This is a genomic window from Streptomyces sp. NPDC085932 (assembly GCF_044540525.1).
Taxonomy (GTDB): domain Bacteria; phylum Actinomycetota; class Actinomycetes; order Streptomycetales; family Streptomycetaceae; genus Streptomyces; species Streptomyces levis.
In genome coordinates this window covers 171,711-228,355 of record NZ_JBITSJ010000009.1, presented here as the reverse complement: position 1 = coordinate 228,355, position 56,645 = coordinate 171,711, and the positions used below count along the sequence as shown (strand labels likewise).

The following is a 56,645-nucleotide window of genomic DNA, read 5'->3' as shown; positions in this document are numbered from 1 at the left end:
GTGGCTCAGGCTCGATTTGAGTGCCGATCCTGACAGAGGGATGGGACTCCAACAAGTGATTCCGTTGTTGATTTTTGGTTACGCGACGGAATCTGTCGACCAGGTGTCGAGTCCGCCGGGAAAAGGCGGGACGCTGTGTCCGTGGTGCGTGCCAGACTCGCGTGCATGGAGAAGATCACGGGGGCGGTCGACTCGCGGGAGGCCCTGATCAGGGCGGTCCGCGCGGGCGCCGGTATCAGGTATCTGCACTTCTGGGGGCACCGTCCGCGGCCGGACGGCCGGATCGGGCCGAGCTGCCTGAGCCAGTGGTGGCCGTCGCCGTTCACGGTGGACGGCGTGCAGTACGCGACGGCCGAGCACTGGATGATGGCCGGCAAGGCCCGCCTCTTCGAGGACGCGGCGGCCGAGCGTGCCGTGCTGGCCGCCGGGCATCCCGCCGAGGCGAAGAAGGCCGGGCGGCTGGTGCGCGGGTTCGACGAGGCGGTCTGGGCCCGGGAGCGGTTCCGGATCGTCGTGGAGGGCAGCGTCCACAAGTTCGGGGCGCATCCGGAGCTGCAGGGCTTCCTGCTGGGCACGGGCGATCGCGTACTGGTCGAGGCGAGCCCCGTGGACCGCGTGTGGGGCATCGGGCTGGCCGCGGACGACGAGGCGGCGATGGACCCGGAGCGGTGGCGGGGGCCGAATCTGCTGGGGTTCGCGCTGATGGCGGCGCGGGAGCGGCTGCGGGCGACCGGGGCATGAGTGAGGGGCCGGTCCGGGACCGGCCCCCCTCGGTGACTGCGGCGGCCTCGCTCAGGAAGCCGCGCCGAGCCCGCCCATGATGCCGGCGAACAGCAGGAAGCCCAGCAGCGGCAGGATCACGGTGGCGATGATGCCGCAGACCAGGCCGGCGGTCGCCGCGCCCTTGTTGGTGGCCTCACCGCGGGTGGCCTTGCCCCGGCCGACGGCGCCGAAGATGATCGCCAGGATGCCGAGGATCACGCCGAAGAACCACAGCAGGAAGGTCACGCTGCAGACGACGCCGATGATGCCCAGCACCAGACCCGCGGTTCCCATGCCGTTGCTCGGCTGCGCGGGCATCCCGTAGCCGGCCGCCTGCGGGTAGCCCACGGGCGGCGCGGCCGGGTAGCCGGGACCGCTCTGGGGGTAGCCGTAGCCCGGGCCGGACTGCTGCGGGAAGCCGTAGCCGGGGGCCGGCTGCTGCGGAGGCTGGGACGGCGGGCCGAAGCCACCGGGCGTGGGATCGGTGTTGGACATGGACGAGCTCCCCTCCGTTGTCAGACCAGGGAATCGTAGTGGCCGAGTCGGCCGGGGAGTACGGGAGTTCAGTGCAGAACCGGTGCGGTGACGGCCGGGCGCAGGGCGCCGTAGTACGGGTCCTCGTCGTAGTCGTCGCTGTTGATGGCGGCCGTGATGCCGACCGCGATCAGCACGATCACGGTGATGCCGAGGATGATCCCGATGATGCCCATGATCAGACCCGCCTGAGCCTGCCCGTGGTTGGTGGCCACACCGGCCTCGGCACGCTTGCGGCCCTTGATGCCGAAGATGACGGCGAGGATGCCGGTGACCAGGGAGACCACGCCGTACAGGCAGAAGAGCGTGCAGGAGACGATGCCGAGCACCATCGCTGCGATGCCCATGCCGTTCTGCGGGGCCATGGGCATGCCGGGCCAGCCGTAGCCGGACTGGGAGTAGCCGGACTGGGGGTAGCCGGGGTAGCCGTAACCGCCGGGACCGCCCGGGGCGACGGGCGGGGGCGGGACCGCGCCGGTGCCGGAGGTGTCGTACTGGGGGGTGCCGGCAGGTGGGGTGAAACCGGCGCTGGGCATCGAGGTGACCGTGGCCTGGTCGTGCACGGAGGGCGGCCCCTGGGTGGGCGGCTGGTCCTTGTCGAGCGACGGCTTGTGCTCCGGAGGCGCCCACGGGTCGTGGCCGCCGCCTCCGCCGGGCTGCGTCGGGTCCGTCATCTGTGCATCCCCCCCTGGGTCGATCGTGTCGCCATGCTACGGGGCCGTTCGGGGCGGGCCACAGGGCGGGGGCGCGGGGTGGTTCCCGGCGTCGACCGAGGGTGGTGCCCGCCCTCGGCGGCCGGGCCGGAGGCCGGCACGGCCCCACACCCCCTGACATGCCGCTCCCGCCTAGGATGAAACCCGAGTCATCGATCAGCCGATCACCCGCGCCCGCCGCCGCCCTCGTGCCGGCCCGGCGCCGTTCCGGGGAGGAACCCTTGACCGAACATCTCGTCGACCCCCAGACCCCGCGCGACCTGAAGGCGTTCATCGCCGGTCTGCCCAAGGCCGAACTGCACGTGCACCACGTGGGCTCCGCCTCTCCCCGGATCGTCTCCGAGCTGGCCGCCCGGCACCCCGACTCGAAGGTGCCGACCGACCCCGAGGCCCTGGCCGACTACTTCACCTTCACCGACTTCGCGCACTTCATCGAGGTGTACCTGTCGGTCGTCGACCTCATCCGCACGCCCGAGGACGTCCGGCTGCTGACCTACGAGGTGGCCCGGGAGCTGGCCCGGCAGCAGGTGCGGTACGCCGAGCTGACCATCACGCCGTTCTCGTCCACCCGGCGCGGCATCGACGAGCGCGCCTTCATGGACGCGATCGAGGACGCCCGCAAGGCCGCCGAGGCCGAGTTCGGGACCGTGCTGCGCTGGTGCTTCGACATCCCCGGAGAGGCGGGCCTGGAGGCCGCCGAGGAGACGACCCGGCTCGCCACCGACGACCGGCTCCGCCCCGAGGGCCTGGTCTCCTTCGGGCTCGGCGGTCCGGAGGTCGGCGTGCCCCGGCCGCAGTTCAAGCCCCACTTCGACCGCGCGATCGCGGCCGGGCTGCACTCCGTGCCGCACGCCGGCGAGACCACCGGCCCGGAGACGGTCTGGGACGCGCTGACGCATCTGCGGGCCGAGCGCATCGGGCACGGCACGAGCGCCGCGCAGGACCCGAAGCTCCTCGCGCACCTCGCCGAGCACCGCATCGCGCTGGAGGTGTGCCCGACCTCGAACATCGCCACGCGCGCGGTCCGCACCCTCGACGAGCACCCGATCAAGGAGTTCGCGCGGGCCGGGGTGGTCGTCACGATCAACTCCGACGATCCGCCGATGTTCGGCACCGACCTGCAGAACGAGTACGCGGTGGCCGCCCGCCTCCTCGGCCTCGACGAGCGGGGCCTGGCCGACCTGGCGAAGAACGCCGTCGAGGTGTCCTTCCTGGACGACGCCGGCAAGACCAGGATCAAGGGCGAGATCGACTCCTACACCGCGGAGTGGCTCGGCCGGTGACGTCCTCGGCAGCACGTCCCGGGCGGCCCGTGACCGCCGTGGCCCACCGGGGCGACCCCTACCGCGTCCGCGAGAACACCGTGGCCTCGCTCAGATCCGCGCTGGCCCGGGGCGCGGACGTGGTGGAGGTCGACGTCCGGCTCACCCGGGACGGTGTGCCGGTGCTGCTGCACGACGCGACGCTCAAGCGGCTCTGGCGGCACGAGCGGCCGGTGCTCGCGCTGTCCCGGGCCGAGGTGCGCGGCCTGACCGGCGGCGGGGTGCCGACCCTGGCGGAGGCGCTGGCCGCGACCGAAGGACACCGGATGATGATCGACCTGCCCGGCTCGCCCGACGTGCGGGCGGTGCGCCGGGTCGTGGGCGCCGTCGCGGAGGCCGGGGCCGCGGACCGCGTCTACTACTGCGCGGGCGCCGCCGCCATGCTCGCGGTGCGGGCGGCGGACCCGGCCGCCGAGATCGCGCTCACCTGGACGACCCTGGCCCCGCCGCGGCCGGTGCTGCTGGAGGCGATCCGCCCGCGCTGGCTCAACTACCGGTTCCCGCTGGTGGACCGCGCCCTCGCCGACCGCGTCCACCGCGACGGCCGGCTGCTGTCCGTCTGGACCCCCGACACCCGCCGTGCCATGCGCCGGCTCCTGGCCGCGGGCGTGGACTCGATCACGACCAACCGCATCGACGTCCTGTGCGCCACCCGGGCGAGCGCCGCGGCACCGCCACCGGACCGGCCGGGGCCGCGCGGCTAGGTGGGCTGTCCGGAGAGGTGGGGGACGGCGGGTGCGGACAGCCGGGGCCGCGCGGCCGGCTTGTCTCAGACGGCCGGCACCGGGACGGCCACCGGCGCGGTCAGCGCCTCCAGCTGCTTGATCCGCCGCCGCACGACGTACAGCGGGATCACCCCGAACACGCCGAACGCCATGTCGATCACCGACCACCACAGGGGGATGCCGCGGATCGGCCCGCAGATCAGGGCGAGGGGGATGATGCCGGCGCAGGCGATCATCCCGAACTCCACGACCCAGATGTTGCGGACGGGGTCGCGGTAGGGCCCGTAGAAGGCGACCGCGATCACCAGGTGCGCGAAGGCCAGCCAGTCCGTGCCGTACAGGAGGAACGGATACTCGGCGTCCGCATGGTCGAGCCCCGCGCGCACCCGCCCGATCCAGTCCGTCAGGCCGGGCAGGTGATCGCCGACGGACAGCGCCCGCAACAGTTCCTCGGTCCAGCGCAGTTCATGGACCAGGGGAAAGGCGGTGGCGCCGCTGAGCACCAGACACACCACGAAGAAGACCAGCCACGCACGGATGCCCTTCAGCAGGGCGGCTCTGTCGCTCATGGGACGCACTCTACGCCTGATGTTGAACGTGTTCAAAAATTCTCTGACGCCGGAGGCCGGCCATCCGCAGGGCGTCATCCCGCTGCGAGCGGATAAGTTGGCGCGGTGGTGGTGGAACGGGGAGTGAAGCGTGCCGACGGGACCGGCGGTTCCTCGGTGACCGCGTACGGGCCGGCCTCGTCCGCGCGGCACGGGGGCGCGGCCGGGATCCGCTGGTGACGTTCCATCGAACCGGCGCCCACGGAGCCGCCTCGGTGGCGATCGGCGGTGACGCCCACGGCCCCGTCATGACCAGTCCCGTCTTCGGCTCCTCGGCCGTTCCCATGGCTGTCGCGCTGAAGGACACGCAGAAGGTCTTCAGCGACGTGGGCGTGGCGGAATTCACCGGCCGCGCCTGGCTGGTGGCGTACGTGGACGCCTTCCTGCGCGAGCGGACCTGCGGCTTCCTGTGGGTGGAAGCGGAGGCCGGACTGGGCAAGACCGCCTTGGCGGCCTGGCTGGTCCGGGAACGCGCCTACGTGTCGCACTTCGCCCGCCACACCCAAGGCGGCTCGGTCCGCGTGGGGTTGCGTAACGTGGCGGCACAACTGATCAGCCGGTACGGGCTGTCCGCGGAGTTCGCACCCGGCGGCATGCTGCCCGACTGGGTGTCGGAACCGGACGGATTCGACGCACTGCTCAGCCGGTCCGCCGAGCAGGCCCGCGCCGAGGACGGACGGTTGGTACTCGTGATGGACGGTGCCGACGAGGCGGAGGCCCCGGACGACGGCATGCCGTGGGGGCTGCCGTCGCTGCTCCCCGAGGGCGTCTTCGTCGTGGGCACCTACCGCACCGGCCGTCGGCCCTCCTACTCGGAGTCGCCCTCGCACGTCGTCCGCATCGACCGGGCCGACGCGCGCAACCAGACGGACGTCCGGCAGTACCTGGACCGGGCGTTGCGGACGGAGCCGGTGGCGGAACGGCTCGCAGCCGCCGGCACGAGCGCCGACGAGGTGGTGCCGCTCCTGATGGAACGGTCGGGCGGGGTGTGGGTCTACCTGCGCTACGTGCTCGCGGGTCTGCGCACGGGTCAGCAGCCGGTCGGCGAACTCGGTTCGCTGCCCGCCGACCTGTCGGGTTACTACGCGCGGCAGTTGACCGGCTGGCAGGGGACACCGGGCTGGGCCGGAACCGGGAGAGACGTACTTGCGACGCTGGTGGCCGCCCGTGAACCGCTCTCCTACAACTCGCTGTCCCGGCTCTCCGGAGCCGGTGACGACGAGGCGGTGCGGCGGTGGTGCGACGTGGTGATCCGCCCCTTTCTCACCGCGGACGACGGTCCCGGGGAGCGGCGGTACGAGCTGTACCACGCCACCGCGCGGAGCTTCTTCGGCGGTTCGCCTGAGGAGGTGCAGGACGACCGTCTCAAGGTGCTGGCCGCGGAACTCGGCGAGGGCGCCGCCCGGGCCCACCGGCGGATCGCGCAGCGCTATGTGACGGAGTTCGGCGGACTCGGCGGCGACGGCGGCGACAACGGTGGGATCAGCAAGGGCAGCGACAGCAACGGCCCTCCCCTGGCCCTGCTCGCCGCGGACCCGGCACTGGCCTCGGTCGACGGCGGATACGCGCTGCGCCACCTCGGTCATCACCTGGTCGAGGCGGGTTGGAGCACGCGTCTGAGCCGGCTGCTGGCCGCCGAGTCACCGCACGGGGACCGGCAGGCGCAGAACGTCTGGTTCACCACGCACGAGTACGCGGGGTCGCTGGACACCTTCCTCGACGACGTGGAACGCGCCCGGCAGGCTGCCGCGCGGCGGACCGACGAAGCCCTGGAGCGGCGCACCGCAGCACCGTCGCTGGTCGAGGAACTACGCTGCCGACTGATGACAGCGAGCGTCGCCGGCCATACCGACAGCGTCGGGCCGGAACTCCTCGGGCAGTTGGTCGGGCGAGGTGTGTGGACGGCCACGCGCGGCCTGGCCCACGCCCGCCGCCTGTCCGATCCGGGTGACCGCTTCAGGGCCCTGCTCACCCTTCAGCCCCACCTCGCCGACGACCGGCGGCCGGCGGTCTGTGAGGAGGCGCTGGAGGCGGTGCGGGTCTGCGACTACGTGTCCCTCAGCAGCCTGGAAGGCGACCACTACTTCTCCCCCGCGCAGGTGATTCCCCACCTGCCTGAGGGGCGTCGTGCCGCGGTCGCCGACGAGGCCGTGGCAGCCGCCCTGGCGTGCACGGCGGGGGACCTGCGCGGGCAGCTGCTGGCGGTGACCGCCGTACACGCACCGCCCGGCACGGCACGCGAGATCGCCCGGCGCGCGCTGGAGGAGCTGCTCTCGGAGCCCGACGACTGGTGCACGGGCGACAGTGTCAGTGCCCTGGTCTCGATCCTGCCGCTGCTGCCCGAGGGGGCAGGGAGCGGCGCGCTGGCCCGGGCGAAGGACGCACTCCTCTGCGGCGACCTCAGCCCGAACCGCACATCGGACTGGGCGGCCCTGCTGCCCCTGTTGACCCCGGCGGAGCGGACGGCGACGCTCGCCGCGGCCGTCGCCGATACCGATTCCCTGGAGTACGCCGAGGCCGGTGCGCGAGACTGCGCGCGTCTTCTGCCGGTGCTGCCCGCGGAACAGGGCGAGGCGTTCCTCGAGCGAACCCTCGCAGCCGCCCGCTCCGCCGCCGAGCCGGCGGAGCGGGCCGGCGCTCTGAGCAGGCTGCTGCCGCTCCTGGCGCCCAAGAACCGCACGGCGGCGGTCCGGGACATCCTCGCCACCGGTCCACGCCTGAACCAACACGTGCTGGCACGGCTCGCTCCCCATGTGACCGCTGCCCAACTGGAGGACGCGCTCCGAAAGGCCCTCTTCACCCCCTCCACCTCACGAGTGATCCACCTGGCGGCGCTGACGGACCGGCTTCCCGCGCACGATCGGGCCGTGTGGGCGGCGGAGACGGTGCGGGTCGCCGAACTGGTCGGCACTCCGACCGCACGGGCCACCGCGCGAACGGCCCTCCTGCCGACCCTGCCCGCCGCGCAGCGGGCGGCCGGCGCCCGCCAGGCGCTGGATCTGATGCGGACCGTCACGAGCGATCCTCGTACGCTGCGCCGGCGGCTCGTCCCCTGGCTCTCGGCCGACGACCGGCGGGCTGCCGCCGTCGAGTGGTTCTCCGATCCGGAACAGCTTCTCCTCGCCGACCAGTCGGTGCTGGCGCAGGTCGTCGCCCACCTCCCGCACAAGCTCCTGGTCGACGCGGTGCGGCACTGGCTCGAGGACGACGAATGGGTGGGGCTCGACGACCTGAGGGTGCTGGGCCCGCTTCTGCCGGACCACGTGCACGAGGAGGTCCTGGCGGCGCTCGCGGGCGCGGACGAGAGCACCAAGGTGCCCACCCTCTTCATCTCCCTGATTCCCCACCTTCCCGACAGGCTGGTCGGTGACGCGCTGGCGGCCGGACGGGCCCTCGACGACGCCGCGCTGCGCGCTCCCGCGCTGAGCGCGCTGGTCCCGCGCCTGCCGGACGGGCAGCGCGCGGTGGTCGCCCAGGAGGCCTTCGAGGCGGCACTCGCCTGCGCGTGGCAGCCCTGGCTGCCTGACGCCCTGCCGGGGCTGCGTGCCGGGTTCCCCGCAGGCCTGGCCGAGCGGGTGCAGGAGGCACTCACCGCGATCCGGGCCGTGGGCGACGCGTGGGAGCGGGCGGAGGCCTGCTGCGTCCTGCTGTCCGTGCTGCCCGCGCAGGAGCGCGCCCCCGTGGTGGCCGAGGCACTGGACTGCGTCTCCCAGGTCGAGGGGGACATGCGGGCGCAGAGGCTCGGGACCCTCGTGCCCTATTTGGACCACGAGTCCCTGGGCAGGGCGGTCGGCCTTGCTCCGGACGACGCCGGCCTGGCGACCGCGCTCCTCACCCGGTTCATGGACGAATACGGCTGCTCCCCACGGGAGTTCGTCGCCCTCGTACGCCGCCTCGTGTCCCGGACCTCGCAGGACAGGGCGCTGACCGTGCTCACCGACAACCTCTCCCGGCTGGTGTCGGTCGCCGGTGACGAGGCGCGGGCAGAGCTGACCCGGGCGGTGGACGACGTGCTGACCTGGTGGCCCTGAGGCACGCACGGGTACGGCCCCGGACGGCGGGAAACCGTCCGGGGCCGCATCACGTGAACGGGGTGACTAGGCGTCCAGCGACGTCATCACGTGCTTGATGCGCGTGTAGTCGTCGAAGCCGTACGCCGACAGGTCCTTGCCGTAGCCGGACTTCTTGAAGCCGCCGTGGGGCATCTCGGCGACCAGCGGGATGTGGGTGTTGATCCACACACAGCCGAAGTCGAGCTTCTTCGACATCCGCATGGCGCGGCCGTGGTCCTTGGTCCACACCGAGGAGGCGAGCGCGTACTCCACGCCGTTGGCCCACTCCACGGCCTGGTCCTCGTCGCGGAAGGACTGGACCGTGATGACCGGGCCGAAGACCTCGTTCTGCACGATCTCGTCGTCCTGCCTCAGGCCCGAGACGACGGTCGGCGCGTAGAAGTAGCCCTGGTCGCCGACCCGCTTGCCGCCGGCCTCCACGCGCGCGTGCGCGGGCAGGCGCTCGATGAAGCCCTCGACCTGCTTGAGCTGGTTGGGGTTGTTGAGCGGGCCGAACAGCACGTCCTCGTCGTCCGGCTGCCCGGTCTTCGTCTCGGACGCGGCCTTGGCCAGGGCGGAGACGAACTCGTCGTGGATGGACTCGTGGACGAGCACGCGCGTGGCGGCCGTGCAGTCCTGGCCGGCGTTGAAGTAGCCCGCGACGGAGATGTCCTCGACGGCCTTGGCGATGTCGGTGTCCTCGAAGACCACGACCGGCGCCTTGCCGCCCAGCTCCAGGTGGACGCGCTTGACGTCCTTGGAGGCGGACTCGGCGACCTGGATGCCGGCGCGCACCGAGCCGGTGATGGAGGCCATCGCCGGGACCGGGTGCTCGACCATCATGCGGCCGGTCTCGCGGTCGCCGCAGATGACGTTGAAGACGCCCTTGGGCAGGATGCCGCCGAGGATCTCCGCGATCAGGACGGTGGAGGCCGGGGTGGTGTCGGACGGCTTCAGCACGACCGTGTTGCCCGCCGCGATCGCCGGGGCGAACTTCCACACGGCCATCATCATCGGGTAGTTCCACGGCGCGACCTGCGCGCAGACGCCGACCGGCTCACGGCGGACGATGGAGGTGAGGCCCTCCATGTACTCGCCGGCCGAGCGGCCCTCCAGCATCCGCGCGGCACCCGCGAAGAAGCGGATCTGGTCGACCATCGGAGGGATCTCCTCGGAGCGGGTCAGCCCGACCGGCTTGCCCGTGTTCTCCACCTCGGCCGCGATCAGCTCCTCGGCACGCTCCTCGAAGGCGTCCGCGATCTTCAGCAGGGCCTTCTGGCGCTCGGCGGGCGTGGTGTCGCGCCAGCCGGGGAAGGCCTCGGCGGCCGCCGCCATCGCGGCGTCCACGTCCGCCTGCCCGGACAGCGGAGCGGTCGCGTACGCCTCGCCCGTCGCGGGATTGACCACCTCGGTGGTCCGTCCGTCGGCGGCGTCCCGGAACTCACCGCCGATGTAGTTGCGCAGACGACGCAGCTCGGTGCTCACTGCCGGCCCTCCAGTTCGGATGTCCATCACTTGAGACACCCACCCTAGTCGGCCAACCCACGTTTTCAACACCCCCGCTCCGCTCGTTCATGCGGAATCCGCAGTACTCGGGTACCGAAACAACGGATTTCATCGATCCAGGCTTGCGGAAGTGTCGAGACCTCGTGCACAGTGACCCCGTGGCCAGTCGAAGCGCAGACCAGAAGGGCTCGCGGGAGCACCGCGAGCCCTCCCGCGAGTCCAGGAACGGCAGCTCGCCCCAGCTGGACGCCGTGTCCCTCGCCATCATCGAGCAGCTGCAGGAGGACGGCCGCCGGCCGTACGCCGCCATCGGCAAGGCCGTCGGCCTGTCCGAGGCGGCCGTGCGCCAGCGCGTCCAGAAGCTGCTCGACCAGGGCGTGATGCAGATCGTCGCCGTCACGGACCCGCTCACCGTGGGCTTCCGCAGACAGGCGATGGTCGGTGTCAACGTCGAGGGCGACGTGGAGTCGGTCGCCGACGCGCTGACGGCCATGTCCGAGTGCGAGTACGTGGTGATGACCGCAGGCTCCTTCGACCTGATGGTGGAGATCGTCTGCGAGGACGACGACCACCTCCTGGACGTCATCAACAGACGCATCCGGGCCGTCCCCGGAGTGCGCTCCACCGAGAGCTTCGTCTACCTCAAGCTCAAGAAGCAGACCTACATGTGGGGAACCCGATAACCGTGAGGACCCGATAGCCGTGAGCAAGGACCTCTCCCAGTCCGCGTACGACCACCTGTGGATGCACTTCACGCGCATGTCGTCGTACGAGAAGGCCCCCGTCCCCACCATCGTCCGGGGCGAGGGCACGTACATCTACGACGACCAGGGCAAGCGCTACCTGGACGGCCTCGCCGGCCTCTTCGTGGTGCAGGCCGGGCACGGCCGCGTCGAGCTCGCCGAGACCGCCTTCAAGCAGGCGCAGGAGCTGGCGTTCTTCCCCGTGTGGTCGTACGCCCACCCCAAGGCCGTCGAGCTGGCCGAGCGCCTGGCCCACCACGCGCCGGGCGACCTGAACAAGGTCTTCTTCACCACCGGTGGCGGCGAGGCCGTCGAGACCGCCTGGAAGCTCGCCAAGCAGTACTTCAAGCTGGTCGGCAAGCCCACCAAGCACAAGGTCATATCCCGCGCGGTCGCCTACCACGGCACCCCGCAGGGCGCCCTGTCCATCACCGGCCTGCCGGGCCTGAAGGCACCCTTCGAGCCGCTGGTCCCGGGCGCGCACAAGGTCCCGAACACCAACATCTACCGCGCGCCGCTCTTCGGCGACGACCCGGAGGCCTTCGGCCGCTGGGCCGCCGACCAGATCGAGCAGCAGATCCTCTTCGAGGGCCCGGACACGGTCGCCGCGGTCTTCCTGGAGCCCGTGCAGAACGCGGGCGGCTGCTTCCCGCCCCCGCCCGGCTACTTCCAGCGGGTGCGCGAGATCTGCGACCGGCACGACGTGCTGCTCGTCTCGGACGAGGTCATCTGCGCCTTCGGCCGCCTGGGCACCTACTTCGCCTGCGACAAGTTCGACTACGTGCCGGACATGATCACCTGCGCCAAGGGCATGACCTCGGGCTACTCCCCGATCGGCGCCTGCATCATCTCCGACCGCCTGGCCGAGCCGTTCTACAAGGGCGACAACACCTTCCTGCACGGCTACACCTTCGGCGGCCACCCGGTCTCCGCGGCCGTGGGCCTGGCCAACCTCGACCTGTTCGAGCGCGAGAACCTCAACCAGCACGTCCTGGACAACGAGGGCAACTTCCGCTCGACCCTGGAGAAGCTCCACGACCTGCCGATCGTCGGCGACATCCGCGGCAACGGCTTCTTCTACGGCATCGAGCTCGTCAAGGACAAGGCCACCAAGGAGTCCTTCGACGCGGACGAGACCGAGCGCGTCCTGTACGGCTTCCTCTCCAAGAAGCTGTACGAGAACGGCCTGTACTGCCGGGCCGACGACCGCGGCGACCCGGTCGTGCAGCTCGCCCCGCCGCTGATCTCGGACCAGTCGACGTTCGACGAGATCGAGCAGATCCTGCGGGCCACCCTCTCGGAGGCGTGGACCAAGCTCTGACCGGCCGACGCTCCCCGCGTCGCTCCGATCGTCTGCCTGGATGATCAACACCGGCCCCGGTGCCGCCCGTTCGAGTGAGAAACGGCGGCCCGGGGCCGCGTGCTGTCCGGCGCCGAGCCGCCTTCTGCCTAGCGTGCCCAGTGACCGATCGGCCCTGCCTTCGTTCCCCCGCACGGGGGATGGCACGGGAACTACGGATCTGAACCGAGGTGTACGCCCATGGAGGCCCCGCCGGACAACGACGTGCTCTGGGCACGTGCCCTGCACTTCCAGCACGACGACGGCTCGCCCGCGCTCTGCGGTGTCTCGCTCGGCGTCCGCGAGGGCGAGATCCTCGCCGTCAGCGGCCCTCGCGGCAGCGGCAAGACGACCCTGATGCGGTGCCTGTCCGGCCTGGTGCCCGTGCGACGCGGCGAGGTCTGGTTCAACAGCGTGCCCGTGCACACCATGGGCCCGCTCACCCGCGAGCGGCTGCGCCGCGACCGCTTCGGCTGGATCGACCCGGCGCCCTCGCTGGTGCCGGAGCTCAACGCCTGGGAGAACACCGCCCTGCCGCTGATGCTGCGCGGCACCGGACGCCGCCGCGCCAAGACCGCGGCCCTGGAGTGGCTGGAGCGCCTCGACATCGGCGACGGCGCCCGCAAGCGCCCGCACCAGCTCGTGCAGGCCGAGCGCCAGCGGGTGTGCATCGCCCGGGCGCTCGCCACCGCCCCCTCGGTCCTGTTCGCCGACGAGCCCACGGCGCCCCTGCACCGCGCCGACCGCTCCCACGTGCTGCGCACCCTGACCACCGCGGCCCGCTCCCACGGCATCACCGTGGTCCTGGCCACCCACGACCCCGACACCGCGGCGCTCGCCGACCGCACGGTCTCCCTGCTCGACGGGCGGCGCGTGCAGACGGTGCACCTGCCGCCGGTCGCCGAGACCGCCGAGCCGGAAGGCCGGGCCGCGTGCTCGCTCTCCGTCTGACCCGCGGCGCCCACCCGGCCGTCCAGCTGCGCCGCCTCCTGGTCGCGGCGGCCTCGGCGGGCACGAGCTTTCTGGTGCTGTGCGCCCTGGGTCACGCCCTCGGGCATCCCGGCGCCACCGGCGAGTCCCTGACACGTCTGGCGTGGTGCGTGGCGCCCCTGGCCGCCACCGTCTACTTCGCCGTCTCCGTGGCGCGCACGGACCCCGCCACGAAACCCCGCCCCGGCCTCTCCGCGATCGGCCTCGGCCCCCTGCGCCTGATGGCCGTCTCGGCGGCGACGACGGCCCTGTCCTGCACCCTCGGCTCCATGCTGGCCCTGCTCGTCTTCCTGCATCTGCGGGGCGACCTGTCGGGCCTGCCCTTCGACGGGGCGGCCGCCGAGCCCCTCGCCTCGAACCGGCCCCTGCCGGTGGCGGGCACCCTGACGCTGCTGGCGATCGTCCCCGTCGCCGCGTCCGCGGCCGTGGCGCTGGCACTGCGGCCGCGGGAGGCGGCTCCGGCCAGGCCCCGGACGTCCCGGATGTACGGCCGCTTCGGCGCCTACCGCCGCGACAGCAAGCGGGAGACCTTCGGGGCGTACGGCCGGTTCGGACGGCAGATCGTGCGGTCCGCGCCCGGTCCCTCCGCCGACTCCGCGCCGCAGGGCGGCCCCCCGCAGGCCCGCACCGGCGAACCGGCCACGACGGCGACCGGCTCCGGCTCCGGCTCCGGCTCCGGCTCCGGCTCCGGGGGCACGGTGAGCGCGCTCGCCGACCCGGCGGCACGCGACGCGGTGAGCGCGGTCATCCCGTACGGCGACCCGTCCCGGCAGGCGGGAGAGACCGGCCCGCCGAGCACGGGGCACCCGGACGGCGCCCCGTCGGACCCGGCCGCCTCCGGCGAGGTCGCACCGGCCCGGCAGGCGGCTGCGCCCGACCCACGGGCCGCCCGCCCCGCACGGCAGCCGAAGGCGCCGCAGCCGACGGGCACCGGCCGCGCCGACGGGACCCCCGCCCAGCGGACCGCCCCGCACCCGGCCGCCGCGGTACGCGGCGCCGACGACCCCGCCGTCCTCGCGGAAGCCCTGCCGGACGCGCCCGTGAGCGGCGGCTCCCCGACCGCCGCCCCCACCGGCCTCCCCTGGGGCATCACCCTGCTCGCCGCCGGCCTGGCCGTGGAGACCTACACCAGCCGCACCGCCCCGGCCGCCCCGGACCTCACCTTCTCCGGCGCCTCCCCCGGCGTCCTGGCCGGCTGGGCCCTGGCCGCCGTCGGGCTCGCCCTGGCCGGACCAGGCCTGACGCACCTGTGCGGACGGCTGCTGCAGTCGGCAAGGCCCGGCGCCCTGCGGCTGCTGGCCGGACGCGTCCTCATGGCGGAGGCCGGCCGCATCGGCCGCCCCCTGGGCGTCGTCAGCGCGGTGCTGTCGGCCGCGTGGGCCATGGCGCTGCTGCACGCCCCCGACGGACTGTCCCTGGGCCCGCTCACCCTGCTCGGCGTGTTCCTGGTGACCGGCTGCACGGTCGGGACGCTGCTCACGGCCGCCGTCGAGGCCCGGCAGCTGCGCGCCGACACCACCGACGCGCTGCTGCGCCTCGGCGCCCCCGCGACGATGCTGCGCAGCGCCGCCGCCCTGCGCGCGGGCGCGCTGCTCGCCCTGTTCGGTCCGCTCACCCTCACGGTCGCCGAGCTGGCGGCCCTGCCGCTGGCCCGCTGAGAAAACTCGTACGAAGAAAATCTCCGAACGGCGATGAGTCCGGCGCCCGGGCCCGGTCTAATCCCACGTAACGACACGGACCCGTTGGGAGAGACCCCGCATGTACCAGCAGATGATCTTCGTGAACCTGTGCGTGAGCGACCTCGGCACCTCGAAGAAGTTCTTCACGGAACTGGGCTACTCGATCAACGAGCAGTTCAGCGACGACTCGACCGCCTCCGTCGTGATCAGCGAGACCATCGTCGTGATGGTGCACACGAAGGAGAAGTACGCCCAGTTCACGAAGAAGCAGATCGCGGACGCGACGAAGACCAGCGAGGTGCTGATCGCACTGAGCGCCGAGAGCCGCGAGAAGGTCGACGAACTCGTGGACAAGGCGGTCGCGGCGGGCGGTTCGGTCAGCGGCGAGACCCAGGACCACGGCTTCATGTACGGCCGCGCCTTCGACGACCCCGACGGCCACACCTTCGAGGTCGTGTGGATGGACCCGGCGGCCGTCGAGGGCTGAGGGCCGCTGTGCCAGCATGGGCGGGTGCAGACGATGCCCGCCCATGCGGCCCACCACGACGACCGTGAGATAGAGACCCTCGACGAGTTCGACGCGACGGTCTCGGCGCGCGGCACCCTCGCCGGCTACCGCGTCCAAGCCGTCGATCTGACGGACCGTACGCGCGAACTGCTCGCCACGGACACGGCCGGAGCGGTCTTCCTCGGCTGCGCCATGCGGGAGGACGCGGCCGCGAAGATCCGCGCCGACGGCGCCCTGGTCTTCCCGCCGGTCCCCGGCCTGCCCTTCGATCCGTACCGCGGCCTGGTCTACTCGCCGGACGAGCTGTTCGCTTCCCTGGCGGAGGGCTACGAGGCCACGCCCGACGCCCGCGCCTACGCCTGGTTCCAGCGCACGAAGGCGGACGGCGACATCCACGCGTCCATGCTGCGCGCGGTCCACGACGACTCGGTCTCGGACGCCCTCGACGAACTCCTCGCCGGCGCCCGGGTCGTGGGCGTGATGGGCGGCCACGCCATGGCCCGCGGCACCGAGGAGTACGCGGGCGCCGCGCGGCTCGGCCGGGAGCTGGCCCGGTCCGGGTTCACGGTCGCCACGGGCGGCGGCCCCGGCGCGATGGAGGCGGCCAACCTCGGGGCCTACGCCGCCCCCTTCGAGCCGGAGATGCTCACCGAGTCGCTCGAACTGCTCGCCAAGGCACCGCACTTCACCCCGTCGATCACCCAGTGGGCGACGGCCGCCTTCGAGGTCCGCACCCGCTGGCCCCGCGGCGGACCCTCCGTCGGCATCCCGACCTGGTTCTACGGCCACGAGCCGCCGAACGCCTTCGCCTCGCACATCGCCAAGTACTTCGCCAACGCCACCCGCGAGGACGGCCTGCTGGCCCGGTCGAACGCGGGCGTGGTGTTCCTGCCCGGCGCCGCCGGGACCGTACAGGAGATCTTCGACAACGCGACGCCCAACTACTACGAGTCCCGCGGCGAGCCGACGCCCATGGTGCTCGTGAACCGCGCGCACTGGACGGAGCGGCTGCCCGCGTGGCCGCTGCTGAAGTCGCTGGCCAGGGAACGGTCGATGGAGACGCGGATCGCGCTGGTGGACCGGATCGAGGAGGCGCCCGAGGCGTTGAAACGTCTGGGCGGTTAATAAGCTGGCAAAGCAAGTGCTTGCAAACGGCATATGCGTTGACACTACTTATGCGGCGCTTATAGACCTGTGAGCCTCCAGGTGGTGCTGATGCTCTGTCAACACCGCCGCCCACCCCCCGCATTACGCATCCTGTAAAGGACAAACGTGGCAGTTCTGTCCGTATCCCGCCGTACGGCCTCGCGCCGTACTGTCGCTCGTTCCCTGCGCGTCCTCGGGGTCGTCTCGGCCTCGGCCGCGCTCGCGCTCGGTGCCTCCGGCAACGCGCTCGCCTGCAACATCAACGAGTTCTCCGCCGAGGCGAAGTGCGACGGTGACAAGGGCGTCATCACCGTCACCGACGTGGACCCCGCCGGTGTGCCGGCCACGGTCACCGTGTACCTGCAGAACAACGGCGCCGACGCCAAGAAGGTCGGCGAGCAGGTCGTCAAGGGCTCGCGCGAGGGCACCACCATCACCTTCGCCGAGGAGTGGAAGCCGAACGCGGAGTACCGCATCCACGTGAAGGCCACTCCGTACGTCGACGAGGACATCAAGCCGAACCTCGTCACCCCGGCCACGGCCTGCAAGAAGGAGGAGGAGCCCCCGGCTTCGACCCCGCCGGCCACGCCGACCCCGTCGGCCTCCCCGTCGAAGCCGGCCGAGGAGCCCGGGACGCCGGCTCCCGAGCCGTCGGAGAGCGAGAGCACCACGCCCGCGGGCAACGTGCCCGCTCCGGCCGGTGACTCGAACCTCGCCGAGACCGGTGCCGACTCCAACACCGGCGTCATCGCCGGCATCGCGGCGGCCTTGGTCGTCGCCGGTGGCGGTGCCGTGTTCTTCGGCATGCGCCGCCGTGGGGCGAAGAGCGACAGCTGACGCCTCCGGACAACCGGACGTGGCCCGTCCCCGCGGTGCGGGGGCGGGCCACGTCCCGTGTCGGCCGAACCGCACGGCACCGGGTCTCACGCCTCAGCCGAACGTCGCCCGCTCCAGCCAGAACTCCAGCAGCTTCCGCTCGCCCAGCACCTCCACCTCGGGTGCGTCCAGGGGCAGCCGGCGGTAGAACGCGAGCAGCACGGAGGTGAGCGGTCCGCGCAGCGCGACCGTGGCCTTCTCGTGGCCCCGGCGCCAGGAGACACCGTCCTCGGTCAGTTCGACGAGCCATTCCGCTTCCAGCCTCGGCCCGGTGTCGGTGGCGTGCAGATGGATGCTGCCGCCCCGGCCGCGCAGCTCGCCCACCACGTCGCCCGGCTCGGTGCGCTGCACGTACTCCACGATCTGCAGCCACTCGTCGATCGCGTCGGCGGCCACCTCGGGGGCGACCGTGTAGGGCAGCCCGGCGGCGAGGGCGGCGTCCGCCCGGTGCACGGTGATCTCGTGCGTCACCCGGCGGGCCCAGAACCCGGAGTTCGGGACCCCCGCCCAGCTCCACACCCCGGTGTCCGGCCCGGCCTCCCGCAGGGCCGCGACGACCTGCTCGCCGCTCCGTGCCAGCCAGGCGTCCAGGGCGGCGGCGTCACCCCGGGCCTCCGGTCCGGCGAAGCCCGGCACCCGCTCCTCGGGCACTTCCTCCCGGGCCCGGGTCCGCACGATGACCTCCACCCAGCGCAGGGCCCCGCCCAGATGCCGGACCAGGTCCTCCAGCGACCAGTCCGGGCAGGTCGGCACGGTCCCGGACAGCTCGGCGCCGGAGGTCACCACCGACCTGAACAGGCCTACCTGATGGGCGATTTCGTCACAGTAGCGGTCGTGCGCGAGCCGAGTCATGCCCGCACCCTAGGCCGACGCCCATCAGTCGAGCACCACGATTTCGGCCGCGTCGAACTCCACCCCGACCTCGTCCCCCACCTCGGGCGCCGCCCGCAGCGCACACGCCGCCTCCAGGCGCGGGGCGCCCACGGGCTGGAGGTGGACGGCGACATGGGTGCCCCGGAAGGTGCGCGCGGCCACCGTGCAGCGCAGACCGGCGCCGGCGGGCACCAGGCGCACCCCCGCGGGCCGCACGAGCAGCGTCCGGGTGCCCTGCGGCGCGTCCCCGGGCACCGGCACCTTGCCCCAGGGCGTGTCCGCCGCCTCCGTGCCGACGGTCGCCTCGACGACGTTCTCGAAGCCGAGGAAGCGGGCCACGAACGCGTCGGCGGGCCGCTGCCACACCTCAAGGGGCGTGCCGGACTGCGCGATCCGCCCGTCCCGCATCACCACGACCCGGTCGGCGAGCGCGAAGGCCTCGCCCTGGTCGTGCGTCACGGCGAGCACGGTCGTGCCCAAGCGGCCGAACAGCTCCTTCAGTTCGACGACCAGCCGCTCCCGCAGCGACCGGTCGAGCTGGCCCAGCGGTTCGTCCAGCATCAGCAGCCTGGGGCTGGGCGCCAGGGCCCGGGCCAGCGCGACCCGCTGCTGCTCTCCGCCGGACAGCGCGGCGACGGCCCGCTGCCCGGCGCCCGGCAGCCCCACCAGATCCAGCAACTCCCGTACGCGCTCGGTCTGGTGGCGCTTCGACGCCCCGTGCATGCGCAGGCCGAAGGCCACGTTGCCGCCCACGTCCCGCTGCGGGAACAGCTGGTGGTCCTGGAACATCAGCCCGACGCCCCGCCGGTGCGCGGGCACGCCCGCCTGGTCCCGGCCGTCGAGCCGGACCCGCCCGGAGTCGAGCGGCTGCAGCCCGGCCACGGCCCGCAGCAGGGTCGACTTGCCGCTGCCGCTCGGCCCCAGCACGCACACGATCTCGTGCTCGGCGACCTCCAGGTCGACGGCGTCCAGCACGGCCCGCCCGCCGAAACGGACCGTCGCGCCCTCCAGGCTCAGCAGCATCTAGAACTCCCCGGTCCGGTCCGTCCGCAGCCTCTCCAGCACCAGCAGGGCCACCGCGCACACCACCATCAGAATCGTCGACAGGGCCATCGCCTGCCCGTAGTTGAGCTCCCCGGGCCGCCCCAGCAGCCGGGCCACGGCCACCGGCAGCGTCGGGTTGTCGGGCCGCGCGATGAACACCGTCGCCCCGAACTCCCCCAGCGACACCGCGAAGGCGAACCCGGCCGCGATCAGCAGCGCGCGCCGCACCAGCGGCAGATCCACCTCGCGCCACACGCGCCAGGGCGAGGCCCCGAGCACCGCGGCCGCCTCCCGCAGCCGGGTGTCCACGGCCCGCAGCACCGGCAGCATGGTCCGCACCACGAACGGCACCCCGACCAGCGCCTGCGCGAGCGGCACCAGGATCCACGAGGACCGCAGGTCCAGCGGCGGCTCGTCCAGGGCGATCAGGAACCCGAACCCGACGGTCACCGCGGACACCCCGAGCGGCAGCATCAGCAGCGCGTCGAAGCCGCGCACGAACCGCCCGGCGTCCCGGCGCGTGAGCGCGACGGCGGCCAGACCGCCGATGACCACGGCGATGAGCGTGGCGGCGACGGCGTACGACAGGGAGTTGCCGACCGCCTCGATCGGCGGGACCAGGAACACGCCCCCGTCCTCGCGCGTCAGCGCCCGGTAGTAGCCGAGGTCCGGCGCGTCCAGGGAGCGCTGCACCAGCACGGCGAGCGGCAGCAGAAGCAGGAGCAGGAGGGTGACGAGGACCCCGCCCAGCAGGGCCCACTGCCCGGCGCCGCGCGGCCTGCGCGCGGTCACGGCCGGGTCCACGAGCCGCAGCGCGGTCTCCCGCCGCCGTACCGTCCAGGCGTGCAGGGCGAGGATCGCGCCCACCGCGGCGAACTGGATCAACGTCAGCACGGCCGCCGTGGACAGGTCGAAGATCTCCGAGGTCTGCCGGTAGATCTCCACCTCCAGGGTGGAGAAGGTGGGCCCGCCGAGGATCTGGACGACGCCGAAGGAGGTGAAGGTGAACAGGAAGACCATGAGCGCGGCGGCGGCCACGGCCGGGGCGAGGGCCGGCAGGGTGACCTGCCGCCAGGCCCGGGCACGGGACGCGCCGAGCATCCGCGCGGCCTCCTCCTGCCTCGGGTCCAGCTGCGCCCACAGCCCGCCGACCGTCCGCACCACGACCGCGTAGTTGAAGAAGACGTGCGCGAGCAGGATCGCCCACACGGTGGTGTCGAGCCGGACGCCCCACAGCTCGTCGAGCAGACCCCCGCGCCCGAGGAGCGCCAGGAACGCCGTACCGACCACCACCGTGGGCAGGACGAACGGCACGGTGACGACCGCCCGCAGCACCTGTTTGCCCGGGAAGGCGAAGCGCGCGAAGACGTACGCGCCGGGGAGGGCGATCAGCAGGGTGAGCGCGGTGGAGACGAGCGCCTGCCAGGTGGTGAACCACAGCACGTGCCGCACGTCGGACTGCGCCAGCACCTCCCCGATCCGCCCGGGGTGCCAGACCCCGTCGGCCTTCAGACCGCGCGCCACGATCGCGGAGACCGGGTAGGCGAAGAAGACCGCGAAGAACGCGACGGGCACGGCCAGCAGACCGAGCCGCGCCGCCGCGCCCCGCGTCCGGCCGCTCACTTGAGGACGAGCGAGGTCCACGACTTGACCCACGGGTCACGACGCTCGGCGATCTTCGCCGGGTCCATGGTCTCCGGGGCCTTCGCCTGCGGCCCGTACTTCCCGAACTCCGGCGGCACCTGGGCGTCCTCCGTCACCGGGTAGACGAACATGTTGAGCGGCATGTCCTCCTGGAACCGCTTGCCGACCAGGAAGTCGAGCAGGGCCTTGCCGCCCTCGGCGTTCCGGGCGTTGCTCAGCAGCCCGGCGTACTCGACCTGCCGGAAGCAGGTGCCCTCGGCCACCCCGGTCGGGGCGGTGCTCGGCCTCGGGTCGGCGAAGACGACCTCGGCGGGCGGCGAGGAGGCGTACGACACGACGAGCGGCCGGTCGCCCTTGGCCTTCTTCCCGCCGGCCGAGCCGGAGAACTCCTCGTTGTAGGCCTGCTCCCAGCCGTCGACGACCTTCACGCCGTTGGCCTTGAGCTTCAGCCAGTAGCCCTCCCAGCCGTCGTCCCCGTACTTCGCGGCGGTGCCGAGCAGGAAGCCCAGACCCGGCGAGGACGAGGAGGCGTTCTCGGTGACCAGCAGGTTCTTGTACGCCGGCTTGACCAGGTCGTCGAAGCTGCGCGGCGGCTCCAGGTCACGGTCGGCGAAGTACTTCTTGTCGTAGTTGACGCAGATGTCGCCGGTGTCGACGGGCGTGACGCGGTGCCGCTTCTCATCGACCCGGTACTCGGGCTTGATCCGCTCCGATCCCTTCGCCTCGTACGGCTGGAACAGACCGTTGTCGAGGGCGCGGGACAGCAGGGTGTTGTCGACGCCGAAGAAGACGTCGCCCTGCGGGTTGTCCTTGGTGAGGATGGCCTTGTTGACGGCCTGCCCGGCGTCGCCGTCCTTCAGGACGCGGACCTTGTAGCCGGATTGCTTCTCGAAGGCGGCGATCACGTCCTTGGACGCGGCCCACGAGTCGTGGCTGACGAGGGTCACCGTCTTGGAGTCGCCGGACCCCTGACCGCCGTCGGACGACCCGCACGCGGCGAGCGTGCCGGCCATGCCCAGCCCGACGACCGCCGCCGTCAGGCGCTTCGCGTTGATGCCCACTGAATTCCTCCTGGGGTGACCAGGAGAAGACGCGGCCCCGCCCGGGACTTCCGAGGTCCCGGGCAGGGCGCAACAGCTCGAGTGATGACCGATCTCCCTACCCAGAATGACCTGGGCCAGGTTCGGAGGGTCTGCGGCCGGTGCCGCACTCTCAGCGCTGTGGCGCTCCCCTGTCGGAATATGCAGATGTTCTTACGGCGGTCAGACTACCGTTCGGTGGCCGCGAGCTGACCACACGCCCCGTCGATCTCCTGACCACGGGTGTCCCGGATCGTCACCGGCACACCATGCGCGGCGATGGCCTCGACGAACGCCTTCTCGTCCTCCGGCCGGGAGGCCGTCCACTTCGACCCGGGCGTCGGGTTCAGCGGGATGAGGTTGACGTGCACGGGCCTGCCCTTGAGCATCCGGCCGAGCCGGTCCCCACGCCAGGCCTGGTCGTTGATGTCCCGGATCAGCGCGTACTCGATGGACAGCCGGCGTCCGGACCTGGCGCTGTACTCGAAGCCGGCGTCCAGCACCTCGCGCACCTTCCACCGCGTGTTCACGGGCACGAGGGTGTCGCGCAGCTCGTCGTCCGGGGCGTGCAGCGAGATCGCGAGCCGGCACTTGAAGCCCTCGTCGGAGAACCGGTGGATGGCCGGGACGAGCCCGACCGTCGAGACGGTGATCCCGCGCTGCGAGAGCCCCAGTCCGTCCGGCTCGGGGTCGGTGAGCCGCCGGATGGCGCCGACGACCCGGTTGTAGTTCGCGAGGGGCTCGCCCATGCCCATGAACACGATGTTGCTGAGCCGCGCCGGGCCGCCGGGAACCTCACCGTCCCGCAGGGCGCGCATCCCGTCCACGATCTGGTGCACGATCTCGGCGGTGGACAGGTTCCGGTCCAGGCCCGCCTGGCCCGTCGCACAGAACGGGCAGTTCATCCCGCAGCCGGCCTGCGAGCTGATGCACATGGTCACCCGGTCCGGGTAGCGCATCAGCACGGACTCGACGAGCGTCCCGTCGAACAGCCGCCACAGCGTCTTGCGCGTGGTGCCCTGGTCGGTGGACAGATGCCGCACGACGGTCATCAGCTCGGGCAGCAGCGCCTCCCGCAGCCGGTCACGGGACCCGGCCGGGATGTCGGTCCACTGCTCCGGATCGTGCGCGTACCGCGCGAAGTAGTGCTGCGAGAGCTGCTTGGCGCGAAACGGCTTCTCCCCGACAGCGGCGACGGCCTCCTTGCGCTCGGCAGGAGTGAGATCGGCGAGATGCCGCGGCGGCTTCTTGGCTCCGCGCGGGGCGACGAAAGTGAGTTCTCCGGGCTTAGGCATGGCTGTACCAGTGTCGCAGATCAATTCAGGTGACCCGCGGCACCGGCCGAGCCGGGCCTAGCCGCCCGCGTGCTCCAGGCGGTCCTTGAGGAGCTGCTCGTTGCGTGGAAGTTCCTTGCGGACCTGGGGGCGGACGACCAGCGGGACCAGGACCTTGCCCATGCCGTGGCCCTCGAAGTCGACGGCGATCGTGACGTGGGAGCGGCGGCCCTCGTCGAACGGCTCGACCTCGCCGTGCACCCGGGCCCGGACCGGGCCGTCGACCCCGCGCATGCCCCAGCTGTGCGGCGGGTCGTACTCGGTGACCTCCATGGTCATCGGCAGCACCCGGCTGCCGATGTGCCGGGTGACGCGGACCCGGGTGCCGACACCGACGGGCCCGGGGTCGAGGCGCTCCGCGGACACGGCGCTGAGCTGCCACTCCGGCATTCTCTCGGTGTCCGTGACGTAGTCGTAGACGTCCTCGGGACGGCAGTCGACGTCGACGGTTTCCTTGATGGCGGACATGATGGCCTCCTCGGGGAGGTACCTCTGCATCGTCCCACCGGGGGCTGCCCGCGGCACTCCGAAACGACGGCGAGCCCCCGCCCGGGACCGGACGGGGGCTCGCCTGAGGTACGTCGGCCGCGCTCAGCCGGACCCGACGAAGAGGACCAGCAGCAGCCACACGACCGGGGCCGTCGGCAGCAGCGAGTCGAGCCGGTCCATGATGCCGCCGTGGCCCGGCAGCAGCGTGCCCATGTCCTTGATGCCGAGGTCCCGCTTGATCATGGACTCGCCGAGGTCGCCGAGCGTGGCACTGACCGCGACCGCGAGGCCGAGGACCAGCCCCTGCCACCACACGCCGTCGTCGATGAGGAACTGCATGCACAGCGCGCCCACGACCATGGCGAAGGAGACCGCACCGGCCAGGCCCTCGCGGGTCTTGCCGGGGCTGATGCGCGGCGCGAGCTTGGTCCGGCCGAAGCGCCAGCCGACGGCGTAGGCACCGGTGTCGCTGACGACGGTGAGGAGCAGGAAGGTGAGGACCCGCTGCGGCCCGTCGTCGGCGGTCAGCATCATCGCGACGAACGTCGCCAGGAACGGCACGTAGAACGCCGCGAAGACGCCGGCGGTGACGTCCCTGAGGTAGTTCTCGGGCGGTTCCGTCATGCGCCAGACGAGGACGGCCAGGGCTGTGAGCGCCATCGCGACCCAGGCACCCTCGGCGCCCCGGACGTACCCGGCGACGACCATCGCGGCGCCGCCGAGCGCGAGCGGCACGAGCGGCGCCCGGATGCCCTTGCGTTCGTCCAGCCGCTTGGTCAGCTCCCACAGGCCCACCACCACGGCGACCGCGACGACCCCGACGAACACGGCCTTGACGATGAACAGCGAGGCGACGATCACCGCGCCGAGCCCGACGCCGACCCCTATCGCGGCACTGAGGTCGCGACCCGCGCTCTTCTTCTGCGGCTTGGGGGCCGGCTGTGAGGCGTCGGGCATGGGCTCCGGGTTCGTCTCGTTCCGGACCGGGGGGCCGCTCGGCGAAGCGGCCCTCCGGTCGTCATCCTGGTTTCCGCCGTGTGCGGCTACCTCGGGCACGATGGGCATGGGGCGAGTGTGAGGCGCTTCCCGCGCATCGTATGCGGGACCCGCCGGGACGGCCCCCCGGACGTATCCGTGGCCGTGCCCCTGCACGGGCCCCTGGCCATGACCCTGCGCGGGTCCATGGCCGTGCCCTTGGTCGGTGGGCCCCCAGTACCCGGCCTGTGGCGGCGCCCCCCAGGAAGAGTCGTTCATCAGACCTCGAGCAGCTCCGCTTCCTTGTGCTTCAGGAGCTCGTCCACCTGCGCGACGTACTTCGCGGTGGTGTCGTCGAGCTCCTTCTCCGCACGGCGGCCCTCGTCCTCGCCGACCTCGCCGTCCTTGATCAGCTTGTCGATGGCTTCCTTCGCCTTGCGGCGCACGGAGCGGATCGAGATCTTCGCGTCCTCGCCCTTGCCCTTGGCGACCTTGATGTACTCGCGGCGGCGCTCCTCGGTCAGCTCGGGGAACACCACCCGGATGATGTTGCCGTCGTTGCTCGGGTTGACGCCCAGGTCGGAGTCGCGGATGGCCTGCTCGATGTTGCGCAGCGCGCTCTTGTCGAACGGCGTCACCACGGCCATGCGCGGTTCGGGCACGGAGAACGAGGCCAGCTGGTTGATCGGCGTCGGCGCGCCGTAGTAGTCGGCCACGATCTTGTTGAACATCGCCGGGTGCGCACGGCCGGTGCGGATCGCGGCGAAGTCCTCCTTGGCGACCACGACGGCCTTCTCCATCTTCTCCTCGGCCTCGAGGAGGGTCTCTTCGATCACCACTTGCTCCTGCGTGTCTTGAAGTAGGCCCGGCTGCGGTTCCATGTGGGGCGGCGGCCGGCTGCGTCGCGTCTTCTTCCTGCACGGTTCCCGACCGGCAGGACATTGTCCATCCCCCGGCCCGGCTCCGTCCCGTCCGTCCCCCGGACGGGGTTGTTACGGTGCCTCAGTCGCGGCTGCCGGCGTCCCCCACCAGCGTGCCGATCTTCTCACCCTTGACGGCACGCGCGATGTTGCCCTCCGCGAGCAGCTCGAAGACCACGATCGGGAGCTTGTTGTCGCGGCACAGCGTCACGGCCGTGGCGTCGGCGACCTTCAGGTCGCGGGTGATGACCTCGCCGTAGCCGAGGTGGTCGAACTTCACGGCGTCCGGGTTGGTCTTCGGGTCGGAGTCGTAGACCCCGTCCACGCCGTTCTTGCCCATCAGCAGCGCCTCGGCGTCGATCTCCAGGGCGCGCTGTGCGGCGGTGGTGTCGGTGGAGAAGTACGGCATGCCCATACCGGCGCCGAAGATCACCACACGGCCCTTCTCCAGGTGCCGTACGGCACGCAGCGGGATGTAGGGCTCGGCGACCTGGCCCATGGTGATGGCGGTCTGCACGCGGCAGTCCACGCCGACCTTCTCCAGGAAGTCCTGCAGGGCGAGGCAGTTCATGACCGTGCCGAGCATGCCCATGTAGTCGGAGCGGGCCCGGTCCATGCCGCGCTGCTGGAGTTCGGCGCCGCGGAAGAAGTTGCCGCCGCCGATGACGACCGCGATCTGCGCGCCGTCGCGCACGACGGCCGCGATCTCGCGGGCGATCTTGTGCACCACGTCGGGGTCGACGCCCAGGCCCCCACCGCCGGAGAAGGCCTCTCCGGACAGCTTCAGCAGAAACCGGCCGCGTACTTTGCCGTCGTCGCTCTTCTGGGCCTTGGTGGTCATGGGGGATCCCGCCTCTTTCACGTGGTGCACATGCGAAGAAGGCCATTGCCGGTGGGGCGTGTATCGCATCCCATACGGCAATGGCCTCCTCGTCAGATCTGCTGTCGTCCGCCACCCCTGTGACGGCGTACGCGGACGACTGCTGTCGACCCTATCGGGGTCGCGCGTCGATCGCGGTACGGACTCAGATGCCGACCTTGATGCGCGTGAAGCGCTTCAGGGTGACACCGGCCTCGTCCAGGATCTTCTGGACGGACTTCTTGTTGTCGAGCGCGTACGGCTGGCCGAGCAGGGTGGCGTCCTTGAAGAAGCCGTTGAGGCGACCCTCGACGATCTTCGGCAGGGCGGCCTCGGGCTTGCCCTCGGCGCGGGTGGTCTCCTCGGCGACGCGGCGCTCGGACTCGACGACCTCGGCCGGGACGTCCTCCTTGGAGAGGTACTTCGGCGCGAAGGCGGCGATGTGCTGGGCGACGCCCTTGGCGATCTCCGCGTTCGGCTTGTCCAGCTCGACGAGGACACCGATCTGCGGGGGCAGGTCGGGCATCGTGCGGTGCATGTAGGCCGTGACGTAGCCGTCGGCGAACTGCGCGAAGCGGTCCAGGACGATCTTCTCGCCCAGGTTGGCGTTGGCCTCGTCCACGAACGCCTGGACGGTCTTGCCGGCCTCGATCTCGGAGGCGAGCAGGGCCTCCAGGTCGGCCGGGGAGGTCTTGGCGACGTGCTCGGCGATGGCGGTGGCCACGGCCTGGAACTTCTCACCCTTGGCGACGAAGTCCGTCTCGCACTTCAGCTCGACGAGGACACCGGAGGAGTTGTCGTCGGCGATGATCGAGACCACGGCGCCGTTCTCGGCGGAGCGGCCCTCGCGCTTGGCGACGCCCTTCTGGCCCTTGATGCGGAGCGCCTCGACAGCCTTCTCGACGTTGCCCTCGGCCTCGTCCAGCGCCTTCTTGCAGTCCATCATGCCGGCGCCCGTGAGCTCGCGGAGCTTCTTGACGTCGGCGGCGGTGTAGTTCGCCATGAGTCTGTGAATCTTTCTCGAAGTCTGGAAGATCGAAGATCTGCGGGATGCATCCCCCATGGAGCCCGGGGGTGCTGTCCTTCCGCTGACCTACGGGTGAACGGCGGGAGCGGACTTCATCGCGCCGGAAGGCGTCCTGTGATGGAGTGCCGCTCCCGCCGTCAACGCGGACTGACGGGTCAGGCCTGCTCGGCCTCGGCCGGCTTCTCGCCCTCGGCCGGCTGCTCGGCCTCGGCGGCCGGGGCAGCCTCGGCGGCCGGGGCAGCCTCGGCGGCCGGAGCAGCCTCGTCGGCGGGGGCGGCCTCGTCGGCCTTCTTCTCGCCCTCGAGCAGGTCGCGCTCCCACTCGGCCAGCGGCTCGCCGGCGGCCTTCTCGCCCTTGCCCTCGGTGGCGACACCGCTGCGGGCGATGAGGCCCTCGGCGACGGCGTCGGCGATGACGCGGGTGAGCAGGGTGACGGAGCGGATCGCGTCGTCGTTGCCCGGGATCTTGTAGTCGACCTCGTCGGGGTCGCAGTTGGTGTCGAGGATCGCGACGACCGGGATGTTCAGCTTCCGGGCCTCACCGACGGCGATGTGCTCCTTCTTGGTGTCCACGATCCAGACGGCGCTGGGCACCTTCTGCATCTCGCGGATACCGCCGAGGGTCTTCTCCAGCTTGGCCTTCTCGCGCGAGAGCACGAGAAGCTCCTTCTTGGTCAGACCGGACGCGGCGACGTCCTCGAAGTCGATCTGCTCGAGCTCCTTGAGGCGCTGCAGACGCTTGTAGACGGTCGAGAAGTTGGTGAGCATGCCGCCCAGCCAGCGCTGGTTGACGTAGGGCATGCCGACGCGGGTGGCCTGCTCGGCGATGGCCTCCTGCGCCTGCTTCTTGGTGCCGACGAACATGACCGTGCCGCCGTGGGCGACGGTCTCCTTGACGAACTCGTAGGCGCGGTCGATGTACGACAGCGACTGGAGCAGGTCGATGATGTAGATGCCGTTGCGCTCGGTGAAGATGAAGCGCTTCATCTTCGGGTTCCAACGGCGGGTCTGGTGACCGAAGTGGACGCCGCTCTCCAGCAGCTCCCGCATCGTGACGACGGCCATGGCCGTATCTCCTTGAATGTTCTCGGTTGTGCCGCGGATGCCGGACGGCTTCCGCGCCTGACGCCCACTGCGCGCCGTGCCACTGGGGACCGAGGGGCGCTGACACGGCCCGTTGCCGGGCTGTGTGTCGGGGCGTGCGAAGTCGACCCGGTGGCCCGGGTCGCCACCAGAAGTGTACGGGACCCGGGAGGTGCCGGGTGACGCCGTTGTCCACAACCGGGCGCCGGTCCACAGGCGCGGGCGGTGGCGGCGGGTTTTCGGGACGCTTTGCCCATGCGAGCGAAGCGATGTGTGCGCGTGATCACGCGCCTGGTCCTGCTGGTGACCCTGACGGCGACGGTCCTGCTGGCCCCGCCCCCGCCCCTGTTCGCGGCCGCGGACGTCACCGTGCCGGGCGGGGACGTGACCGTGCCGGGCGGGGACGTGACTGCGCCGGGCGGGGACTTTCTCGCTACGGCCGGGGATGTGGCCGAGCCGGGCGGGGACGTGGCCGTGCCGACGGTGGGGCGCGCCTGGCCGGTCGGCTTGCGTCCCCCGGTGCTGCGCGGCTGGGAACCACCGGCGACGGTCTACGGGCCGGGCCACCGGGGTGTGGACCTGGCGGCGGCACCCGGGACGCCGGTGCGGGCGGTGGCGGCGGGCCGGGTGGCCTTCGCGGGGCGCGTGGCGGGCAAGGGGGTGGTCTCGGTGGAGCTCACCGGCACCGGCGATCCTCCGCTGCGCACCACGTACGAGCCGGTCACGGCGTCGGTCGAGGAGGGCGCGGAGGTGGAGCCGGGCGAGGTGATCGGCACGGTGGACGCCAGCGGGTCGCACTGCGCGTCCCGGTGCGTGCACTGGGGGCTGCGCAGAGGCGAGGCCTACGTGAACCCGCTGGACCTGCTGCCGCCCTGGCTCCTGCATCGGGGGCCGTCGCGGCTGCTGCCGGTGTTCGCGTGACGGCGAGCGTCCCGAGTGGGCCGGGTCCTCCGCCGCAGCCCGTACCTGTGGGCGCGGCCGGGTCATCCGTCGCCGGCCGGGCCTTCCGGCACGGGTCAGCCAGGGGCCCCGCACACCCCGCAGAGCCATCCGCCGCTGGTCGGACCTCCGGCACGGACCAGGCAGGGCTCAGCCCCGCACACCCCGCAGGGCCATGGAGACGGCGGCCTCCGTGATCGCCCCCGGCTCCTCCGCCGCCCCGAGCTCGATCCTGCGCACTGCCGCGTCCACCACGCCCTGCACCAGCATCGCCGCGAGCCGGGGCTGCTCGTGCCCCATCTCCGCGAGCGCCTCGACGATCATCGCGACCAGCCCGCCGTGCGCCGCCCGGATCTTCTCCCGGGCCCCCGCGTCCAGCTCGCTCGCCGAGATCGCCACCACGGCCCGGTGCCGGCGGTCGCCGACCAGCTCCAGCTGCTGGCGCACGTATGCCTCGACCTTGGCCTCAGGTGTCTCCGCCCGCTCCATGGCGGACGACACCTCCGCCGCCCAGACCGGAAAGTCGACCTCGCACAGCTCCTCGACGACGGCCGCCCGTGACCGGAAGTACTCGTAGACGCTCGACCGCGCGAGGCCCGTCCGCTCGGCGAGGGCCGGGAAGGTCAGCGCCTCCGTACCGCCCTCGGACAACAAGGAACGAGCCGCGTCCAGCAGGGCGGCTCGCTGCATCGACCGGTGCTCGGCCACGGAGGCCGCTCGAATCCTTGGCACGTCAACCACTCTACGGACGCGCCGGGCCCCGCGGGAGTGGCTCCCGGCCGTCCGGCGCCGCCCGGCCCGGTCAGCGGCCGAAACCGGCCAGTTTGGCGCGCAGCTGGAGCACGGACTTGGTGTGGATCTGGCTGACCCGGCTCTCGGTCACGCCCAGCACGTTCCCGATCTCGGCCAGGGTGAGGCCCTCGTAGTAGTAGAGCGTCACCACGGTCTTCTCCCGCTCCGGCAGCGTGTTGATCGCCCGCGCCAGGAATCTGCGCAGCTCCCGGTCCTCGGCGACCTCGACGGGGTTGTCGGCGGCGGTGTCCTCCAGCGTGTCCATGACGCTGAGTCCGTCGCCGCCCTCGGCCCCGCCGTGCAGCAGCTCCTCCAGGGCCACCACGTTCGCCAGCGACAACTGGCTGAACACCGCGTGGAGGTCCTCCACGGCGATGCCCATCTCGGTGGCCACCTCACCCTCCGTCGGCGTCCGCCGCAGCCGCGCCTCCAGCGTGGCGTAGGCGCGCTCCACGTTGCGCGCCTTCTGCCGCACCGAGCGGGGGATCCAGTCCAGCGCCCGCAGTTCGTCGATCATCGCCCCGCGGATGCGGGTGATCGCGTACGTCTCGAACTTGATCTCCCGGTCGAGGTCGAACTTCTCGATCGCGTCGATCAGTCCGAAGACCCCGGAGGAGACGAAGTCGGCCTGCTCCACGTTGGACGGCAGGCCCACGCTGACGCGTCCCGCGACGTACTTCACGAGCGGCGAGTAGTGCAGGATCAGCTGCTCCCGCAGCCGCTCGTCCCCCGTCGCCTTGTACGACCGCCACAGCTCGTCGAGCGTCGAGGGAGCGGGCGGCCGCACGCTGCCACCGTCACGGGCGGCTGGGGGGATCGCCGCCCGGTCGGACCCGGAGGTGTGCTGGGGCATTCGTCGCCTTGTGCCGTTCTGCTGCGGAATGGTGCTGCCGAGGTGAGCTGTCTGTCTGATGTCGAGTTGCCTGTCCGTGTCGGATCCTCGTGAGCGTAGCGTGACTGCGGCGTCGCGGTGCGCGAAGGAAGGAGGTCGAAGCGGGCGCAGATACGTTCCTCGACGCGTGCCGCCGGACCGTGACGATCGCTCGGTGTGATCACCACAGAAGCCCAACTGGGCGCATTTCCAAGGGGTGTCGGGGTTCCCCCGGACGGCCGAACACGGTCGGTCAGCACGGGCCGGGAACATCGCGGACCGACATCACCGCATGGCGTGTCAACTTCCAGCCGTCGCCGTGTCGTTCGACGTAACCGAGTGCTCGGAGTTCGTACAGTCTCGCGATCGCGTCGTCCTGCGCGGTCTGCGCACGGCGCGCGATCTCGTCCGGCCGGGCGGCCCCGCGCCCCGGGAGCGCGGCCAGCACCTGCCGGGTGGCCGGGTCCAGCAGGTCGCGGGGGAGGACGGGACCGCGCCGGTCCGGTGCCAGCTCCCCGATGGCGCCGACCAGCTCCACGACGTCCGCGGCGTCGGTGACCAGGGCGGCGGCCTCGCCCCGCAGCAGCTCGTGCACCCCGGCGGACAGGGCGCTGGTGGCGGGGCCCGGGACGCCCATGGTGTGCCGCCCGAGCCGCTGGGCCGCCCGGGCGGTGACGAGGGAACCGCTGCGGTGGGCGGCCTCGACGACCACGGTGCCGCGGGTGAGGGCCGCGATCACGCGGTTGCGCAGGATGAACCGGCTGGGGGTGGGATGGTCGCCCGGCGGCAACTCACCGACGACCAGTCCCTGTTCGGCGATCCGGCCGATCAGCCGGGTGTGTCCGCGCGGGTAGGGCCGGTCGACGCCGCAGGCCAGGACGGCGACGGTGGCGCCGCCCGCGGCGAGCGCTCCGCGGTGTGCGGCGCCGTCGACCCCGTAGGCGCCGCCGGAGACCACGACCCACCCCTGCTCGGCGAGGCCGGCGGCGAGGGTGGCCGCCATGTGGGCGCCGTACTCGGTGCAGGCCCGGGCGCCGACGACGGCCACGGACTTCAGCGCCCACATCCGCAAGGCCGCCCGTCCCCGGACCCAGAGCCCGAGGGGCCGGGCGTCCCCGAGGTCGTCGAGCTGCGCCGGCCACTCGGTGCCGCCGGGGCACACGAACCGGACTCCGGCGTCCCGGGCGACGGCGAGGTCCTGGTGCGGCCGGGCGACCGCGGCCCTGGCCAGGAGCCCGGCCCACCGCTTCCCGCTCACGCCGGGCAGCGCCGCCCCGCCCTCCCGCAGCCGCCGCACCACTTCCTCGACCCCGAGCTCCCGCACCCACCGCCCACCGACCTCGTCCCCGGGCTCGATGACCCGGGTGAGGAAGACCCGGGCGAGCAGGTCGTCGTCCGGATCGTCGAGGCTGCTCATGTCAGCGCCCCGATGGCCATGGGCACGCCCCGGGGCACCCCGGTGCGCAGCTGCAGCGCCAGGCCGACGTCCGTCGCGTCGGGCCGGTCGTGGCCCACCAGGTCGGCGACCGTCCAGGCCACCCGCAGGACTCGGTCGAGGCCCCGGGCGGTCAGGACGCCCCGCTCCAGGTTCCGCTCGGCTTCGTCCATCGCGCCGGACACGGCGTGGAACCGGCTGCGCAGCTCCCGTCCGGGCACCTCGCTGTTGGTGCGCCAAGGAGTGCCGGCCAGGCGTTCCGCGGCCCGGGCCCGGGCGGCACGGACCCGGTCGGCGACCGTCGCCGTGGACTCGCCGCGGGCGCCGCAGGCGGTCAGCTCCGTGCGCGTGACGCGGTCCACCTCGACGCGCAGGTCGACCCGGTCGAGCAGCGGGCCGGACAACCTGGCCTGGTAGCGGCGGATCGCCGAGGGCGGGCATTCGCACAGGTCGTCGCGGAGCGAGAAACGGCCGCACGGGCAAGGGTTGGCCGCGAGCACCATGAGGAACTTCGCCGGGAAGCGCACGACGCCCGCGCTGCGCGCGATCACGACGTGCCCGGCCTCCAGCGGCTGGCGCAGCGCGTCCAGGGCCTGGCTGCTGAACTCGGGTGTCTCGTCCAGGAACAGCACGCCCCGGTGTGAAAGCGAGACCGCGCCGGGCCGCGCGATGCCCGGGCCGCCGCCGACGAGCGCCTGCATCGTGGCCGAGTGGTGGGGGGCGCAGTACGGGGCGACGTCGATCAGCGGCTTGCCCGGGGGCAGCAGACCCGCCACCGAGTGGACCGCGGTGACCTCCAGCGACTCCTGGCGGCCGAGCCGGGGCAGGATGGTCGGCAGCCGCTCGGCGAGCATCGTCTTGCCCGCTCCTGGAGGCCCCTCCAGGAAGAGGTGATGCCCGCCGGCCGCGGCCACCTCCACCGCCGTGCGCGCCGAGGTCTGGCCGACGACGTCCGCGAGGTCGTGACCCTGATCGTGCTGGGCGGCTCCGACACTGTGCATGCCGGTGGCCGCACCGGTGCCCGGCACCCGCAGGCCGGCAAGGAGCGGGTCCGGGCGTCCCAGCTCGTCGGGTTCCTCGTCGGGTACGGGCTCGTCGGCCAGGACCGCGATCAGCTGCCGCAGGCTGCGGACGCCGAGGACGGAGATCCCGGGCACCAGCGATGCCTCGGCGGCGGCACACTCCGGCACCACCACCTGCTCATACCCCGCGTCCGCCGCCGCCAGGACCGCCGGCAGTACTCCGCGCACCGGCCGTACCCGGCCGTCCAGGCCCAGTTCGCCGATCATCACGATGTCGGCCAGGACCCGGGGGTCGATGCGCTCCGCCGCGCCCAGGACGGCGGCCGCCACGGCCAGGTCGAAGCCGCTGCCCGACTTCGGGACCGAGGCGGGGCTCAGCCCTACCGTGAGCTTCTTCTGCGGCCAGGCCGCGCCCGAGTTGACGACCGCGGCACGCACCCGGTCCCGGCTCTCCGTCAGGCTCTTGTCGGGCAGTCCCACCAGCGTGAACGCCGCCACGCCCGGTTCGAGGTCGGCCTGGACCTCGACCACCACGCCCTCGACGCCCACCAGCGCCACCGAACACGTGCGGGCGAACGCCATCAGGCCACCCCCCGCACATGTTCGACCACGGCGGCACCACGCGCCGGCAGGAGCACTCCGACCAGGTCGATACGGACTCCGCCGGGCGGGGCTCCCCCGTGGGACTGGATCCAGCGCTCGGCGAGATCGCGCAGCCGCTCCGCCTTCTGCGGGGTCACGGCCGCCATCGGATGCTCGAAGGGACCTTCCCTTCGGGTCTTGACCTCGCAGACGACCAGGACGTCCCCGTCCCGGGCCACGATGTCGATCTCCCCGGCGCGGCCGGAGCGCCAGTTCCGCTCCAGGACCGTCAGCCCGGTCTCCGCGAGCCGCCGGGCCGCCAGGGTCTCTCCGTACCTGCCCATCGCACCGCGTGCGTTCATGTCGGCACCACCTCCGGCGCCAACGATCACGCAGCCGCACCCACGAAGTGGATCTTGGTGCACGGCCGGGCCGTTGTGGACAACCTTGTCACCCACCCGGGTGACCGAGCGGCGGTCAGCCGCTGGGCAGCTCCAGGTCGCTCTTGTTCAGCTCCTCGATGTTCACGTCCTTGAACGTGAGTACCCGGACCTGCTTCACGAAACGCGCCGGCCGGTACATGTCCCAGACCCAGGCGTCCGCCATGGACACCTCGAAGAACACCTCACCCTGCACGGAGTGCACCTGCATCTCGTAGTCGTTGGTGAGGTAGAAGCGCCGCTCGGTCTCGATCACGTATTTGAACAGACCGACGACATCGCGGTACTCCCGGTAGAGCTTCAGCTCCATCTCGGTCTCGTACTTCTCGAGGTCCTCGGCGCTCATGGCATGTTCCCCTTCAGCCGTGCGATCCCCCCATTGTGCGCCAGTCCCGTGAGCCCCTAGACGATTTCCGGGTCAAGGATCACAGGCCTGGCCGGGGGACCCTCGTCGAGCAGCGTGCGCAGCAGCCCGGCGAGTCTGGTCGGATACACCGTCTCATGTGCCCGGCTCAGTTCCGGACACGTCCACCAGCGCGCTCCGGCGACACTGCGCCGTTCCAGTTCGGTCAGCCCGGCGGCGGCGATCTCCGTCCGGTCCGTACGGGCCAGGTAGTACCACTCGTCCTGGTCCCAGCGGCGGCCCGCGAACGGGAAGGAGCACCTGCGCCGCCACAGCACCGGGCCGAGCTCCACCTCCGTGATGCCGGTCTCCTCGGCGAGTTCCCGCAGGGCGGCCTGTTCACGGGTCTCGTCGCCCTCCACACCGCCGCCGGGGGTGAACCACCAGTCGTCGGCGGGATCGTCCGGCTCGTGCCCGTGCAGCAGCAGGATCCGGTCCCGCGGGTCGAGCAGCACGACCCGGGCCACCTTGCGCAGTCCGCCCTCGTAGGTGTCCCGGCCCGCCGGCACGGCCTCAGCGGACACCCGCGGGCTCCGAGCTCGCCCGGCGGACCCGGGCCGCCCCCGTGCGCTTGGCGATGGGTCCGTAGGCGCCTCCGCCCAGGACGAGCACGGCGCCGCCGATCACGAGGAGGGTGATGGTCCGCAGCGGGCCGGGCGAGGAGAGGGCGCCGAGCGGCTCGAAGCCGGTGGGGCGCTTCAGCATGCCCTCCATGGGCCAGACGACGGCGTCCACGCGCGCGTCCACGGCGGAGCGGGCGACCGTGCCGCCGGCGGCGTCGGTGAGGTGGGCGGTGGAGTCCACGGAGTTGCCGCGCTCGTCGCCGAGCAGGAAGAGGCGGCCCTCGGGGACGGTCACGGTCGGGAAGTTGCTCATCTCCGCCGGTGTGCCCGCGGGCAGGTAGGTCTCGTCGATCTCCTTGCCGTTGACCCGCAGCCTGCCGTCCCGGCAGCAGGAGACCGTGTCGCCGCCGACGGCGACCACGCGTTTGACCATGGGCGCGTTGGCCCAGGTGGCGTCCTTGAAGACGACGACGTCACCGCGGCGCACCTCGCCGCCGTCGACCCGCTGCGCGAGGATGCGGTCGCCCGCGTCGATCGTCGGCGTCATCGAGCTGGTCGGCACGGTGTACGGCCGGTAGACCACCGCGCCCCAGGCGAACCCCCCGAGGAAAAGCACCAGGCCCAGTGCGACGGCCAGCCCGGACAACCGCTGTCCGGTCCGGCTGCCCACCGGGCCCGTGCCCGCGCCGCTGCCGCGCGGGGCCGTGTGCGTCATGCTCTCGCCACCCATGGGTCCGCACCCTACCCGGGGGTACGGGCCGGGGTCAGCAGACGGGTGGAATCAGCGCTTCCCGGCCCGGGACGTTCCGGTGACCGACGCCTACGGGTCACGGCTTCCGGCGCCGCCACCACACCACCGGCACCACACCGGCCAGTGCCAGCCCCTGCGGGGCCACCGGGAGACCGGCGGCGGCCGGCTGGGCGTTCAGGCCGGGCTGGTCGAAGGTGTCGGGCACCGGCAGGTTGGCCCAGCGGTTGACCGGCCAGGCGACGACGATGGCCCGCCCGACGACGTCCTTCACGGGGACCATGCCGTGGTTCTTGTCGGACTGGTTGTAGCGGGAGTCGCGGGAGTTCTGCCGGTGGTCGCCCATGACCCAGATGTAGCCCTCGGGGACCTTCACCTTGAACTGGCCGCCCTGGTCGTCGACGCTGCACGGCGTGTTGCCGGGGTAGACGTACGACGCCTCGTTCAGCGCCTTGCCGTTCACCGTCAGCGGGCCGGTGTTCTTGCACTCGACGGTGTCGCCGCCGACGCCGATGACACGCTTGATGAGGTCCTTCTCCTCCACCGACGGCATGAGGCCGATCCAGCTGAGGAACGTCTGCAGGGCGTTCGGGTCCGTGGTCGGCTCGCCCGCCAGCCAGTTGTCCGGGTCGTGGAATACGACGACCTCGCCGCGCTCGGGCTCGGAGCCGAACCAGGGGGTGAGCTTGTCGACGAGGACGCGGTCGCCCTGCTGGAGGGTGTTCTGCATCGAGTCGGAGGGGATGGAGAACGCCTGCACCAGGAAGGTCTTGATCAGCAGCGCCAGCACCAGCGCGATACCGATCAGGATGGGCAGCTCCTTCCAGAAGGAGCGCGGTTTCTTCGGTGTCCGGGCCGTGCCGCCCGGTCCCTGGCCCTCGGCCGTGCTGTGCTCGTCTGTCACCCTGTCGCCCTCGGCTGCCCCGGAGTCACTCCCGGAGGTCACGGCGCTGTCCGCGGCCGGGACGGCGGATTCCGCGGGACGTCCGCGGTGCTCCTCGCCGTCGTGTCCGGACCGTGCGCCGACCGCCACATCCCCCACGCCAACTCCTCACTCTGTGCCGCCGCCTGCCCCACACACGGCGCAGGCCCACCACTCCCATAACGAGCGGGAGTTCCGCAGGGGTCGGGAGCTGGATCGCTTCGTTCGAATCGTCGGGGGCAACCCTATGCGACAGTCGGGGACCGGCGGTCGACCCGGTGCCCGAGTCGGACACCGAGGCATAGGTGTTCGGCTCCTCCAGGGTGGTCCAGTGGCCCATCGGCCAGGCGATGACCATGGCGCGGCCGACGACCTCGTCCTCGGAGACGGTGCCGCCGTAGTCGGTGTCCTGGTGGGCGCGGGAGTCGGCGGAGTTGTTGCGGTGGTCGCCCATCACCCACAGGCGCCCCTGCGGGACGGTGATGTCGAACGGCGTGTCGGAGGGGGCGGCACCCGGGTACAGATAGTCCTCGTTCAGCGGGACGCCGTTGACGGTCACGCGTCCTTGCGCGTCACAGCACTTGACGCGGTCGCCGCCGACGCCGACGACCCGCTTGATGAGGTCCTTCTCGTTCTCCGACGGCAGCAGGCCGATGAAGGTGAGCCCTTCCTTGATCTGCTTGATGACGACCGGGTCGTCCTTCTTGGCCGTGGGCTGCTCGTCCTGGAGCCAGCCGCCGGGGTCCTTGAACACGACGACGTCCCCGCGCTGCGGCTCGGAGCCGAACCACGGGGTGAGCTTGTCGACCAGGACGCGGTCGCCGATCCGGATCGTCTGCTCCATGGAGCCCGACGGGATGACGAAGGCCTGGACGAGGAAGGTCTTCAGCACGAGGGCTATGAGGACGGCGACGCCGACGAGGAGCGGTATCTCCTTGACGGCACCGCGCCTGCGGCGCCGCTTGACCTTCTTCTGGAGCTTGCGCCGCTCGGCGCGCGTACGGCCGCTGGAGGAGCCGGCCGCGCGCCGGGCCCCGGTGGGCAGCAGGTTGTCCGCGGGGCCGGCAGGGACCCCGCGCGGTTTGCCGCGGTTACCCATGGGCGCCCGCCTCTGCGGCGGGGGCGGGCACACGCGCGTAGGCGTCGGGGCGGTGCAGCCGGGTGGCGTGGCCGAAGGGCCAGACGATCGCGTCGGCGCGGCCGATCACGGCGCCGGCGGGGACCATGCCGCCGCCGGGCGAGCCGAGGTGGTCGCGGGAGTCGCTGGAGTCGCTGCGGTGGTCGCCGAGGAGGAAGAGCCTGCCGTCGGGCACGACGACGTCGAAGGGCACCGCGGACGGGCTGTCCCCGGGATACAGGAAGCGCGACTCGTCGACCGGCCGGCCGTTCACCTGGATCCTCCCCTCCTTGTCGCAGCAGACGACGTGGTCTCCCCCCACGCCGACAACGCGTTTGACGTAGTCCGCGTGCCCGAAGTACCCGGTCCCGTCGAACACGACGATGTCTCCCCGCTGCGGCGCGGCACCGAAACGGTATGCCAACTTATTTACGAGCACCCGGTCCCCGATCCTCAATCCCCGTTCCATCGATCCGCTGGGGATCTGGAACGGCCGCAGCACGAACGTGCTGAGGAACAGCAGGAACAGCAGGCAGGTCAGCAGGGCGAGGGTGATCCGGCCGCCCGGCAGCCAGGAGCCGATGCGCGACACCAACGCGAAACGCGACCGTTCCTCCGGCCCTGCGGAGTCCGAGGGGGTGTCCCCGGAGCCGGAAGGGCGGGAGGAGCGGTCGCGCTCCGTGTGCTGTGCTTCGGTGTCCATCGGAGCCAGATGCTATCCGGCTCCGATGTGAACCCCGGAGAGCGCTCAGTTCTCGCGCTTCTCCTTGATCTTCGCGGCCTTGCCGCGCAGCTCGCGCAGGTAGTACAGCTTGGCGCGACGGACGTCACCCTTGGTGACGAGCTCGATCTTCTCCACGATCGGGGTGTGCACCGGGAAGGTGCGCTCGACGCCGACGGAGAAGGAGACCTTGCGGACCGTGAAGGTCTCGCGCACGCCGGAGCCCTGGCGGCGGATCACGACGCCCTTGAACTGCTGCACACGGGAGCGGTTGCCCTCGATGACGCGGACGTGCACGTTGACCGTGTCGCCCGGGCGGAAGGCGGGGACGTCGCTGCGCAGCGACGCGGAGTCGACGGTGTCGAGCAGGTGAGACATTTCGTCTGCTTTCCTCGCTGATGCCACAGGTCATCAACGGAAACTAGGTGTTTCGGGATCAAGGTGTGTGCGGGTCGGGGCGGGCGTCGTCTCCCCCTGTGGCAGGGGCGCGCGCCGGACGGACGCACAACAGCTGGCTATTCTTCCATGCCCTCGGTCCTGCGCCAAAATCGGCCGTACGGCTCCCCCGCCGGGTCCGGTGCCCAGCCGAGGATGGAGAGCATCTCGCGGTCCTTCTTGTCGAAGGCCTTGGGGTCGCACCGTTCGATGAGGTCGGGCCGGTTGGCGGTGGTGCGCCTGAGGGCCTCGTCCCGGCGCCAGCGGGCGATCCTGCCGTGGTGTCCGCTGAGCAGCACGTCGGGGATGTCCCGGCCGCGCCACTCGGGCGGCTTGGTGTAGACGGGCCCTTCGAGCAGGTTGGCCATGGGGCCGGGCGCGAACGAGTCGTCGCGGTGGGACTCGGCGTTGCCCAGGACGCCCGGCAGCAGCCGCGCCACGGCCTCCGTGACGACCAGCACGGCCGCCTCGCCCCCGGCCAGGACGTAGTCGCCGATGGAGACCTCGTGGACCGGCATGCGTGTCGCGTACTCGTCGACGACGCGGCGGTCGATGCCCTCGTAGCGGGCCGGCGTGAAGATCAGCCAGGGGCGCTCGGAGAGGTGGACGGCGAGCTCCTGGGTGAAGGGGCGGCCGCTCGGGGTGGGCACGATGAGGGCGGGCTCGCGGGAGCCGTTCTCGTAGCCGTCGGCGAGGACGGAGTCCAGGGCGTCTCCCCAGGGCTCGGTCTTCATGACCATGCCCGGGCCGCCGCCGTAGGGGGTGTCGTCGACGGTGTTGTGACGGTCGTAGGTCCAGGACCGCAGGTCGTGGACGTGGACGTCGAGCTGTCCCCGCGCGCGGGCCTTGCCGACCAGGGAGACGTTCAGCGGTTCCAGGTATTCGGGGAAGATCGTGACGACGTCGAGGCGCATCAGGACTCGTCCCGGCTGGAGGCGATCTCGGCGCGGTCGTCGATCAGCCCCGGGGGCGGGGTGATGACGGCCTTCTGCTCCTCCAGGTCGATCTCCGCGACGATCTCCTCGACGAAGGGGATCATCACCTCGCTGCCGTCGGGGCGCTCGACGATGAACAGGTCCTGGGTGGGCAGGTGCGAGATCTCCGTGATCCGCCCGACCTCGGTGCCGTCCGCGGTGACCACGTCGAGGTCGACGAGCTGGTGGTCGTAGTACTCGTCCTCGCCCTCGGGCAGTTCCTCCGGGTCGACCTCGGCGATCAGGAGGGTGTTGCGCAGGGCCTCGGCGCCGGTGCGGTCGCTGACGCCCTCGAAGCGCAGCAGGAGGCGGCCACTGTGGACGCGGCCCGTCTCGATGGTGAGCGGTCCCGCGGAGGCGGGGTCGGTGGCGAGCACCGCGCCGGGGGCGAGCCTCAGCTCCGGCTCGTCGGTCCGTACCTCGACGGTGACCTCGCCCTTGATGCCATGGGCACGGCCGATCCGTGCGACTACCAGCTGCACGTTGTCCATTCTCCTGTCATACGACTGCGGGCCGGGGACGGCCCTGTGGCCCTCCCCGGCCCGAGCCGGTTGCGCGATAAGCGTCAGCGGACGTGGTCCACGTCGACGAGGTCGACGCGGACACCGCGGCCGCCGATGGCGCCCACGACGGTGCGCAGGGCGCGTGCGGTGCGGCCGTTGCGGCCGATCACCTTGCCGAGGTCGTCCGGGTGGACCCGGACCTCGAGCACCCGCCCGCGGCGCAGGTTGCGCGAGGCGACCTGCACATCGTCAGGGTTGTCGACGATGCCCTTCACGAGGTGCTCGAGAGCCTCCTCGAGCATGCTCAGGCCTCGGTCGAAGCGGACTCAGCGGCGGCGTCGTCCTTCTTCTCAGCCTTCTTCTTCTGGGTGATCGCCTCACCCTTGCCCTCGTCGTCACCGGCGAGAGCCTCGAACGACGGGCGCGCGGCCTTCTCGGGCTGCGTCAGGAGCGGGGCCGGAGCCGGCTCGCCCTTGAACTTCTGCCAGTCGCCGGTCTTCTTGAGGATGGCGAGCACGGGCTCGGTCGGCTGCGCGCCGACACCCAGCCAGTACGCGACACGGTCCGCGTCGACCTCGATCACCGACGGGTTGTACGTCGGGTGGTACTTGCCGATCTCCTCGATCGCACGGCCGTCACGGCGGGTGCGGGAGTCGGCGACGACGATGCGGTAGTGAGGCGAACGGATCTTGCCCAGACGCTTCAGCTTGATCTTGACTGCCACGGGAGTGGGTTCTCCTGGATTTGACGTGGTTGGGCACGGCGAGGAAGCCGCGTGGGGTTGCGGTACCCGAGTGCCCGATGGACGCGTCAGCCGGAGGCGAGAGGGTTCCTGTGCGGCTGTCGAGTACAGCTAGCCATTGTGCCACACCCCGCGGGTCGCCCTGGCCGCGGGTGCGCCGCGCCCGGGCAGGCCGGAGGGGCACCCGGCGTGGAGGTGAGGTGGGGTACGCCGGGTGCCGGTCCGTTCCGGCGGTCCGTCCGCCCCGACCGGCAGCCACGAGTTGCCGGTGGGGACGTCAGCTCGCGACCGCTCCCACGACCTCGGGGATGCGGAACGGTTTGCCGCAGCCGCCGCAGACGATGGGGGCCTGGGCGAGGACCGACGGGACGACGCGGACGTTGCGCCCGCAGTCGCAGACCGCCTTGACGCGCACGCCGCCACCCGAGGAGCCGTGGCGGGCGGCCGGGCCCCGGAAGGTGCGGGAGGTGTCGGAGGAGGTCGCGGCCGTGTGGGCCTTGAGGGCGCGCTGGAGGCGCTCCATCGTCGGGCGGTAGCGGCGCTTCGCCTCGGGCGTGAGCGTGACCAGGGAGAAGCCGCTGCTGGGGTGCGGTTCCTCGGGGTGGTCCAGGCCCAGCTCCTCGGCGATGGCGAGGAATCTGCGGTTGTGGTAGCGGCCGGCACGGGAGGTGTCGCGGACGCCGCGCGCGGCGGCGATGCCATGGACTGCCTCATGGAGCAGTCGCTCGAAGGAGAGCTCGTGACCGCACGCGGACGACGACTCCCCGATCAGGGACTCTGGCGCGGCAAGGTCGGGCAGCTCGGGGTGGTACCGCTGAATGTCGGCCCACGCCTGTGCCAGCTCTGCGGCGAGAACAGGTGGTGTCTGTGTCGTGCTCACGTAATGACAACGAGCCGGGGTGCCCCAGTGTTCCGATTCCGGGCCATCCCAAATAATTTGCACGTACCCGTCAGTTGCCTCTGATGCGTCCCGACGAGGGCGCGTGCGCTGATCTGTGGAGAAGCCTCGCAGCTCACCACAAGGTGGTGCGTAGCAACGCGTACGCCCCGGCGCGTAGAAGATGTCCGCGCGCCGGGGAGCGTGGGGTCCGCGAGGGCGCAAGAGGCGTTTCGGTCGCCTTGGGCCCCCCGCGGCCGGTGCGCGCGCGCTTCAGTAAGCGCGTGCGACGACCGCGACGTTACCGGGTGCGTCACCGTCGTCGGGCACCGACCCGTCCTCGGCGACCAGACACCGTACGGTCACCGCGTGCTCGGCGAGCGCGGCCTCGCCCTCCTCGCCGAGGACCGCCCACGGGATGCGCGCCCAGCCGCCGGCCGTGGCCGCCTCGACGGCCTCCTCGATCGTCGTCACGTCGGCCGTGCGGGAGGCGCGGCGCTCGCGGGACTGCGTGAGCAGCAGTTCCTGGTCCTCCTCCAGGACCTTGGGCAGCAGTTCCGCCAGCTCGTCCAGGGAGACCGGTGCCTTGCCTCCCGGGATGCGGCGGGCCAGCATCGCGGTGCCGTTCTCCAGGTCGCGGGGGCCGATCTCGATGCGCACGGGCACGCCCTTGAGTTCCCAGTCGACCGCGCGGCGGCCGAAGGGGATGTCGGTGCGGTCGTCGACGTGCACGCGGACGCCGGCCGCCCGCAGTCGGTCGCCGACCTCGCGGACCTTGGCCAGAACCGCCTCGTCGCCCTTGATCGCGAGGACCACGGCCTGGATCTGCGCCAGCCGGGGCGGCACGCGCAGGCCGGCGTCGTCGCCGTGCATCATCACCAGCGCGCCGATCATGCGCGTGGTGGATCCCCAGGAGGTCTGCCAGACCAGTTCCTGCCTGCCGTCCTTCGACAGGTACTGCGTCTGGAACGCCTTGGCGAAGTTCTGGCCCAGTTCATGGCTCGTGGCCATCTGCAGGGCCTTGCCGTCGCCCATCATGCCTTCGAGCGTGAGGGTGTTGACGGCGCCCGCGAAACGCTCCTTGGCCGTCTTGCGGCCGGGGACGACGTCCATCGCGAGGACGTTCACCATGAAGTCCTCGTAGACCTGCCGGTGGATGTGCGCGGCGAAGTCGCGCGCCTCCTCGTACGTGGCGTGCGCGGTGTGGCCCTCCTGCCAGAGGAACTCGGTCGTGCGCAGGAAGAGCCGGGGCCGCAGCTCCCAGCGCACGACATTGGCCCACTGGTTGATGAGCAGCGGCAGATCGCGGTAGCTCTGCACCCACTTGGAGAAGGAGGCGTTGATGATCATCTCGGAGGTGGGGCGGACCACCGCGGGCTCTTCGAGTTCCTTGCCGCCGCCGTGGGTGACCACGGCCAGTTCCGGCGCGAAGCCCTCGACGTGGTCGGCTTCCCTCGTGAGGTACGACTGCGGGATCAGCAGCGGGAAGTAGGCGTTCTGGGTGCCCGTGGCCTTGATGCGGGCGTCCATCTCCGCCTGCATCCGCTCCCACAGCCCGTACCCGTACGGTCGGATGACCATGGTGCCGCGCACCGGACCGTTGTCGGCGAGTTCCACCTTGGTGATCAGGTCTTGGTACCAGCGCGGGAAGTCGTCGCCGCGGGGCGTGAGTACGGGTGCCTTGGCCATGCCGCGATGCTACGGGCCCAGGTTGCCGGAATGTGAAATCTCGCCACCGGCACATGACATCTCACAAGCCCTGCCGCATTCCACTGGACGACGGGTCGAGGGGGGAGTTTCCTGGCATACGGGGGTAGTGCGAGCGCACTGTCACGGGGGCCATGGAAGCGGCAAGAGGCAACTCTCGGCGGATTGGGGCGCTTACTTATGACACCTACGCTCGTGCGGCAGCAGCACCTGCCTCACGCGGGGGCCGCACCCCGCGTGGACCTGCGTGCACGCGCGCGTGACTGGTCCGAGATCCAGGAGCGGATGCTCGTACCGCTCTACGAGGCCGTCTACGAGCGACTGGACGTGGGTCCCGCCACGCGGCTGCTCGGCCTCGGCTGCGGTTCCGGACTCGCCCTGCTGATGGCCGCCGCCCGGGGAGCGGCGGTCACCGGTGTCGACGCTTCCCCCGAAAGAGTGGCCCTGGCGCGGGAGCGGCTGCTGCCCGGGGCGTCCGGTACCGGGACCCGCACGGACACCCGGCTGGTGGACGGCTCACCCGGGGACACCGCGGCGCCGGGCGCTCCCGCCTACACGCTGGTGACGGCCTTCGAGCCGATCGGGTGCCTCGCGGGCGACTCGGAGGGGCTGGGCGGGCTGCTCGCGGAGGCGACGCCGCTCGCCGAGCGCGGAGCCGCCGTGGTGCTGGCCGGCTGGGGTCCGCCGGAGCGGTGCGCCACGGCGTCCGTGCTGCGGGTGGCCACGAAGCTGGCGGAGCCGCTGCGCCACTCGGGCAGCTGGCGCCCGGCCCTGCGCGACGACCTGGAGGAGGTCGTCCAGCGCGCCGGGCTCAGGCCGGACGGCTCGGGCCGGGTGGCCTGCCCCTTCGGCTACGCCGACGTGGACAGCGCGGTACGCGGCCTGAAATCGACGGGTCTGTTCGACGCTGCGATGCGGGCGACGGACCAGGTGCAGGTGGACAAGGAGCTGACCGAGGCCCTGCACCCGCACCAGCGCCGGGACGGCACGGTGTGGATGCCGAACGTGTTCCGGTACCTGATCGCCCGGACGCCGTGACGCGCGGCGCCTGACACGACCGAGAGGGCGCCCCTTCACGGAAGGAGCGCCCTCGGCTTGGCCGCGTGGGACCGGGTACGGAACCCGGTCGTCAGCCCATGAACTTCTTGAACTCGTCGGGGAGTTCGAAGTCCTTGCCGCCCTGCTGCGGCAGCCCGAAGGCGTTGCCGCCCTCGGCGGCGGCCGCGCGGCGGGCGGCGGCCTCCTGCTCCTGCTGCTTGCGCTTCATCGGGTTGCCGGAGCGCTGCTTGCCCTTGGCCTGCTTCTGCTTCTTCTTCGCCCGGCCGGGACCGCCGCCCATGCCCGGCATCCCGGGCATCCCCGGCATACCGCCCTGGGCCATGCGGGACATCATCTTGCGGGCCTCGAAGAACCGCTCGACCAGGTTCTTCACCGCACTGACCTCGACACCGGAACCGCGGGCGATGCGGGCGCGGCGCGAGCCGTTGATGATGGTCGGGTCCTGGCGCTCGCCCGGGGTCATCGACTTGATGATGGCCGCCGTGCGGTCGACGTCCCGCTCGTCGAGGTTCTGGATCTGGTCCTTCATCTGGCCCATGCCCGGCAGCATGCCGAGCAGCTTGGAGATGGAGCCCATCTTGCGGACCTGCTCCATCTGGGCCAGGAAGTCGTCCAGGGTGAAGTCCTGGCCCTTCTTGGACGCCAGCTTGGAGGCCATCTTCTCGGCCTCTTCCTGGCTGAACGTCTTCTCCGCCTGCTCGATCAGGGTGAGCAGGTCACCCATGTCGAGGATGCGGGAGGCCATCCGGTCCGGGTGGAAGGCGTCGAAGTCGTCGAGCTTCTCGCCGTTCGAGGCGAACATGATCGGCTTGCCGGTGATCTGCCGGATCGACAGGGCGGCACCGCCGCGGGCGTCGCCGTCGAGCTTCGAGAGCACCACGCCGTCGAAGCCGACGCCGTCGCGGAAGGCCTCGGCCGTGTTGACGGCGTCCTGGCCGATCATCGCGTCGACGACGAACAGGATCTCGTCCGGGGAGACGGCGTCGCGGATGTCCGCGGCCTGCTGCATCATCTCCTGGTCGATGCCGAGGCGGCCGGCGGTGTCCACGATCACGATGTCGTGGACCTTGGACTTGGCGAAGTCGATGGAGTCCTTGGCGACCTTGACCGGGTCGCCCACGCCGTTGCCCGGCTCCGGGGCGTAGACCGCGACGCCGGCGCGCTCGGCGACCACGCTGAGCTGGTTCACCGCGTTGGGGCGCTGGAGGTCGCAGGCGACGAGCAGCGGCGAGTGGCCCTGCTCCTTCAGCCAGCGGCCGAGCTTGCCGGCGAGGGTGGTCTTACCGGCACCCTGCAGACCCGCCAGCATGATGACGGTGGGCGGCTGCTTGGCGAAGCGCAGGCGCCGGGTCTCGCCGCCGAGGATCGTGACCAGTTCCTCGTTGACGATCTTGAGAACCTGCTGGGCCGGATTCAGCGCGCGGGAGACCTCGGCGCCGAGGGCACGCTCCTTGACGTTCTTGATGAACGTCCGGACGACCGGCAGGGCGACGTCGGCTTCGAGCAGAGCGATCCGGATCTCGCGCGCCGTGGCGTCGATGTCCGCCTCGGAGAGCCGTCCCTTGCCGCGCAGGTTCTTGAAGGTCGCTGAGAGGCGATCGGAAAGAGTATCGAACACGGCGCTCGCGGTCCTCGGGGTCGGAGACGGACTGGGGAATCGCCCTCCAGGGTATCCCGGCGTGACAAGTCGCCGGGTCGGCATCACCCGCGCAGTGTCTCCTCCAGCTTCCGCGCCACCGACTCGGCCTCGTCGCCGGGCAGCGGCGCGCCCTCCGGGCCCGTCACGTAGAAGGCGTCGACGGCGTTGGCGCCGAGCGTGGAGACATGGGCGCTGCGCACCCGCACGCTCGCGTCCTCCAGGGCGCGGCCGATGCGGAACAGCAGGCCCGGGGCGTCCTGGGAGCGGACCTCGATGACGGTGGCCAGCCGGGAGGCGGCCGGGTGGACCGACACCCTCGGCGGGGGCGCGACCACGCCCCGGCGGCGTGGATAGGCGGCGTCCCGTTCCGCGAGGCGGGCGGCGATGTCCAGGGTGCCGTCCAGGGCCCGGACCAGGTCCGCACGCAGCCGGGCGGCCTGCGGCAGCGAGCCGTACTCGGCGGCGACGCGCCAGTCCAGCAGCAGGACGGATCCGTCGACCCCGTCGGGCAGGGTCAGCGACCTCAGCTCGGCGGTCCGTACGGTCAGCCGGTGCATGGCGAGGACGCCGGCCACCGCGGGCAGCACCCCGGGCTGGTCGGGGACGGCGATGAGCAGCTCCACGCCGAGCGGCTCGGGGTCGCCGGACGGCTCCTGTCCGGCGGGCGGCTCGGTCTGGGCCCGCAGGGCGAGGACCGGGCCGCCGGTCGCGGCGGCCTCCAGGGCGAGCCGCTCCTGCTCGGCGGTGGGCGCGGCGTCGTCGGGGTCGTCCGGGACATCTCCGGCGAGCACCGCCGCGACCCGTTCGACCAGCTCGGTGACGAGCGAGCCGCGCCAGGACGACCAGGCGGCCGGGCCGGTGGCCAGGGCGTCGGCCTCGGTCAGCGCGTGCAGCAGCTCCAGGGTGCCCGGCGAGCCGACGGCCCCGGCGACGGCCCGCACGGTGGCCGGGTCCTCCAGGTCGCGCCGGGTGGCGGTCTCGACGAGGAGCAGGTGGTGGCGGACGAGGGTGGCGACGACGGCCACGTCGTGCCGGTCGAAGCCGATGCGGGCGGCGACGTCCTTGGCGATGATCTCGCCGGCCACGGAGTGGTCGCCGGGCCAGCCCTTGCCGATGTCGTGCAGCAGCGCGGCGACCAGCAGGAGGTCGGGGCGGCTGACCCGGCGGGTGAACGCGGAGGCACGCACGGCCGTCTCGATCAGGTGCCGGTCGACGGTCCACAGGTGCACCGCGTTGCGCTGCGGGCGGCAGCGGACCCGCTCCCAGTCGGGCAGCAGCCGCGTGATCAGGCCCTCGGCCTCCAGCGCCTCCCAGACCTCGACGGTCGGACGGCCGGACCCGAGCAGGGTGACGAGCTGTTCGCGTGCCTCGGCGGGCCAGGGCGTCGGCAGCGGGCGCACCGTGGCCGCCAGGCGCCGGACGGCGTGCAGGGAAAGCGGCAGTCCGGCCTGCGCCGCGGCGGCCGCGGCTCGCAGCGGCAGGACCGGGTCGCGTTCGGGACGGGCGGCGCGGGCGAGCACCACCTCACCGTCCTGTTCCACGACGCCCTCGGCCAGCGGGGAGCGCTCGGCGGTCGGTTTGCCGCCCCCGAGCATGGCGCGCAGCCGGGGCCGCACGGCACGGGAGCGCAGCACCCGCCCCACCTCGCGCCAGGTGACGTCGCTGGCGTACGACACGAGCCGCGCCGCCTCGTACACCTGCCGCAGGAGCGTGTCGGCGTCGAGCAGGCCGAGCTCGGCGGCCACCTGGTCCTGCTCCTGGAGGGCGAGCCGGTCGGTCGCGCGCCCGGTGGCCAGGTGCAGGGCGTCGCGGACGTCGAGGAGGCGGCGCCGGGCGTCGGCGAGGCCCTCGCGCGGGGCGTCGGCGAGCCAGGAGGCGGCGACGGCGCGCAGCGCGGTGGCGTCGCGCAGTCCACCGCGGGCCTCCTTCAGGTCGGGTTCCAGCAGGTACTGCAGCTCGCCCTGCCGTGCGGCGCGTTCCGCGCACAGCTCCTGGAGTTCGGGCAGGCGCTTGGGCGCCTGGTTGCGCCAGTCGGCCAGGACGGCGGTGCGCAGGGACGCGGTGAGGCCGAGGTCCCCGGCGATGTGCCGGGCGTCGAGCAGCCCGAGCTGCACCTTGAGGTCCTCGCCCGCGGTCCTGCGGGCCTCGGCGGGGGTGCGCACCGAGTGGTCGAGGTCGAGGCCGAGGTCCCAGACGGGGTACCAGAGCCGGTCGGCCAGGGTGGCGACGGCCTTGGGGTCGCCGCCGTCGTGCAGCAGGAGCAGGTCCAGGTCGCTGCGCGGGGAGAGCTCGCCGCGCCCGTAGCCGCCGACGGCGACCAGGGAGGCGCCGCGCAGGTCGCCCGCGCCCGCGGCGAACAGGCCCGAGAGCCACTCGTCGGTCAGTTCGGCGAGGGCCGCACGGCGCGGCGGCCCGGACCGCGCCTCCTCGGTGAGGAGGCGCAGCCGGGCCGCCGCATAGCCGCCGGGTCCCGAGTCCTCTGCTTCTTTGCGCACGTCCGTACCCGTCACCCGGCGACTCCTGTTCTGTTTTCCTGCCTCAGAGCGCGTCGGGGCCGCGCTCGCCGGTGCGGACCCGTACGGCCGTCTCGACCGGGATGGACCAGACCTTGCCGTCACCGATCTTGCCGGTACGGGCCGCCTTGACCACGACGTCGATCAGCTGCTCGGCGTCGTCGTCCTCGACCAGGACCTCGATGCGGATCTTGGGGACGAGGTCGACGGTGTACTCGGCGCCCCGGTAGACCTCGGTGTGTCCCCGCTGCCGACCGTAGCCGCTGGCCTCAGTGACCGTCAGTCCGTGTACTCCGAAGGCCTGGAGGGCCTCCTTGATCTCGTCGAGCCGGTGCGGCTTCACGACGGCGGTGATGAGCTTCATGCGTCCACCTTCTTGCTCTCGGCTCCGGCCACGGCGGCCGCGACGGCGGCGGTCTTGGCGGCGCCGCCACCGGCGCCGCTGAAGTCGTATGCGGTCTCGGCGTGCTCGGCCTGGTCGATGCCGGCGACCTCGTCGTCCTCGGAGACCCGCATGCCGATCGTCTTGTCGAGGAGGAAGGCGAGGATCGCGGAGACGACCAGGGAGTAGGCGAGGACACCGAAGACACCGGCGCACTGCTTCCAGAACTGGTCCAGGCCGCCCCCGTAGAACAGGCCCGCGACGTCGGACTGGCCCTTGCCGGTGGCGAAGAACCCGATGAGCAGGGAGCCGAGGATGCCGCCGACCAGGTGGACGCCGACGACGTCGAGGGAGTCGTCGTAGCCGAACCTGTACTTCAGCCCGACGGCCATGGCGCACAGCACACCGGCGATGACGCCGACGGCGATGGCGCCGAGCGGGGAGATGGCGCCGCCGGCCGGGGTGATGGCGACCAGGCCCGCGACGGCGCCGGAGGCGGCGCCCAGCGTGGTGAAGGCGCCGTGGCGGATCTTCTCGTAGGCGAGCCAGCCGAGGACGGCGGCGGCGGTGGCGACCTGGGTGTTGACGAACATCAGCGCGCCCACGCCGTCGTCGTTGCCGAGCCAGGAGCCGGCGTTGAAGCCGAACCAGCCGAACCAGAGCAGACCGGCGCCGAGCATCACCAGCGGGAGGCTGTGCGGGCGCATCGGGTCCTTCTTGAAGCCGACGCGCTTGCCGATGACCAGGATCACGCCGAGCGCGGCGGCGCCGGCGTTGATGTGGACCGCCGTACCGCCGGCGAAGTCGATCACGCCGAGCTCGAAGGCCCAGCCGCCGGCGCCCCAGACCCAGTGCGCGACCGGGAAGTAGACGACCGTGGCCCACAGCGCGACGAACAGCGCCCAGGCGCTGAACTTCACGCGGTCCGCCAGGGCGCCGCTGATCAGGGCGGGCGTGATGATCGCGAACATCAGCTGGAAGACCAGGAAGACGAACACCGGGATGGTGTAGCCGTCCCACAGCTCGGTCAGGCCGATGTTGCCGAGGCCGACCCAGTCGGAGTTCCAGCCGACGAGGCTGCCGGAGTCGGTGCCGAACGCCATGGAGAAGCCGTACAGCACCCACAGGATGGTGACGATCCCGAGGCTGATGAAGCTCATCATCAGCATGTTCAGGGTGCTCTTGACGCGGACCATGCCTCCGTAGAAGAAGGCCAGGCCCGGGGTCATGAGCATCACCAGGGCGGAACAGATGAGCATGAACCCTGTGTTGGCGGCAGAGAGCTTGGGCGCCTCTGCGGCAAGGGTGATGGCTGGTGCCATCGGCGTCTCCTCGTCATTGGTACGGCCCCGTGCGGGCGAAGCCTGGAGCGGAGTGAGGGGGTGGGCCGGTTATGCGCCACGAGATTGGCGCAGCGCGGTTTCGGTGGAAGCCCCTCGTTGTTTCGCGACCGTGACGAAGGCGCGTGCTGTGTTACGCGTCGATGAACTGCCGGAGGGCGGCCGCGCTGATCGTTATCGTGGCGCAACCTTCGGCGCTCTCCCGGATTCCGGGGCGCACGGGCCGGCCGCGGTCGGCCCTCCGATGACCTGGCTGGGGGAGCCGAGTCGGGCGGTTCGGGAGGGCCGGCCGCGGCCGGGGTTCAGCGGGCCGGGCGGCCGGTCAGACCGCCTCGGCGGTTTCGGGCAGCTCGGCGGCGAGCCGCTCGGTCAGGTCGACGACCTCGCCGAGGTCGCCGAAGTCGCGCGCGGCGGTGTCCACGGTCTTGCGGATGCGGGTGTTGACGCGCTCGGAGCGGACCTTCTTGGCGACCCGCATGGCCTCCGTGGCGAAGACCGTGCTCTGCTCGGGCTCGCGCCGCAGGAGGTGCACGGTGGCCATGCCGATCAGGTTCAGCGCATACGACCGCTGGTGCTCGCCGTCCTCGGCGAACAGCTCCACGGCCCGCTTCATCAGGGGCTCGGCCAGCGAGGCGTAGGTGGGGCTGCGGCCGGCGACGTACGCCAGGTCCCGGTACGAGTGGGAGTTCTCGCCGTAGAGCTCGGCCTCGGAGAAGAAGCGGATCCAGTCGGGGTCGGGCTCGTCCCACTCGTCGGCCTCGGCGAAGGTGTCCTCGGCCATCCGCACCGCCCGCTTGCACTTGCCGGGCTGGCCCATGTTGGCGTAGGCGCGGGCCTCCATCGCATACAGCATCGACTGGGTGCGCGGGCTCGCGCAGTCCCGGCTGCCGTACTGCGCGAGGTGGATCAGCTCCAGCGCGTCGTCGGGCCGGCCGAGGTGGATCATCTGGCGGCTCATGCTGGACAGCACGTACGAGCCCAGGGGCCGGTCGCCGGCCTCCTTGGCCGCGTGCAACGCGAGGACGAAGTACTTCTGCGCGGTCGGCTGCAGCCCGATGTCGTACGACATCCAGCCGGCCAGCTCGGCGAGCTCGGCGGCGACCTTGAACAGGCGCCGGGTGGTGGCCTCCGGCTGGGGTTCCTGGAGCAGGTCGGTCACCTCGTGCAGCTGGCCGACGACGGCCTTGCGGCGCAGTCCGCCGCCGCACTGGGCGTCCCACTGGCGGAACATCACCGTCGTGGACTCCAGGAGGTCCAGCTCCGGCTTGGACAGCCGGCCCCGGCCGCGCCCCGAGGCGGCCGCCGACTCGGGCTCGGACCGCGGCCCTGGGGGCGAGGGCACGAGCCAGCGCTGCATGGGCTCGATGAGAGCCGGGCCCGCAGACAGGACCAGCGAGCTCCCGAGGAAGCCGCGCCGCGCCAGCATCAGGTCGCTGCGCGAGAACTCGCTGAGCAGGGCCACGGTCTGCGGGCCCGTCCAGGGCAGGTCGACGCCGGTCGCGGACGGTGACTGGCGGGCGGTGCGCAGCCCCAGGTCCTCGACGGAGACGACGACGCCGAAACGCTCGGAGAACAGCTCGGAGAGGATCCTGGGGATCGGCTCGCGCGGGTTCTCGCCGTCGAGCCAGCGGCGCACCCGTGAGGTGTCCGTGGAGATGTGGTTGGCGCCCAGCTGGCGGGCCCTGCGGTTGACCTGCCGGGCGAGCTCGCCCTTGGACCAGCCGCTGCGCACGAACCAGGAGGTGAGCAGCTCGTTGGGGCGCTTGTCAGTGTGCGTCGCGTGTGCAGCGTTCGTCCCGCTTCCGCCGTTGCCGCTCACTGGAACGCCCCCATCCCTGAGACCACTTGTCGCCGAGTGCGCCAAGCCCTATCAGCATGCCGGTTCGTACGGTCGTCCGTCCGGCCCTTGTCACCCTTCGAACGGAAAGACGACTTGCCTCCGGCATACCCACGAGCGCATGTGCCCCCAGGCCTCGTGCACACAAAGTAATCCTACGATCACCCGTCCAGCCACGGCTCACACGTAAACGCCACCATTCGCCACCCCATCGAATGAACTCCTGTGCGTCAACGCGCGATTCACTTGACACGGCACCACCAGGAGCGGGTGCAGCGATGCACTCAGGGGCGCGTGTCGTCGGGCACACCACCTTGAGCACGTCCTGGCGCGGAGTGAACCGGCTGCCACCGGGAAGCCGGAAACAGAGAGTCACGTGTCGCGTCCGCTGCGTAACCACCGTGCGCCGGACCCGTTGGAGGGGGTATGGGCTTCACGATCGGCATCAGCCGGGGCATGCGCGACATCCGGTCCGGCACGCGCCGCCGCAGCCGTACGTCGGACGGCACGGCCGTGGCCGAGTTCACCGGGCTGTGGGGCTGGGACGTGGTCCCGGGAGCCCGGGCATCGGCGGGCGCCTGCTCCTGCGGCCGCCGTGACTGCCCGGCTCCGGGCGCGCACCCGCTGGACTTCGCCCCCGTGCTCCCCGCCGGGGCGACGCTCGACGACGTCACGGAGACCTGGGGCGAGTTCCCCGGCGCCGCCGTGATGCTGCCGGTCGGCCGGGCCTTCGACGTCATCGAGGTGGCCGAACCGGCCGGCTGCCGCGCCCTGGCCAGGCTGGAGCGCATGGGCCTGCCCGTCGGCCCGGTCGCGGCCACCCCCGACGGCCGTGCCCAGTTCCTCGTCGCCCCCGGCGCCGCGGCCGACCTGCCCGGGCTGCTCTACCGCATGGGCTGGGACGACCCGGAGGCTCTGGACCTGCGCGGTCTCGGCCCCGGCACGCACATCACGGCGCCGCCCTCGGACCGCGGGGGCCTCGGTCCCGTCCGCTGGCTGCGCTCCCCCGCCCTGGACTCGGCCTCCCGGCCGCCGGAAGCCCGCCTGGTGCTGGGCACGCTGGCGTACGTGGCGCACCGCTCACGCGCGTAGCGGCGCCCGGGCCACAGAGCGAAGCGCCCGTCCCCGACTGCACCTCGGGGGCGGGCGCTTCTCGCGCAGGTACGGTTCTTCGCAGGTCGTGCCGCGGCTGGTGCCGAGCTCACTCCCCGATAAGGGCGTCAACGAACGCCTCCGGCTCGAACGGCGCGAGGTCGTCCGCGCCCTCTCCGAGCCCGATGAGCTTGACCGGGACGCCCAGCTCGCGCTGGACCGCGACCACGATGCCGCCCTTGGCCGTGCCGTCCAGCTTGGTGAGCACGATGCCGGTGATGTCCACGACCTCGGAGAAGACCCGGGCCTGGACCAGGCCGTTCTGGCCCGTGGTGGCGTCCAGGACGAGCAGCACCTCGTCGACCGGGGCGTGCTTCTCGACGACCCGCTTGACCTTGCCGAGCTCGTCCATCAGACCGGTCTTGGTGTGCAGCCGGCCGGCGGTGTCGATGAGCACGACGTTCGCGCCCATCTCCTTACCCTCCTTGACCGCGTCGAAGGCCACGGAGGCCGGGTCGCCGCCCTCCGGTCCGCGCACGGTGTAGGCGCCGACGCGCTCGCCCCAGGTCTGGAGCTGGTCGGCGGCGGCGGCCCGGAAGGTGTCGGCGGCGCCGAGCACCACGCTCTGGCCGTCGGCGACCAGGACGCGGGCGAGCTTGCCGGTGGTGGTGGTCTTGCCGGTGCCGTTGACGCCGACGACCATCACGATGCCCGGCTTGCGGTCCTCCGGCTCGGTCTTGACCGCGCGGTCCATGTCGCGGCCGACCAGGGTGATGAGCTCCTCGCGGAGCAGGGTGCGCAGTTCCTCGGGGGTACGGGTGCCGAGCACCTTCACGCGCTCGCGCAGCCGCTCGACCAGCTCCTGGGTGGGCTGCACGCCGACGTCGGCGGTGAGCAGCGTGTCCTCGATCTCCTCCCAGGTGTCCTCGTCGAGGTGCTCGCGGGACAGCAGGGTCAGCAGACCCTTGCCGAGGGCGTTCTGCGAGCGGGAGAGCCGGGCCCGCAGCCGGACCAGGCGGCCCGCCGTGGGTTCCGGGATCTCGATCTCGGGAGCCTCGGCGGGCGGCTCCTCGACGACGACCGGAGCCGAGCCGTCCGGGAGATCCACCTCCTCTATCGTGCGCCGCGGTTCCTCCCGCGGCGTCTCGGCCTCGTCGCCGACGTGCGGCTCGGCCGGTGGGGCGGTGATGTCGGGCGCCGCGGGCGGGGGCGGCGGCAGCTGCTTCTTGCGCCGGCTGCCGACGATGAGCCCGCCGAGCGCGCCGAGCACGACCACGGCGATGACTACAGCAAGGATGACGATGTCCATAACGCGTCCAGTATCAGCCATGGGGCCCCCGGTCACCCTGCTCGCACCGCCCCGAAAGGCCGGGGCCGCCGGATCTCCCCACCCCTGGATCCCTGACGCTCCGTCAGCTAACGTCCCCCGGACACCCCCCGGTGAAGGGAGACGCCCATGCCCGTCACGGTCGTACGCTTCAACCTCGTCGCCCCCGGGGCCTCCCCCGCCGAACTCGGCGCCCGCTACCGGGCGGCCCTGGAGATGGCCGCGTACGCCGACGACCGGGGCGTCGGCACGGTGCAGACGGAGGAGCACCACGGGGCGGAGAACAACTGGCTGCCGTGCCCCTTCGCCTTCGCGGGAGCCGTCTTCGGCGCGACCCGGCGTGTCGCGGTCACCGTCTCGGCGATCATCGGCCCGCTGCACGACCCGCTGCGGCTCGCCGAGGAGATCGCCGTGCTGGACCTGCTGAGCGGCGGCCGGCTGGTGACGGTCGCCGGGATCGGGTACCGGCCGGAGGAGTACGCGCACTTCGGGGTGGACTTCACCCGACGCGGAAAGCTCCAGGACGAGGTGCTGCAGACGCTGCTGAGGGCGTGGACGGGCGAACCCTTCCCCTACCGGGGCCGCACGGTCCGCGTCACGCCGCGCCCCGGCACCGCACCCCACCCCCTGCTCCTGGTCGGCGGCTCCTCCAGGGCGGCCGCCCGCCGCGCGGCCCGGCTGGGTCTGCCCTTCTTCCCCAGCGCCCACCTGCCGGAGCTGGAGGCGTACTACAAGGAGCGCCTCGTCGAGTACGGCACCGAGGGCTGGGTCATGATGCCGGCGGCCGAGACCCCGCTGCTGCACGTGGCCGAGGATCCGGACCGGGCCTGGGCA

The 56,645-nt window shown here is 71.9% G+C and carries 54 protein-coding genes and 1 riboswitch (1 of these 55 only partly in view); of the genes, 15 read left to right on the top strand and 39 right to left on the bottom strand.

Annotation, left to right across the window (positions count from 1 at the left end):
• Positions 1-165 precede the first annotated feature (165 nt).
• Complete coding sequence (locus ACIGAQ_RS35870) at positions 166-741, top strand: NADAR family protein (protein WP_399790454.1); 576 nt, start codon at positions 166-168, stop codon at positions 739-741.
• Between the two features lie 51 nt (positions 742-792).
• On the opposite strand, the gene ACIGAQ_RS35865 is transcribed toward ACIGAQ_RS35870, so the two are convergent.
• Positions 793-1,257, bottom strand: coding sequence for a DUF4190 domain-containing protein (locus tag ACIGAQ_RS35865; RefSeq protein WP_311685281.1), 465 nt, complete (start codon positions 1,255-1,257; stop codon positions 793-795).
• A 68-nt stretch (positions 1,258-1,325) separates the two neighbouring features.
• Positions 1,326-1,970, bottom strand: coding sequence for a DUF4190 domain-containing protein (locus tag ACIGAQ_RS35860; protein ID WP_362281744.1), 645 nt, complete (start codon positions 1,968-1,970; stop codon positions 1,326-1,328).
• A gap of 260 nt (positions 1,971-2,230) precedes the next feature.
• Between ACIGAQ_RS35860 and ACIGAQ_RS35855 the strand changes: the two genes are divergently transcribed.
• Both ACIGAQ_RS35855 and ACIGAQ_RS35850 read left to right on the top strand, forming a co-directional pair.
• On the top strand, positions 2,231-3,292 hold the full coding sequence (locus tag ACIGAQ_RS35855; RefSeq protein ID WP_399790450.1) for an adenosine deaminase: 1,062 nt from the start codon (positions 2,231-2,233) through the stop codon (positions 3,290-3,292).
• A 38-nt stretch (positions 3,293-3,330) separates the two neighbouring features.
• The gene (locus tag ACIGAQ_RS35850; protein WP_399790587.1) at positions 3,331-4,035 is read left to right on the top strand and encodes a glycerophosphodiester phosphodiesterase; all 705 of its coding nucleotides are present in this window, start codon (positions 3,331-3,333) and stop codon (positions 4,033-4,035) included.
• Between the two features lie 65 nt (positions 4,036-4,100).
• Here the strand turns inward: ACIGAQ_RS35850 and ACIGAQ_RS35845 are convergent, their stop codons facing one another.
• Complete coding sequence (locus tag ACIGAQ_RS35845) at positions 4,101-4,625, bottom strand: hypothetical protein (protein WP_399790448.1); 525 nt, start codon at positions 4,623-4,625, stop codon at positions 4,101-4,103.
• A gap of 215 nt (positions 4,626-4,840) precedes the next feature.
• On the opposite strand from ACIGAQ_RS35845, the gene ACIGAQ_RS35840 reads away from it, so the two are divergent.
• A complete protein-coding gene (locus tag ACIGAQ_RS35840; RefSeq protein ID WP_399790445.1) occupies positions 4,841-8,695 on the top strand; it encodes a hypothetical protein in 3,855 nt (1,284 codons plus the stop codon).
• A gap of 66 nt (positions 8,696-8,761) precedes the next feature.
• Here the strand turns inward: ACIGAQ_RS35840 and ACIGAQ_RS35835 are convergent, their stop codons facing one another.
• Entirely contained in the window at positions 8,762-10,201 is a 1,440-nt protein-coding gene (locus tag ACIGAQ_RS35835; protein ID WP_311685289.1) for a gamma-aminobutyraldehyde dehydrogenase, read from the bottom strand.
• A 164-nt stretch (positions 10,202-10,365) separates the two neighbouring features.
• Here ACIGAQ_RS35835 and ACIGAQ_RS35830 point away from each other — a divergent pair, with 164 nt between their 5' ends.
• The 7 genes from ACIGAQ_RS35830 to ACIGAQ_RS35800 all read left to right on the top strand — a co-directional run bounded on the left by ACIGAQ_RS35830 (position 10,366) and on the right by ACIGAQ_RS35800 (position 17,464).
• Complete coding sequence (locus ACIGAQ_RS35830; RefSeq protein WP_311685290.1) at positions 10,366-10,905, top strand: Lrp/AsnC family transcriptional regulator; 540 nt, start codon at positions 10,366-10,368, stop codon at positions 10,903-10,905.
• A 19-nt stretch (positions 10,906-10,924) separates the two neighbouring features.
• Positions 10,925-12,286: an aspartate aminotransferase family protein gene (locus tag ACIGAQ_RS35825; protein ID WP_399790440.1), complete on the top strand. Its 1,362-nt coding sequence runs from the start codon at positions 10,925-10,927 to the stop codon at positions 12,284-12,286.
• A 219-nt stretch (positions 12,287-12,505) separates the two neighbouring features.
• Positions 12,506-13,255: an ABC transporter ATP-binding protein gene (locus ACIGAQ_RS35820; RefSeq protein ID WP_399790437.1), complete on the top strand. Its 750-nt coding sequence runs from the start codon at positions 12,506-12,508 to the stop codon at positions 13,253-13,255.
• Positions 13,237-14,952: a hypothetical protein gene (locus ACIGAQ_RS35815; RefSeq protein WP_399790434.1), complete on the top strand. Its 1,716-nt coding sequence runs from the start codon at positions 13,237-13,239 to the stop codon at positions 14,950-14,952. The genes ACIGAQ_RS35820 and ACIGAQ_RS35815 overlap by 19 nt, the downstream gene beginning before the upstream one ends.
• Before the next feature lie 100 nt (positions 14,953-15,052).
• Positions 15,053-15,460, top strand: coding sequence for a VOC family protein (locus ACIGAQ_RS35810; protein ID WP_311685295.1), 408 nt, complete (start codon positions 15,053-15,055; stop codon positions 15,458-15,460).
• A 24-nt stretch (positions 15,461-15,484) separates the two neighbouring features.
• The gene (locus ACIGAQ_RS35805; RefSeq protein WP_399790431.1) at positions 15,485-16,606 is read left to right on the top strand and encodes an LOG family protein; all 1,122 of its coding nucleotides are present in this window, start codon (positions 15,485-15,487) and stop codon (positions 16,604-16,606) included.
• Between the two features lie 147 nt (positions 16,607-16,753).
• Positions 16,754-17,464, top strand: a complete 711-nt coding sequence (locus ACIGAQ_RS35800; protein ID WP_311685299.1) for an LAETG motif-containing sortase-dependent surface protein — start codon at positions 16,754-16,756, stop codon at positions 17,462-17,464.
• Positions 17,465-17,557: 93 nt separating this feature from the next.
• Here ACIGAQ_RS35800 and ACIGAQ_RS35795 read toward each other — a convergent pair whose 3' ends face one another.
• From ACIGAQ_RS35795 to rpsB, 11 genes are all read right to left on the bottom strand, one after another.
• Positions 17,558-18,355: a maleylpyruvate isomerase family mycothiol-dependent enzyme gene (locus tag ACIGAQ_RS35795; protein ID WP_399790427.1), complete on the bottom strand. Its 798-nt coding sequence runs from the start codon at positions 18,353-18,355 to the stop codon at positions 17,558-17,560.
• A gap of 24 nt (positions 18,356-18,379) precedes the next feature.
• Complete coding sequence (locus ACIGAQ_RS35790) at positions 18,380-19,399, bottom strand: ABC transporter ATP-binding protein (protein WP_399790425.1); 1,020 nt, start codon at positions 19,397-19,399, stop codon at positions 18,380-18,382.
• A complete protein-coding gene (locus tag ACIGAQ_RS35785) occupies positions 19,400-21,064 on the bottom strand; it encodes an ABC transporter permease (protein ID WP_399790422.1) in 1,665 nt (554 codons plus the stop codon).
• Positions 21,040-22,077 (bottom strand): thiamine ABC transporter substrate binding subunit, encoded by a 1,038-nt coding sequence (locus ACIGAQ_RS35780; RefSeq protein ID WP_399790584.1) that lies wholly within the window; start codon positions 22,075-22,077, stop codon positions 21,040-21,042. The genes ACIGAQ_RS35785 and ACIGAQ_RS35780 overlap by 25 nt, the downstream gene beginning before the upstream one ends.
• 124 nt (positions 22,078-22,201) lie before the next feature.
• A riboswitch (TPP riboswitch) is annotated at positions 22,202-22,307 on the bottom strand.
• A gap of 24 nt (positions 22,308-22,331) precedes the next feature.
• Positions 22,332-23,438 carry a 23S rRNA (adenine(2503)-C(2))-methyltransferase RlmN gene (gene rlmN, locus ACIGAQ_RS35775; protein ID WP_399790419.1) on the bottom strand — a complete coding sequence of 369 codons (1,107 nt, stop codon included), beginning with the start codon at positions 23,436-23,438 and terminating at the stop codon, positions 22,332-22,334.
• A gap of 57 nt (positions 23,439-23,495) precedes the next feature.
• Positions 23,496-23,945 carry an SRPBCC family protein gene (locus ACIGAQ_RS35770; protein WP_311685338.1) on the bottom strand — a complete coding sequence of 150 codons (450 nt, stop codon included), beginning with the start codon at positions 23,943-23,945 and terminating at the stop codon, positions 23,496-23,498.
• A 123-nt stretch (positions 23,946-24,068) separates the two neighbouring features.
• Positions 24,069-25,220: a phosphatidate cytidylyltransferase gene (locus tag ACIGAQ_RS35765; RefSeq protein WP_311685340.1), complete on the bottom strand. Its 1,152-nt coding sequence runs from the start codon at positions 25,218-25,220 to the stop codon at positions 24,069-24,071.
• Positions 25,220-25,777 carry a ribosome recycling factor gene (frr, locus tag ACIGAQ_RS35760; protein ID WP_006136598.1) on the bottom strand — a complete coding sequence of 186 codons (558 nt, stop codon included), beginning with the start codon at positions 25,775-25,777 and terminating at the stop codon, positions 25,220-25,222. Before frr ends, ACIGAQ_RS35765 begins: the two co-directional genes overlap by 1 nt.
• Positions 25,778-25,943: 166 nt before the next feature.
• Complete coding sequence (gene pyrH, locus ACIGAQ_RS35755; RefSeq protein ID WP_094055785.1) at positions 25,944-26,702, bottom strand: UMP kinase; 759 nt, start codon at positions 26,700-26,702, stop codon at positions 25,944-25,946.
• A 184-nt stretch (positions 26,703-26,886) separates the two neighbouring features.
• A complete protein-coding gene (gene tsf / locus ACIGAQ_RS35750; RefSeq protein WP_031120911.1) occupies positions 26,887-27,723 on the bottom strand; it encodes a translation elongation factor Ts in 837 nt (278 codons plus the stop codon).
• A 179-nt stretch (positions 27,724-27,902) separates the two neighbouring features.
• The gene (gene rpsB / locus ACIGAQ_RS35745; RefSeq protein ID WP_399790414.1) at positions 27,903-28,811 is read right to left on the bottom strand and encodes a 30S ribosomal protein S2; all 909 of its coding nucleotides are present in this window, start codon (positions 28,809-28,811) and stop codon (positions 27,903-27,905) included.
• 273 nt (positions 28,812-29,084) lie between these two features.
• Between rpsB and ACIGAQ_RS35740 the strand changes: the two genes are divergently transcribed.
• Positions 29,085-29,750, top strand: a complete 666-nt coding sequence (locus ACIGAQ_RS35740) for a murein hydrolase activator EnvC family protein (RefSeq protein WP_399790411.1) — start codon at positions 29,085-29,087, stop codon at positions 29,748-29,750.
• A gap of 168 nt (positions 29,751-29,918) precedes the next feature.
• Here the strand turns inward: ACIGAQ_RS35740 and ACIGAQ_RS35735 are convergent, their stop codons facing one another.
• The 18 genes from ACIGAQ_RS35735 to proS form a co-directional block, all read right to left on the bottom strand.
• A complete protein-coding gene (locus ACIGAQ_RS35735) occupies positions 29,919-30,476 on the bottom strand; it encodes a helix-turn-helix domain-containing protein (protein WP_362281895.1) in 558 nt (185 codons plus the stop codon).
• Positions 30,477-30,570: 94 nt separating this feature from the next.
• A complete protein-coding gene (whiG, locus tag ACIGAQ_RS35730) occupies positions 30,571-31,413 on the bottom strand; it encodes an RNA polymerase sigma factor WhiG (protein ID WP_311685349.1) in 843 nt (280 codons plus the stop codon).
• Between the two features lie 271 nt (positions 31,414-31,684).
• Positions 31,685-32,848, bottom strand: a complete 1,164-nt coding sequence (gene dprA / locus ACIGAQ_RS35725) for a DNA-processing protein DprA (RefSeq protein WP_399790408.1) — start codon at positions 32,846-32,848, stop codon at positions 31,685-31,687.
• Positions 32,845-34,470, bottom strand: a complete 1,626-nt coding sequence (locus ACIGAQ_RS35720; RefSeq protein ID WP_399790406.1) for a YifB family Mg chelatase-like AAA ATPase — start codon at positions 34,468-34,470, stop codon at positions 32,845-32,847. The genes dprA and ACIGAQ_RS35720 overlap by 4 nt, the downstream gene beginning before the upstream one ends.
• Positions 34,470-34,862, bottom strand: coding sequence for a YraN family protein (locus ACIGAQ_RS35715; RefSeq protein ID WP_311685356.1), 393 nt, complete (start codon positions 34,860-34,862; stop codon positions 34,470-34,472). The genes ACIGAQ_RS35720 and ACIGAQ_RS35715 overlap by 1 nt, the downstream gene beginning before the upstream one ends.
• A gap of 85 nt (positions 34,863-34,947) precedes the next feature.
• The gene (locus ACIGAQ_RS35710; protein ID WP_003993268.1) at positions 34,948-35,256 is read right to left on the bottom strand and encodes a DUF2469 domain-containing protein; all 309 of its coding nucleotides are present in this window, start codon (positions 35,254-35,256) and stop codon (positions 34,948-34,950) included.
• Positions 35,257-35,312: 56 nt separating this feature from the next.
• Positions 35,313-35,837 (bottom strand): NUDIX hydrolase, encoded by a 525-nt coding sequence (locus ACIGAQ_RS35705; RefSeq protein ID WP_362281803.1) that lies wholly within the window; start codon positions 35,835-35,837, stop codon positions 35,313-35,315.
• On the bottom strand, positions 35,827-36,606 hold the full coding sequence (gene lepB, locus ACIGAQ_RS35700) for a signal peptidase I (protein WP_399790402.1): 780 nt from the start codon (positions 36,604-36,606) through the stop codon (positions 35,827-35,829). The genes ACIGAQ_RS35705 and lepB (ACIGAQ_RS35700) overlap by 11 nt, the downstream gene beginning before the upstream one ends.
• Positions 36,607-36,703: 97 nt before the next feature.
• On the bottom strand, positions 36,704-37,666 hold the full coding sequence (lepB, locus tag ACIGAQ_RS35695) for a signal peptidase I (protein WP_362281806.1): 963 nt from the start codon (positions 37,664-37,666) through the stop codon (positions 36,704-36,706).
• A complete protein-coding gene (lepB, locus tag ACIGAQ_RS35690; RefSeq protein ID WP_399790398.1) occupies positions 37,554-38,645 on the bottom strand; it encodes a signal peptidase I in 1,092 nt (363 codons plus the stop codon). The genes lepB (ACIGAQ_RS35695) and lepB (ACIGAQ_RS35690) overlap by 113 nt, the downstream gene beginning before the upstream one ends.
• Positions 38,638-39,366 (bottom strand): signal peptidase I, encoded by a 729-nt coding sequence (lepB, locus tag ACIGAQ_RS35685; protein WP_399790395.1) that lies wholly within the window; start codon positions 39,364-39,366, stop codon positions 38,638-38,640. The genes lepB (ACIGAQ_RS35690) and lepB (ACIGAQ_RS35685) overlap by 8 nt, the downstream gene beginning before the upstream one ends.
• Before the next feature lie 45 nt (positions 39,367-39,411).
• Positions 39,412-39,762: a 50S ribosomal protein L19 gene (gene rplS / locus ACIGAQ_RS35680; protein WP_030852073.1), complete on the bottom strand. Its 351-nt coding sequence runs from the start codon at positions 39,760-39,762 to the stop codon at positions 39,412-39,414.
• A 137-nt stretch (positions 39,763-39,899) separates the two neighbouring features.
• On the bottom strand, positions 39,900-40,733 hold the full coding sequence (trmD, locus tag ACIGAQ_RS35675) for a tRNA (guanosine(37)-N1)-methyltransferase TrmD (RefSeq protein WP_311685372.1): 834 nt from the start codon (positions 40,731-40,733) through the stop codon (positions 39,900-39,902).
• Positions 40,733-41,275 (bottom strand): ribosome maturation factor RimM, encoded by a 543-nt coding sequence (rimM, locus tag ACIGAQ_RS35670; protein WP_311685374.1) that lies wholly within the window; start codon positions 41,273-41,275, stop codon positions 40,733-40,735. The genes trmD and rimM overlap by 1 nt, the downstream gene beginning before the upstream one ends.
• Before the next feature lie 83 nt (positions 41,276-41,358).
• The gene (locus tag ACIGAQ_RS35665; RefSeq protein WP_003973401.1) at positions 41,359-41,598 is read right to left on the bottom strand and encodes an RNA-binding protein; all 240 of its coding nucleotides are present in this window, start codon (positions 41,596-41,598) and stop codon (positions 41,359-41,361) included.
• Between the two features lie 2 nt (positions 41,599-41,600).
• Positions 41,601-42,020: a 30S ribosomal protein S16 gene (gene rpsP, locus ACIGAQ_RS35660; protein WP_094055769.1), complete on the bottom strand. Its 420-nt coding sequence runs from the start codon at positions 42,018-42,020 to the stop codon at positions 41,601-41,603.
• 295 nt (positions 42,021-42,315) lie between these two features.
• A complete protein-coding gene (locus ACIGAQ_RS35655) occupies positions 42,316-42,918 on the bottom strand; it encodes a hypothetical protein (RefSeq protein WP_094055768.1) in 603 nt (200 codons plus the stop codon).
• 270 nt (positions 42,919-43,188) lie between these two features.
• Positions 43,189-44,604 (bottom strand): proline--tRNA ligase, encoded by a 1,416-nt coding sequence (proS, locus tag ACIGAQ_RS35650; RefSeq protein ID WP_399790389.1) that lies wholly within the window; start codon positions 44,602-44,604, stop codon positions 43,189-43,191.
• 198 nt (positions 44,605-44,802) lie between these two features.
• Between proS and ACIGAQ_RS35645 the strand changes: the two genes are divergently transcribed.
• A complete protein-coding gene (locus tag ACIGAQ_RS35645; protein ID WP_399790386.1) occupies positions 44,803-45,660 on the top strand; it encodes a methyltransferase domain-containing protein in 858 nt (285 codons plus the stop codon).
• A gap of 91 nt (positions 45,661-45,751) precedes the next feature.
• Here ACIGAQ_RS35645 and ffh read toward each other — a convergent pair whose 3' ends face one another.
• From ffh to ACIGAQ_RS35620, 5 genes are all read right to left on the bottom strand, one after another.
• Positions 45,752-47,299 carry a signal recognition particle protein gene (gene ffh, locus ACIGAQ_RS35640; RefSeq protein ID WP_094055765.1) on the bottom strand — a complete coding sequence of 516 codons (1,548 nt, stop codon included), beginning with the start codon at positions 47,297-47,299 and terminating at the stop codon, positions 45,752-45,754.
• An 83-nt stretch (positions 47,300-47,382) separates the two neighbouring features.
• Positions 47,383-49,830, bottom strand: coding sequence for a [protein-PII] uridylyltransferase (locus tag ACIGAQ_RS35635; RefSeq protein WP_362281823.1), 2,448 nt, complete (start codon positions 49,828-49,830; stop codon positions 47,383-47,385).
• Positions 49,831-49,858: 28 nt separating this feature from the next.
• A complete protein-coding gene (locus ACIGAQ_RS35630; RefSeq protein WP_030231663.1) occupies positions 49,859-50,197 on the bottom strand; it encodes a P-II family nitrogen regulator in 339 nt (112 codons plus the stop codon).
• Positions 50,194-51,537 (bottom strand): ammonium transporter, encoded by a 1,344-nt coding sequence (locus tag ACIGAQ_RS35625; protein ID WP_311685385.1) that lies wholly within the window; start codon positions 51,535-51,537, stop codon positions 50,194-50,196. Before ACIGAQ_RS35625 ends, ACIGAQ_RS35630 begins: the two co-directional genes overlap by 4 nt.
• Before the next feature lie 340 nt (positions 51,538-51,877).
• Positions 51,878-53,374, bottom strand: a complete 1,497-nt coding sequence (locus ACIGAQ_RS35620; protein ID WP_399790381.1) for a hypothetical protein — start codon at positions 53,372-53,374, stop codon at positions 51,878-51,880.
• Between the two features lie 444 nt (positions 53,375-53,818).
• Here ACIGAQ_RS35620 and ACIGAQ_RS35615 point away from each other — a divergent pair, with 444 nt between their 5' ends.
• On the top strand, positions 53,819-54,484 hold the full coding sequence (locus ACIGAQ_RS35615; protein ID WP_311685389.1) for a bifunctional DNA primase/polymerase: 666 nt from the start codon (positions 53,819-53,821) through the stop codon (positions 54,482-54,484).
• Positions 54,485-54,593: 109 nt separating this feature from the next.
• Here the strand turns inward: ACIGAQ_RS35615 and ftsY are convergent, their stop codons facing one another.
• Positions 54,594-55,793: a signal recognition particle-docking protein FtsY gene (gene ftsY / locus ACIGAQ_RS35610; RefSeq protein ID WP_311685391.1), complete on the bottom strand. Its 1,200-nt coding sequence runs from the start codon at positions 55,791-55,793 to the stop codon at positions 54,594-54,596.
• 147 nt (positions 55,794-55,940) lie between these two features.
• Between ftsY and ACIGAQ_RS35605 the strand changes: the two genes are divergently transcribed.
• Positions 55,941-56,645, top strand: the 5' portion of a protein-coding gene (locus ACIGAQ_RS35605) for an LLM class flavin-dependent oxidoreductase (protein WP_399790377.1). 267 nt of this gene lie beyond the right edge of the window; 705 of the gene's 972 nt are visible here — the first part of the coding sequence; the start codon lies at positions 55,941-55,943; its stop codon lies beyond the right edge, outside the window.

Bases quoted from the DNA above. Each gene is read 5' to 3' on its own strand.
- ACIGAQ_RS35870 (WP_399790454.1), top strand. From the start codon at position 166: ATGGAGAAGATCACGGGGGCGGTCGACTCGCGGGAGGCCCTGATCAGG.
- ACIGAQ_RS35865 (WP_311685281.1), bottom strand. From the start codon at position 1,257: ATGTCCAACACCGATCCCACGCCCGGTGGCTTCGGCCCGCCGTCCCAG.
- ACIGAQ_RS35860 (WP_362281744.1), bottom strand. From the start codon at position 1,970: ATGACGGACCCGACGCAGCCCGGCGGAGGCGGCGGCCACGACCCGTGG.
- ACIGAQ_RS35845 (WP_399790448.1), bottom strand. From the start codon at position 4,625: ATGAGCGACAGAGCCGCCCTGCTGAAGGGCATCCGTGCGTGGCTGGTC.
- ACIGAQ_RS35820 (WP_399790437.1), top strand. From the start codon at position 12,506: ATGGAGGCCCCGCCGGACAACGACGTGCTCTGGGCACGTGCCCTGCAC.
- ACIGAQ_RS35810 (WP_311685295.1), top strand. From the start codon at position 15,053: ATGTACCAGCAGATGATCTTCGTGAACCTGTGCGTGAGCGACCTCGGC.
- ACIGAQ_RS35795 (WP_399790427.1), bottom strand. From the start codon at position 18,355: ATGACTCGGCTCGCGCACGACCGCTACTGTGACGAAATCGCCCATCAG.
- ACIGAQ_RS35790 (WP_399790425.1), bottom strand. From the start codon at position 19,399: ATGCTGCTGAGCCTGGAGGGCGCGACGGTCCGTTTCGGCGGGCGGGCC.
- ACIGAQ_RS35780 (WP_399790584.1), bottom strand. From the start codon at position 22,077: ATGGCCGGCACGCTCGCCGCGTGCGGGTCGTCCGACGGCGGTCAGGGG.
- rlmN (WP_399790419.1), bottom strand. From the start codon at position 23,438: ATGCCTAAGCCCGGAGAACTCACTTTCGTCGCCCCGCGCGGAGCCAAG.
- ACIGAQ_RS35770 (WP_311685338.1), bottom strand. From the start codon at position 23,945: ATGTCCGCCATCAAGGAAACCGTCGACGTCGACTGCCGTCCCGAGGAC.
- ACIGAQ_RS35765 (WP_311685340.1), bottom strand. From the start codon at position 25,220: ATGAACGACTCTTCCTGGGGGGCGCCGCCACAGGCCGGGTACTGGGGG.
- pyrH (WP_094055785.1), bottom strand. From the start codon at position 26,702: ATGACCACCAAGGCCCAGAAGAGCGACGACGGCAAAGTACGCGGCCGG.
- tsf (WP_031120911.1), bottom strand. From the start codon at position 27,723: ATGGCGAACTACACCGCCGCCGACGTCAAGAAGCTCCGCGAGCTCACG.
- rpsB (WP_399790414.1), bottom strand. From the start codon at position 28,811: ATGGCCGTCGTCACGATGCGGGAGCTGCTGGAGAGCGGCGTCCACTTC.
- ACIGAQ_RS35740 (WP_399790411.1), top strand. From the start codon at position 29,085: ATGCGAGCGAAGCGATGTGTGCGCGTGATCACGCGCCTGGTCCTGCTG.
- whiG (WP_311685349.1), bottom strand. From the start codon at position 31,413: ATGCCCCAGCACACCTCCGGGTCCGACCGGGCGGCGATCCCCCCAGCC.
- dprA (WP_399790408.1), bottom strand. From the start codon at position 32,848: ATGAGCAGCCTCGACGATCCGGACGACGACCTGCTCGCCCGGGTCTTC.
- ACIGAQ_RS35720 (WP_399790406.1), bottom strand. From the start codon at position 34,470: ATGGCGTTCGCCCGCACGTGTTCGGTGGCGCTGGTGGGCGTCGAGGGC.
- ACIGAQ_RS35710 (WP_003993268.1), bottom strand. From the start codon at position 35,256: ATGAGCGCCGAGGACCTCGAGAAGTACGAGACCGAGATGGAGCTGAAG.
- lepB (WP_399790402.1), bottom strand. From the start codon at position 36,606: ATGGGTGGCGAGAGCATGACGCACACGGCCCCGCGCGGCAGCGGCGCG.
- lepB (WP_399790398.1), bottom strand. From the start codon at position 38,645: ATGGGTAACCGCGGCAAACCGCGCGGGGTCCCTGCCGGCCCCGCGGAC.
- lepB (WP_399790395.1), bottom strand. From the start codon at position 39,366: ATGGACACCGAAGCACAGCACACGGAGCGCGACCGCTCCTCCCGCCCT.
- rplS (WP_030852073.1), bottom strand. From the start codon at position 39,762: ATGTCTCACCTGCTCGACACCGTCGACTCCGCGTCGCTGCGCAGCGAC.
- trmD (WP_311685372.1), bottom strand. From the start codon at position 40,733: ATGCGCCTCGACGTCGTCACGATCTTCCCCGAATACCTGGAACCGCTG.
- ACIGAQ_RS35665 (WP_003973401.1), bottom strand. From the start codon at position 41,598: ATGCTCGAGGAGGCTCTCGAGCACCTCGTGAAGGGCATCGTCGACAAC.
- proS (WP_399790389.1), bottom strand. From the start codon at position 44,604: ATGGCCAAGGCACCCGTACTCACGCCCCGCGGCGACGACTTCCCGCGC.
- ACIGAQ_RS35645 (WP_399790386.1), top strand. From the start codon at position 44,803: ATGACACCTACGCTCGTGCGGCAGCAGCACCTGCCTCACGCGGGGGCC.
- ACIGAQ_RS35630 (WP_030231663.1), bottom strand. From the start codon at position 50,197: ATGAAGCTCATCACCGCCGTCGTGAAGCCGCACCGGCTCGACGAGATC.
- ACIGAQ_RS35625 (WP_311685385.1), bottom strand. From the start codon at position 51,537: ATGGCACCAGCCATCACCCTTGCCGCAGAGGCGCCCAAGCTCTCTGCC.
- ACIGAQ_RS35615 (WP_311685389.1), top strand. From the start codon at position 53,819: ATGGGCTTCACGATCGGCATCAGCCGGGGCATGCGCGACATCCGGTCC.
- ftsY (WP_311685391.1), bottom strand. From the start codon at position 55,793: ATGGACATCGTCATCCTTGCTGTAGTCATCGCCGTGGTCGTGCTCGGC.